The organism is Tardiphaga alba (assembly GCF_018279705.1).
Classification (GTDB): domain Bacteria; phylum Pseudomonadota; class Alphaproteobacteria; order Rhizobiales; family Xanthobacteraceae; genus Tardiphaga; species Tardiphaga alba.
The window spans coordinates 57,672-114,604 of sequence record NZ_CP036498.1 but is presented as its reverse complement, the minus strand read 5'-3'; the positions used below and the strand labels follow the sequence as shown (position 1 = coordinate 114,604).

49 protein-coding genes, 1 tRNA gene and 7 pseudogenes (2 of these 57 cut by a window edge) are annotated in these 56,933 nt (G+C 63.3%); 25 read left to right on the top strand and 32 right to left on the bottom strand.

The genetic code is table 11. The annotated features are described in order from the left end of the window. Positions 1-577: the 5' portion of a DUF4337 domain-containing protein gene (locus RPMA_RS00550; protein ID WP_211913364.1), read on the bottom strand. It extends 14 nt beyond the left edge of the window; only the first 577 of its 591 coding nucleotides appear in the window; its start codon is at positions 575-577; its stop codon lies beyond the left edge, outside the window. A gap of 120 nt (positions 578-697) precedes the next feature. Further along, a complete protein-coding gene (locus RPMA_RS00545; protein WP_211911009.1) occupies positions 698-1,687 on the bottom strand; it encodes a tyrosine recombinase XerC in 990 nt (329 codons plus the stop codon). Between the two features lie 102 nt (positions 1,688-1,789). On the opposite strand from RPMA_RS00545, the pseudogene RPMA_RS00540 reads away from it, so the two are divergent. Continuing rightward, positions 1,790-4,010, top strand: a pseudogene (locus RPMA_RS00540) (primosomal protein N'). 26 nt (positions 4,011-4,036) lie between these two features. On the opposite strand, the pseudogene RPMA_RS00535 reads toward RPMA_RS00540, so the two are convergent. From RPMA_RS00535 to RPMA_RS00525, 3 genes and pseudogenes are all read right to left on the bottom strand, one after another. Further along, positions 4,037-5,201, bottom strand: a pseudogene (locus RPMA_RS00535) (IS481 family transposase). Between the two features lie 239 nt (positions 5,202-5,440). After that, positions 5,441-6,193, bottom strand: coding sequence for a hypothetical protein (locus tag RPMA_RS00530; protein ID WP_211911008.1), 753 nt, complete (start codon positions 6,191-6,193; stop codon positions 5,441-5,443). Positions 6,194-6,585: 392 nt separating this feature from the next. Then, positions 6,586-7,128 carry a septal ring lytic transglycosylase RlpA family protein gene (locus RPMA_RS00525; protein ID WP_211911007.1) on the bottom strand — a complete coding sequence of 181 codons (543 nt, stop codon included), beginning with the start codon at positions 7,126-7,128 and terminating at the stop codon, positions 6,586-6,588. A gap of 706 nt (positions 7,129-7,834) precedes the next feature. On the opposite strand from RPMA_RS00525, the gene RPMA_RS00520 reads away from it, so the two are divergent. From RPMA_RS00520 to RPMA_RS00500, 5 genes are all read left to right on the top strand, one after another. After that, positions 7,835-8,395, top strand: a complete 561-nt coding sequence (locus tag RPMA_RS00520) for a F0F1 ATP synthase subunit delta (RefSeq protein ID WP_211911006.1) — start codon at positions 7,835-7,837, stop codon at positions 8,393-8,395. After that, a complete protein-coding gene (gene atpA / locus RPMA_RS00515; RefSeq protein ID WP_211911005.1) occupies positions 8,395-9,927 on the top strand; it encodes a F0F1 ATP synthase subunit alpha in 1,533 nt (510 codons plus the stop codon). The genes RPMA_RS00520 and atpA overlap by 1 nt, the downstream gene beginning before the upstream one ends. Before the next feature lie 141 nt (positions 9,928-10,068). After that, positions 10,069-10,944: a F0F1 ATP synthase subunit gamma gene (locus RPMA_RS00510; protein ID WP_211911004.1), complete on the top strand. Its 876-nt coding sequence runs from the start codon at positions 10,069-10,071 to the stop codon at positions 10,942-10,944. A 60-nt stretch (positions 10,945-11,004) separates the two neighbouring features. After that, complete coding sequence (atpD, locus tag RPMA_RS00505; RefSeq protein ID WP_211911003.1) at positions 11,005-12,432, top strand: F0F1 ATP synthase subunit beta; 1,428 nt, start codon at positions 11,005-11,007, stop codon at positions 12,430-12,432. A 164-nt stretch (positions 12,433-12,596) separates the two neighbouring features. Further along, positions 12,597-13,004 carry a F0F1 ATP synthase subunit epsilon gene (locus RPMA_RS00500; RefSeq protein ID WP_211911002.1) on the top strand — a complete coding sequence of 136 codons (408 nt, stop codon included), beginning with the start codon at positions 12,597-12,599 and terminating at the stop codon, positions 13,002-13,004. A 167-nt stretch (positions 13,005-13,171) separates the two neighbouring features. On the opposite strand, the gene RPMA_RS00495 is transcribed toward RPMA_RS00500, so the two are convergent. From RPMA_RS00495 to rsfS, 8 genes and pseudogenes are all read right to left on the bottom strand, one after another. After that, the gene (locus RPMA_RS00495) at positions 13,172-13,939 is read right to left on the bottom strand and encodes a tellurite resistance TerB family protein (RefSeq protein ID WP_211911001.1); all 768 of its coding nucleotides are present in this window, start codon (positions 13,937-13,939) and stop codon (positions 13,172-13,174) included. A 153-nt stretch (positions 13,940-14,092) separates the two neighbouring features. Beyond that, on the bottom strand, positions 14,093-14,593 hold the full coding sequence (locus RPMA_RS00490; RefSeq protein WP_211913363.1) for an RNA pyrophosphohydrolase: 501 nt from the start codon (positions 14,591-14,593) through the stop codon (positions 14,093-14,095). Positions 14,594-14,602: 9 nt separating this feature from the next. Beyond that, a pseudogene (locus RPMA_RS00485) lies at positions 14,603-15,097 on the bottom strand (RNA pyrophosphohydrolase); the annotation flags it as partial. Between the two features lie 103 nt (positions 15,098-15,200). Further along, the gene (locus RPMA_RS00480; protein WP_211911000.1) at positions 15,201-16,406 is read right to left on the bottom strand and encodes a divergent polysaccharide deacetylase family protein; all 1,206 of its coding nucleotides are present in this window, start codon (positions 16,404-16,406) and stop codon (positions 15,201-15,203) included. Between the two features lie 147 nt (positions 16,407-16,553). Beyond that, positions 16,554-17,981, bottom strand: a complete 1,428-nt coding sequence (locus tag RPMA_RS00475; RefSeq protein ID WP_211910999.1) for a S41 family peptidase — start codon at positions 17,979-17,981, stop codon at positions 16,554-16,556. Beyond that, positions 17,978-19,351: a murein hydrolase activator EnvC family protein gene (locus tag RPMA_RS00470; RefSeq protein WP_211910998.1), complete on the bottom strand. Its 1,374-nt coding sequence runs from the start codon at positions 19,349-19,351 to the stop codon at positions 17,978-17,980. The genes RPMA_RS00475 and RPMA_RS00470 overlap by 4 nt, the downstream gene beginning before the upstream one ends. Before the next feature lie 16 nt (positions 19,352-19,367). Beyond that, complete coding sequence (gene rlmH, locus RPMA_RS00465; protein ID WP_211910997.1) at positions 19,368-19,850, bottom strand: 23S rRNA (pseudouridine(1915)-N(3))-methyltransferase RlmH; 483 nt, start codon at positions 19,848-19,850, stop codon at positions 19,368-19,370. Positions 19,851-19,988: 138 nt separating this feature from the next. Then, the gene (rsfS, locus tag RPMA_RS27910; RefSeq protein ID WP_249225780.1) at positions 19,989-20,300 is read right to left on the bottom strand and encodes a ribosome silencing factor; all 312 of its coding nucleotides are present in this window, start codon (positions 20,298-20,300) and stop codon (positions 19,989-19,991) included. Positions 20,301-20,388: 88 nt separating this feature from the next. Here rsfS and RPMA_RS27905 point away from each other — a divergent pair, with 88 nt between their 5' ends. Then, complete coding sequence (locus RPMA_RS27905) at positions 20,389-20,709, top strand: hypothetical protein (protein ID WP_249225498.1); 321 nt, start codon at positions 20,389-20,391, stop codon at positions 20,707-20,709. A gap of 119 nt (positions 20,710-20,828) precedes the next feature. Here the strand turns inward: RPMA_RS27905 and RPMA_RS00455 are convergent. The 8 genes and pseudogenes from RPMA_RS00455 to RPMA_RS00420 all read right to left on the bottom strand — a co-directional run bounded on the left by RPMA_RS00455 (position 20,829) and on the right by RPMA_RS00420 (position 28,129). Beyond that, positions 20,829-21,448: pseudogene (locus tag RPMA_RS00455) on the bottom strand (nicotinate-nucleotide adenylyltransferase). A 35-nt stretch (positions 21,449-21,483) separates the two neighbouring features. Continuing rightward, on the bottom strand, positions 21,484-22,776 hold the full coding sequence (locus tag RPMA_RS00450; RefSeq protein WP_211910995.1) for a glutamate-5-semialdehyde dehydrogenase: 1,293 nt from the start codon (positions 22,774-22,776) through the stop codon (positions 21,484-21,486). Positions 22,777-22,862: 86 nt separating this feature from the next. Beyond that, positions 22,863-23,453, bottom strand: a complete 591-nt coding sequence (locus RPMA_RS00445; protein ID WP_211910994.1) for a PIN domain-containing protein — start codon at positions 23,451-23,453, stop codon at positions 22,863-22,865. 2 nt (positions 23,454-23,455) lie between these two features. Further along, on the bottom strand, positions 23,456-23,914 hold the full coding sequence (locus RPMA_RS00440) for a helix-turn-helix domain-containing protein (RefSeq protein ID WP_211910993.1): 459 nt from the start codon (positions 23,912-23,914) through the stop codon (positions 23,456-23,458). Between the two features lie 163 nt (positions 23,915-24,077). After that, positions 24,078-24,153 (bottom strand) — tRNA-Thr (locus tag RPMA_RS00435). Between the two features lie 128 nt (positions 24,154-24,281). Next, positions 24,282-26,006 carry a heme biosynthesis protein HemY gene (locus RPMA_RS00430; protein ID WP_211910992.1) on the bottom strand — a complete coding sequence of 575 codons (1,725 nt, stop codon included), beginning with the start codon at positions 26,004-26,006 and terminating at the stop codon, positions 24,282-24,284. Between the two features lie 7 nt (positions 26,007-26,013). Further along, complete coding sequence (locus RPMA_RS00425) at positions 26,014-27,228, bottom strand: COG4223 family protein (protein WP_211910991.1); 1,215 nt, start codon at positions 27,226-27,228, stop codon at positions 26,014-26,016. Positions 27,229-27,397: 169 nt separating this feature from the next. After that, the gene (locus RPMA_RS00420) at positions 27,398-28,129 is read right to left on the bottom strand and encodes a uroporphyrinogen-III synthase (RefSeq protein ID WP_211910990.1); all 732 of its coding nucleotides are present in this window, start codon (positions 28,127-28,129) and stop codon (positions 27,398-27,400) included. A 147-nt stretch (positions 28,130-28,276) separates the two neighbouring features. Here RPMA_RS00420 and tsaD point away from each other — a divergent pair, with 147 nt between their 5' ends. The 4 genes and pseudogenes from tsaD to RPMA_RS00400 all read left to right on the top strand — a co-directional run bounded on the left by tsaD (position 28,277) and on the right by RPMA_RS00400 (position 31,422). Further along, positions 28,277-29,350 (top strand): tRNA (adenosine(37)-N6)-threonylcarbamoyltransferase complex transferase subunit TsaD, encoded by a 1,074-nt coding sequence (gene tsaD, locus RPMA_RS00415; RefSeq protein WP_211913362.1) that lies wholly within the window; start codon positions 28,277-28,279, stop codon positions 29,348-29,350. 4 nt (positions 29,351-29,354) lie between these two features. Continuing rightward, entirely contained in the window at positions 29,355-30,335 is a 981-nt protein-coding gene (locus RPMA_RS00410) for an NAD(P)H-dependent glycerol-3-phosphate dehydrogenase (RefSeq protein ID WP_211910989.1), read from the top strand. 3 nt (positions 30,336-30,338) lie between these two features. Continuing rightward, complete coding sequence (locus tag RPMA_RS00405) at positions 30,339-30,755, top strand: EVE domain-containing protein (RefSeq protein WP_211910988.1); 417 nt, start codon at positions 30,339-30,341, stop codon at positions 30,753-30,755. Beyond that, positions 30,722-31,422, top strand: a pseudogene (locus RPMA_RS00400) (class I SAM-dependent methyltransferase). Before RPMA_RS00405 ends, RPMA_RS00400 begins: the two are co-directional and overlap by 34 nt. Here the strand turns inward: RPMA_RS00400 and thpR are convergent. Continuing rightward, the gene (thpR, locus tag RPMA_RS00395; RefSeq protein WP_211910987.1) at positions 31,391-31,993 is read right to left on the bottom strand and encodes an RNA 2',3'-cyclic phosphodiesterase; all 603 of its coding nucleotides are present in this window, start codon (positions 31,991-31,993) and stop codon (positions 31,391-31,393) included. The pseudogene RPMA_RS00400 and the gene thpR sit on opposite strands and share 32 nt — an antisense overlap. Positions 31,994-32,249: 256 nt before the next feature. Then, a complete protein-coding gene (locus RPMA_RS00390) occupies positions 32,250-32,954 on the bottom strand; it encodes an arylesterase (protein ID WP_249225496.1) in 705 nt (234 codons plus the stop codon). Between RPMA_RS00390 and RPMA_RS00385 the strand changes: the two genes are divergently transcribed. The 4 genes and pseudogenes from RPMA_RS00385 to RPMA_RS00370 all read left to right on the top strand — a co-directional run bounded on the left by RPMA_RS00385 (position 32,941) and on the right by RPMA_RS00370 (position 37,913). After that, the gene (locus RPMA_RS00385) at positions 32,941-33,651 is read left to right on the top strand and encodes an ABC transporter ATP-binding protein (RefSeq protein WP_211910986.1); all 711 of its coding nucleotides are present in this window, start codon (positions 32,941-32,943) and stop codon (positions 33,649-33,651) included. The genes RPMA_RS00390 and RPMA_RS00385 overlap by 14 nt on opposite strands. 4 nt (positions 33,652-33,655) lie before the next feature. After that, positions 33,656-36,222, top strand: a pseudogene (locus RPMA_RS00380) (ABC transporter permease). A gap of 296 nt (positions 36,223-36,518) precedes the next feature. After that, positions 36,519-37,304: a Bax inhibitor-1/YccA family protein gene (locus tag RPMA_RS00375; RefSeq protein ID WP_211910985.1), complete on the top strand. Its 786-nt coding sequence runs from the start codon at positions 36,519-36,521 to the stop codon at positions 37,302-37,304. Between the two features lie 84 nt (positions 37,305-37,388). After that, a complete protein-coding gene (locus tag RPMA_RS00370; RefSeq protein WP_211910984.1) occupies positions 37,389-37,913 on the top strand; it encodes a GNAT family N-acetyltransferase in 525 nt (174 codons plus the stop codon). Positions 37,914-38,023: 110 nt separating this feature from the next. Here the strand turns inward: RPMA_RS00370 and RPMA_RS00365 are convergent, their stop codons facing one another. From RPMA_RS00365 to acnA, 3 genes are all read right to left on the bottom strand, one after another. Next, positions 38,024-38,383 (bottom strand): DUF2794 domain-containing protein, encoded by a 360-nt coding sequence (locus RPMA_RS00365; protein WP_211910983.1) that lies wholly within the window; start codon positions 38,381-38,383, stop codon positions 38,024-38,026. 451 nt (positions 38,384-38,834) lie between these two features. Next, entirely contained in the window at positions 38,835-39,596 is a 762-nt protein-coding gene (locus RPMA_RS00360; RefSeq protein WP_211910982.1) for a DUF1223 domain-containing protein, read from the bottom strand. Between the two features lie 174 nt (positions 39,597-39,770). Further along, positions 39,771-42,488, bottom strand: a complete 2,718-nt coding sequence (gene acnA, locus RPMA_RS00355) for an aconitate hydratase AcnA (protein WP_211910981.1) — start codon at positions 42,486-42,488, stop codon at positions 39,771-39,773. Positions 42,489-42,711: 223 nt separating this feature from the next. Here acnA and ccmA point away from each other — a divergent pair, with 223 nt between their 5' ends. The 6 genes from ccmA (at position 42,712) to RPMA_RS00325 (ending at position 46,078) form a co-directional block, all read left to right on the top strand. After that, positions 42,712-43,314: a heme ABC exporter ATP-binding protein CcmA gene (ccmA, locus tag RPMA_RS00350; RefSeq protein ID WP_211913360.1), complete on the top strand. Its 603-nt coding sequence runs from the start codon at positions 42,712-42,714 to the stop codon at positions 43,312-43,314. Further along, complete coding sequence (gene ccmB, locus RPMA_RS00345) at positions 43,311-43,985, top strand: heme exporter protein CcmB (RefSeq protein WP_211910980.1); 675 nt, start codon at positions 43,311-43,313, stop codon at positions 43,983-43,985. The genes ccmA and ccmB overlap by 4 nt, the downstream gene beginning before the upstream one ends. Before the next feature lie 94 nt (positions 43,986-44,079). Next, on the top strand, positions 44,080-44,817 hold the full coding sequence (locus RPMA_RS00340) for a heme ABC transporter permease (RefSeq protein ID WP_211910979.1): 738 nt from the start codon (positions 44,080-44,082) through the stop codon (positions 44,815-44,817). After that, the gene (gene ccmD / locus RPMA_RS00335) at positions 44,817-44,996 is read left to right on the top strand and encodes a heme exporter protein CcmD (RefSeq protein ID WP_211913359.1); all 180 of its coding nucleotides are present in this window, start codon (positions 44,817-44,819) and stop codon (positions 44,994-44,996) included. The genes RPMA_RS00340 and ccmD overlap by 1 nt, the downstream gene beginning before the upstream one ends. Next, positions 44,993-45,577, top strand: coding sequence for a DsbE family thiol:disulfide interchange protein (locus tag RPMA_RS00330; RefSeq protein WP_211910978.1), 585 nt, complete (start codon positions 44,993-44,995; stop codon positions 45,575-45,577). The genes ccmD and RPMA_RS00330 overlap by 4 nt, the downstream gene beginning before the upstream one ends. A gap of 129 nt (positions 45,578-45,706) precedes the next feature. Further along, a complete protein-coding gene (locus RPMA_RS00325) occupies positions 45,707-46,078 on the top strand; it encodes a ComEA family DNA-binding protein (protein ID WP_211910977.1) in 372 nt (123 codons plus the stop codon). A 61-nt stretch (positions 46,079-46,139) separates the two neighbouring features. On the opposite strand, the gene RPMA_RS00320 is transcribed toward RPMA_RS00325, so the two are convergent. Continuing rightward, a complete protein-coding gene (locus RPMA_RS00320; RefSeq protein ID WP_211910976.1) occupies positions 46,140-47,042 on the bottom strand; it encodes a LysR substrate-binding domain-containing protein in 903 nt (300 codons plus the stop codon). 222 nt (positions 47,043-47,264) lie between these two features. On the opposite strand from RPMA_RS00320, the gene katG reads away from it, so the two are divergent. Beyond that, positions 47,265-49,469 (top strand): catalase/peroxidase HPI, encoded by a 2,205-nt coding sequence (gene katG, locus RPMA_RS00315; protein ID WP_211910975.1) that lies wholly within the window; start codon positions 47,265-47,267, stop codon positions 49,467-49,469. A gap of 255 nt (positions 49,470-49,724) precedes the next feature. Further along, on the top strand, positions 49,725-50,330 hold the full coding sequence (locus RPMA_RS00310; protein WP_211910974.1) for a glutathione S-transferase family protein: 606 nt from the start codon (positions 49,725-49,727) through the stop codon (positions 50,328-50,330). 16 nt (positions 50,331-50,346) lie between these two features. Here the strand turns inward: RPMA_RS00310 and RPMA_RS00305 are convergent. From RPMA_RS00305 to fabA, 3 genes and pseudogenes are all read right to left on the bottom strand, one after another. Further along, a pseudogene (locus RPMA_RS00305) lies at positions 50,347-51,560 on the bottom strand (IS481 family transposase). 208 nt (positions 51,561-51,768) lie between these two features. Continuing rightward, positions 51,769-52,995, bottom strand: a complete 1,227-nt coding sequence (gene fabB, locus RPMA_RS00300) for a beta-ketoacyl-ACP synthase I (protein WP_211910972.1) — start codon at positions 52,993-52,995, stop codon at positions 51,769-51,771. An 82-nt stretch (positions 52,996-53,077) separates the two neighbouring features. Next, positions 53,078-53,614: a bifunctional 3-hydroxydecanoyl-ACP dehydratase/trans-2-decenoyl-ACP isomerase gene (gene fabA, locus RPMA_RS00295; RefSeq protein ID WP_211910971.1), complete on the bottom strand. Its 537-nt coding sequence runs from the start codon at positions 53,612-53,614 to the stop codon at positions 53,078-53,080. A gap of 330 nt (positions 53,615-53,944) precedes the next feature. Between fabA and irrA the strand changes: the two genes are divergently transcribed. Beyond that, entirely contained in the window at positions 53,945-54,412 is a 468-nt protein-coding gene (gene irrA, locus RPMA_RS00290; protein WP_305849015.1) for an iron response transcriptional regulator IrrA, read from the top strand. Between the two features lie 67 nt (positions 54,413-54,479). Here irrA and RPMA_RS00285 read toward each other — a convergent pair whose 3' ends face one another. Both RPMA_RS00285 and RPMA_RS00280 read right to left on the bottom strand, forming a co-directional pair. Next, entirely contained in the window at positions 54,480-55,253 is a 774-nt protein-coding gene (locus tag RPMA_RS00285) for an SGNH/GDSL hydrolase family protein (protein WP_249225494.1), read from the bottom strand. Positions 55,254-55,257: 4 nt separating this feature from the next. After that, on the bottom strand, positions 55,258-55,782 hold the full coding sequence (locus tag RPMA_RS00280; RefSeq protein WP_211910969.1) for an SH3 domain-containing protein: 525 nt from the start codon (positions 55,780-55,782) through the stop codon (positions 55,258-55,260). A 226-nt stretch (positions 55,783-56,008) separates the two neighbouring features. On the opposite strand from RPMA_RS00280, the gene RPMA_RS00275 reads away from it, so the two are divergent. After that, a protein-coding gene (locus RPMA_RS00275; protein ID WP_211910968.1) for a 2-hydroxyacid dehydrogenase crosses the window boundary here: on the top strand, positions 56,009-56,933 show its 5' portion. The gene runs 80 nt beyond the window's last position; only the first 925 of its 1,005 coding nucleotides appear in the window; its start codon is at positions 56,009-56,011; the stop codon falls past the right edge of the window.

The following is a 56,933-nucleotide window of genomic DNA, read 5'->3' as shown; positions in this document are numbered from 1 at the left end:
CCGCATGCGGGGCAAACAGGCCGATGGCAGTGAAGGCGAGGCCGGCGAGACCGAGTACACCCGCGACCCATGACAGCACGATCATGCCAGTGATGATGGTGGCTGACGCCAGAACGATCCCGATCTGGAAGGCGGCTGACGCGACTTCGTAGTGATGATAGCGGGCCAGTGCGAGATCGCGCTTGTGCTCGGCTTCCTTGGCGCGGGCGGCAAGCTGTTCCGAGCCTTCCCCGGTTTCCGGCTCGTTGCGATAACGCTGCGCCGTCTTGTTCCAGTCGTCGATCTGCTTGGCGAGCGCGGCCTTGGCGGCCTCGTCGCCGACCGTGCCCATGCTGAGCCTGGCGTGTTCGGCGGTCGCCTGCACCACGGTGCGGCGGACGCTCTTGGCCTGGAAGAAGGCCCACAGATTCGAGGCTTCAACGTTCTTGCTGATCGATTCGGTCTGCGCGCCCTTGCCGAGCGTTTCCGAGAACGCCAGAAACAGCGCCAGCAGCGAAATCAGCAATGCGATCTTCTTGTTAGAGCCCGATGCATGCTCGGCATGCTCCGCGTGCTCCATACTTTCATGCGCGCCCATCGTATCCCCGCTCTCCGTCATGCCCGGGCTTGTCCCGGGCAACCACGTCTTACTTAACTCTTTTGACGTTCGGAAGGCGTGGATGGCCGGGACAAGCCCGGCCATGACGAGATTTGTGAGTTACGCCCGCGGATGGGCCGTCTTGTAGACCTCGAACAGGCGTTCGGTGTCGATGCCGGTGTAGATTTGCGTGGTCGAAAGCGAAGCGTGACCGAGCAACTCCTGGATCGCACGCAGGTCGCCGCCACGGCTCAGGAGATGGGTGGCGAAGGAGTGGCGCAATGCATGGGGCGTGGCGCTGTCCGGCAGGCCAAGCGCACCGCGCATCCGCTCCATGGTCAGCTGGATGATCCTGGGCGACAGCGGGCCGCCGCGGGCACCCACGAACATTGGCCCCTCCGCGGGTAGCGGATGCGGGCATATGGTGGCGTATTCCGCAATCAGCTCCAGCACATTGTGCAGCACCGGCACCATGCGGGTCTTGTTGCCTTTGCCATTGACGATCAGCACGTCGCCTTTGCCCGGCGCCGGCACGTCCCGGCGCTTCAGGCCAAGGGCTTCGGAAATACGCAGACCCGATCCGTAGAGCAGCGCCATCACGGCGGCATCGCGCGCCCAGATCCACGGATCGCGGTTTTCGCCGGCGCGCTCATCGGCGTCGGCCAGCCGCTTGGCAGAGGCCATCTGCAGCGGTTTTGGCAGGCTCTTGCCGATTTTCGGCGCTCGGATCGAGGAGAGGGCGCCGACCGAGCCGAGCCCTTCGCGTTCGAGGAAACGCGCAAAGGAGCGCAGTCCCGCCAGCGCGCGCATCAGCGAGCGGCCGGCGATGTCATCGCCGCGCCGCGCGGCCATGAAGGCGCGGACGTCATTGGCTGCCAGCTTGGCGAATCGCGGCAGCGTCACCAGCCCGCCCCAGTGATCCGCCAGGAAAACCATGAACTGGCGGACATCCCGCGCATAGGCTTCCAGTGTCTTCGGCGACAGCCGGCGCTCGGCGCGCAGATGCGACAGCCAGCGCGTCATCTGCAGCGAGACATCTGCATCGGCGCAAATCAGCTCGATAGGGGGCTGTTTGGCTTCCGTCGGGGCAGTTTTCGCAGCTTTGGCCATCGGAAAATCCTGTCGAACAAGGTTGCGATTATCACGGCTGCCGGTTTCGCATTGGTGAACCGCTGGCCCTTGTGCTCCATGACGCCTAAATTGGGCGATCCCATGCTTGATGAGTTCCGATCCCGCCATGACGTCACCTGCCCGTACCCCATCCCTTTCGGGGTCGTCGACGTGCTGGTGCCCGTGGCGCTGGATCACGCCTATTCCTACAAGGTGCCGCGTGGCGTCGAGTTGCAGATCGGCGATGTCGTCACCGTGCCGCTCGGTTCGCGCGAGGTCATCGGCGTGGTGTGGGGCGAGAATGCAAATCCCGATCCGCGCCTGCACAACCGGTTGAAAGAGGTCCGCGACAAGCTCGACGTGCCGTCGCTGCAGCCGGAGCTGCGCCAGCTCGTCGATTGGGTTGCCAATTACACGCTGTCGCCGCGCGGCATGGTGATGCGCATGACGTTGCGCATGGGGGAGCATCTTGGCCCGAGCGCGTCAGGCTCGGTGTCCGGCTGGTCGGCGAAGTGCCGAAGCGGATGACATCGGCGCGGGCGCGGCTGGTCGAACTGCTGCGCGATGGGCTTTTGCGCGGCAAATCCGATGCGGCCAGGGAAGCCGGCGTTAGCGCGGGTGTCGTGGACGGGCTCGTCGATGAAGGCACGCTGGCCATCGAGGTGATGCCGCCGCCTTTGCCGCCTCCGCCGCCCGATCCCGCTTTCGTTGTGCCGGACTTTTCACCCGATCAGGCCATCGCCGCCGAGGCGATGCGCAAGCTCGCATCTGGCGGCGCTTTTCAGGCCGCATTGCTCGATGGCGTGACCGGCTCCGGCAAGACCGAGGTCTATTTCGAGGCGGTGGCCGAGATCATCCGGCGCGGCGAGCAGGTGCTGATCCTGATGCCGGAAATCGCCCTCACCGGACAATTCCTCGAACGCTTCGCCAAGCGCTTCGGCGTCCGGCCGATGGAATGGCATTCCGAGCTGACGCCGCGCACCCGCGCGCGCAATTGGGCGGCGATCGCCAATGGCACCGCGCATGTGGTGGTCGGCGCGCGTTCGGCGCTGTTCCTGCCTTATGCAAAACTCGGCCTCATCATTGTCGATGAAGAGCACGACCAGGCCTACAAGCAGGACGAGGGCGCGCATTATCACGCGCGCGACATGGCGGTGGTGCGCGCCTCCATCGCCAAGGTCCCGTCGTGCTGGCATCGGGTACGCCGTCCGTCGAATCGGAAGTGAACGCGCGAAAAGGCCGCTATCAGCGCATCGCATTGCCGTCGCGTTTCGGCGGCCAGCACATGCCGCATATCGAAGCCATCGATCTGCGCCGCGAGGGCCCGTCACGCGGCCGCTTCATCGCGCCGCGTCTCGCCGAGAAGATCGTGCAGGCGATCCAGCGCGAGGAGCAGGCGCTGCTGTTCCTCAATCGCCGTGGCTATGCGCCGCTGACGCTGTGCCGTGGCTGCGGTCATCGCTTTGCCTGCACCATCTGCGATGCGTGGCTGGTCGATCACCGCTTTCGCCAGCGGCTGGTCTGCCACCATTGCGGTTTCTCCGAACCGCGCCCGCACAAATGCCCGCATTGCGGCGCCGAGGAATCGCTGGCGGCGATCGGCCCCGGCGTCGAGCGGCTGCAGGAAGAGGCGGCGGATCTGTTTCCGGGCGCGCGCACCATGGTGCTGTCGAGTGATCTCATCACCTCGGTGGAATCCATGCGCGCCGAACTCAACGAGATCGCCGAAGGCCGCGTCGATGTCATCATCGGCACCCAGCTCGTCGCCAAGGGGCACAATTTTCCGCGGCTGAATCTTGTCGGCGTCATCGATGCCGATCTCGGCCTCGGTAATGGCGATCCGCGCGCGGCGGAGCGAACGTTCCAGATGCTCAATCAGGTGATCGGTCGCGCCGGCCGCGAGCAGGGGCGCGGCGTCGGCTATCTGCAGACGCACCAGCCCGAGCATCCGGTGATGAAAGCGCTGGTCGCCAATGATCGCGAGGCGTTCTACGACAACGAAATCGAATCGCGCGAACGTGCCGGCTATCCGCCGTTCGGACGGCTGGTGGCGATGATCGTGTCAGGTGGCGATCGGCCGACCACGGAAGGCTTCGCACGCAAAATCGCGGCATGTGCGCCCATCGACGAGCGCATTCTGGTGCTTGGCCCGGCGGAGGCTCCGCTCGCCGTGATCAAGGGGCGCTACCGGTTTCGTTTGCTGGTGAAATCAGCGCGCAATGTGGATCTGTCGCACTATCTGCGCGACTGGCTCGCCCATGCCCCGAAGGCCACGGGCAATCTTAAGCTCGAGGTGGACGTCGATCCGCAGAGCTTCTTGTAGAGGGGGCGTTCCACCCTCCCCTGTGTTCAGCCCGGAGACATAGCTGACACCTGTTCGGAGACATGACTGACACTTTTGCGGCGGGTCAAGTCGGTGGTTGCGACCTGCCTGCTGCCAAAGAAAACGCCGTATTGGCCATCGATACCGCTCGGGCGGATGGCCAAATGTTCGCCGCGGAAAGCGCGTGGCACGCGCCATGGCTGCCCCTTGAAGCTGATCGAGGCGCCGCGCTGGGTCGATACGCTGCGGACGATGTCGCCCGGGGCGTAGACAATGTCTGCGAGCCGCTCAGGCATCGATCGCAGCGATGGCCGGCACGGCCATGCCCAAGGCCTCATGCGGGCGCTCCAGATTGTAGACGCTGCGCCATGTATCGAAGGCCCGCTGCAATTCGGTGAAGCCGTTGAAGCGACGCACGGCCAGCACTTCGGCCTTCAGCGTGCGATGGAAGCGCTCGTTCTTGCCGCGGCTCTGCGGATGCAGCGGCCGCGCATAGATCACCTCGACGCCGAGCTTGAGCAGCCAGACCCGCAAGCCGGTCCAGCGCGATTGCGAACTGTCGCCCCAGGGCGGGCCGTTATCGACGAACAATGCGTCGGGCAGTCCGTAGCGACGGAAGGTCTGCGTCAGCTGCTCCTGCACGGTCATGCGCTGCTGGTTACTGCAGGCGGCAAGACGCAGGGCATAGCGCGAGTGATCGTCGATCATGGTGAGCGGGTGGCACGGCGTGCCGTCGGCCAGCGGGATATGGCCCTTGAAATCCATCTGCCACAGCGCATTCGGGGTGTCCTTCTCGAAGCGCGTGAACGGCTGCCCCGGACCGTTCGGCGGCACGATGATGCGGCCATGGCGCTGCAGGATCGCATGTACAGTGGAAGCCGCCGGCGGCACGAGGCCGTCGCGGCTCAGGCAATGGACAATCTTGCGTGCGCCCCAGGCCGGATGGGCATCGCGAATGGCGAGCACCTGCCCCTCGATCGCTGCCGCACTGCGCCGCGGGCTGGCATGTGGCCGGCGCGAGCGATCGGCAAGCTCCGCATCGCCGCCGACATGCCGCGCCAACCATTTGTAGCCGACGTCGGGACTGATGCCGAACCGCCGACACAACTCCCGCCGGTTCGCACCGTCCTGCAGCGCCAGCCGCACGAACTCCAACCTCTGATCCATTACCGACACCTCGCACCACGGCATGGAAGCCTCCCAAAAAGGAACTTCCACCCAATATGGATGTGTCAGCTATGTCTCCGAACACCTGTCAGTGATCTGTCCGGGCTGAACACCCTGCAGGGGGAGGGTCGGCGCTTACGCGCGTAGCGCGATGAGCGGCGGGGTGGGGTGGCGGAGTTTCCACGCCGAGCGGGTTCACCCCACCCCGCCGTGCGCTGCGCGCCCATCGACCCTCCCCTGCAGGGGAGGGTAGGAAAATCTCGCTACTTGAACGCCACCGTCGCTGCGACCTTGTCGATCGCCGGGCGCAACTCGGCGCTACGATCGGCTGGATAGAACGACACCAGCCGCACGAAGCGACCGTTGGGGCCGGTCGCCAAATACTGCACGAAGCGCTTGTTCTCGCTGGCCTTGCCTTCCAGCAATACGCCGTCGGCTGCGCCTCCGAACGACACCTTCTTCTCGGTGTCGATGCTGGCATTCTCCATCTCACGCGTCTGCTTCAGCAGCGTCTTGGCGATCGCGACAGACGGGCTCCCGATCGATCCGCCGCTCATTTGGGAGGACACGATCAGCAGTGGTTGCTCGCCAGCAGGATCGACATTCTTCTCACCGACCGTCATCGCGACGCCGGTGCCGCCCATCGTGTCGATGACGCGGAACGGCGCCGACGGCGCCACCTTGAACGGCAGGCTCGCCAGCTTGTCGGCTTCCGACGGTGGTTCACCGAGCGATACCGTCTTCAGCATCGCCTTGATCGCGGCATCGTCGAGCTTGGCGCCTTCCATGGCCTGCACCGTGATCATGACGGTGCGGCTGCCCTGGGTCAGCGCCACCCATTTGGCGAGCTTGATGCCGGCCGCGGTCTGCGTGCCGCTGGCAAGGAATGCCTCGCCGCTGGCGGTCGGCACTTTGTCCAGCGTATCGACTTCAATGCCCTTCTGCTTGAAGCCTGCGCGCACGGTGTTGAGATTGCCGAACAGTGCGGAAAGTTGCGGCCAGGCTTGCGGTGGCAATTCGGCGATCAGGACCGACGACCTGGTGGTCTCATCGGTAAAGCCGGAAAAATCCTTGGAGGGGTGAAGCCGGGTGGGGGCGTCATGGTGACCGTGGTGCCGGTCACGCGTTGCGGCGTCTGTGCGGAGGCACTGAACGGAATCAATCCGCCGGCCACGAGACATGAGACAATAACAACGGTTCGGCGGATGGCATTTGCGCTCATCATCTTTCCTTCGTTTCAAACGTCAGTGCGTGGTTGTCGCTCTGAGGGCCGCTGCGGTTCTGTCACCATACAAAAAAGCCTGCCGTCATTTGATGACGACAGGCTCTTTTACTCTACGCTTACTCAACACTACTCGACGCAACGCTACTGAACCTGGAAGATCAGTTACGCGATACGCTGTTTGTCTTACATGACCTCGGCGACGACCTTGCCGACACCGCGGCTGGTCAGACCGATGGCGCTCGCTGCGCCCTTGGACAGGTCGAGCACGCGGCCTTTGATGAAGGGACCGCGGTCATTGACGGTGACGACGACGCTGCGGCCGCCATGGGTCACGCGCAGCTTGGTGCCGAACGGCAGCGAACGATGCGCGGCGGTCATGGCGTTCTGGTTGAAGCGCTGGCCCGAAGCGGTCTTGTTGCCGGCTTCATTGCCGTAGAACGACGCGACGCCGGAGAAGCTGCGGCCCCCGGTGCGGACCGGAGCAGCGGCTTCCGGCATGAACGGGCCGATCGACGCCGGACCTATGGAAGCATTGGCTTCAAAAGGATTGGTCGCTGCAGCCTTCTTGGCAGCGTGATGATGGTGATGCTTGTGGTGATGGCGGTGCTTGGACTTGGCCGAAGCTTCCGAAACCGTTCCCCCAAGAGCGACACTGGCGGCAATCAGAGCGACTGCCATGCGCGGCTGGGTAAACAGGCCCAGCGCAGACTTTCCGTAACGCAGCATAAATCGTAGTCCTCAGACAGTATTGCCACAAATGTGGCAAGTGGACCCCGTCCCAATTCAACTGGAGCTGCGTTTGACGACGTATTGAGGCGTAAACTAGGCAAACAAATCGTTCCGTTTCACGTTGAAATATCTTGTGATGGAACAGAATATAGCTAACGGTGCGCGTTAACCAATTATTAACTGTCGCGATTACGTTAAATTACTTATCTATACTGTATATCCAAGTGATAGCTTTGTCTCAAAAGCATTCGTTAAGTAATCGTCAACGCGCTGTCATAGAACTGCTGGTTCGGTCGTGCCGACTGATCTTGGAGCCAGGGAGAGGCAGGAGGCCGTAGCCGCACACCGCGATGTGAATTGCCTCGGTGGCAAAAATCGACTCACCTGCCATCGGGCGGAATTCAAGAGTCGTCATTTCCAGGTGCGTGGAAACCGGCCGGGTCGATCTCTAAAATTTCGTCCTGCGGTTCTCTGAAACGATTCTTCGCTTATGCCTGCGACAAGGCATCATCAAACGCTTTCGTCGCGTTGCATGGCCGTGCGCGCCATGCTAGCAAAGCCGCGATTTGAACGGGCGGGGGCGCTCTGCCGCTGCCTGAAGAATCAAAGTCCCGCTTGAATTCCAAGGACTTGGATCGCTAAGCGCCACCTGATCGGCGATGGTTTTCCCCTTGCGAATTTGACAGCCTGAAGAGCACAATTCGTGGCAGCAGAAGATCCGTCGGTTTCGGGAGTGTCCGGTCGTTACGCAACAGCGCTGTTTGAGCTGGCGCGCGACGAAAAATCCGTCGATGCGGTGAAGGCCGATCTCGACAAGTTTGCAGCATTGCTCGGCGAGAGCGCCGATCTGGCCCGCCTCGTGCGCAGCCCGGTGTTTACCGCCGATGATCAGCGCAAGGCGCTGGGTGCGGTGCTCGCCAAGGCCGGTATTTCCGGCATCACAGCCAATCTCATCAATGTCCTGATCGCGAACCGTCGTCTGTTCGCCGTCTCGGACGTGATCCGCGCTTTCAACGCGCTGGTCGCCAAGTTCAAGGGTGAGGCCACCGCCGACGTCACCGTCGCCGAGCCGCTCTCGGACAAGAATCTCGACGCCTTGAAGGCTGCACTGAAGTCAGTGACCGGCAAGGATGTCGCGCTCAACGTGAAGGTCGATCCGTCCATCATCGGCGGGCTTGTCGTTAAACTCGGCAGCCGCATGGTCGATAGCTCGCTTCGCACCAAACTCAACTCGATCAAGCACGCGATGAAAGAGGCAGGCTGATGGACATCCGCGCCGCAGAAATTTCCGCAATCCTCAAGGATCAGATCAAGAATTTCGGCCAGGAAGCCGAAGTCTCTGAAGTCGGCCAGGTGCTCTCCGTCGGTGACGGTATCGCCCGCGTCTACGGTCTCGATAATGTTCAGGCCGGTGAAATGGTCGAGTTCGAGAACGGCACGCGCGGCATGGCGCTGAACCTCGAAACCGACAATGTCGGCGTCGTTATTTTCGGTGCCGACCGCGAGATCAAGGAAGGCCAGACCGTCAAGCGGACCCGCGCCATCGTGGACGCGCCGGTCGGCAAGGGTCTGCTCGGCCGCGTGGTCGACGGTCTCGGCAATCCGATCGACGGCAAGGGCCCGATCCAGTCCGACAAGCGCATGCGCGTCGACGTCAAGGCCCCCGGCATCATTCCGCGCAAGTCGGTGCATGAGCCGATGGCGACCGGCCTGAAGTCGATCGACGCCCTGATCCCGGTTGGCCGTGGCCAGCGCGAGCTGATCATCGGTGACCGTCAGACCGGCAAGACCGCAATCGCGCTCGACACCATCCTGAACCAGAAGTCGCTGAACGGCGCTGGCGCTCCCGAGAGCCAGAAGCTGTATTGCGTCTACGTCGCCGTCGGTCAGAAGCGTTCGACCGTCGCCCAGTTCGTGAAGGTGCTCGAAGAGCAGGGCGCGATGGAATATTCCGTCGTCGTCGCCGCCACCGCGTCGGACCCGGCTCCGATGCAGTACATCGCGCCGTTCACCGGCTGCACCATCGGCGAGTACTTCCGCGACAACGGCATGCATGCCGTGATCGTGTATGACGACTTGTCGAAGCAGGCCGTCGCCTACCGCCAGATGTCGCTGCTGCTGCGCCGTCCGCCGGGCCGCGAAGCCTATCCGGGCGACGTGTTCTATCTCCACTCGCGTCTCCTCGAGCGCGCTGCGAAGCTGAACGACGAGCAGGGCAATGGCTCGCTGACCGCTCTGCCGGTCATCGAAACCCAGGCCAACGACGTGTCGGCCTACATCCCGACCAACGTGATTTCGATCACCGACGGTCAGATCTTCCTCGAAACCGACCTGTTCTTCCAGGGCATCCGCCCGGCCGTGAACGTCGGTCTGTCGGTGTCGCGCGTCGGTTCGTCGGCGCAGACCAAGGCGATGAAGAAGGTCGCCGGCAAGATCAAGGGTGAGCTCGCGCAGTACCGCGAAATGGCTGCCTTCGCGCAGTTCGGTTCGGACCTCGACGCTTCGACCCAGCGCCTGCTGAACCGCGGCGCGCGCCTGACCGAACTCCTGAAGCAGCCGCAGTTCTCGCCGCTGAAGATGGAAGAGCAGGTCGCCGTGATCTGGGCTGGCACCAACGGCTATCTCGACACCCTGCCGGTCTCCAAGGTTCGCGCCTTCGAAGACGGTCTGCTGTCGCTGCTGCGTGGCAAGAATGCCGACATTCTCGACTCGATCCGCGACAGCCGCGACCTCAACGACGAAACTGCCGCCAAGCTCAAGGCAGCCGTCGAAGGCTTCGCGAAGACCTTCGCGTAACATTGACTGTCATGGCCGGGTTCGCCCGGCCATCGACGTGTTGATGCGGTTTGAAATTGTAGCTGCCCGGCACACGGCCGGGCATGACGATCCAGAGGTTCGCGATCCACCCGATGGTGTGATCGCCGGGGTGGACTGAGAATGGCCTCACTGAAAGACATGCGCGTCCGCATCGCCTCGACGAAGGCGACGCAGAAGATCACCAAGGCCATGCAGATGGTCGCGGCGTCGAAGCTCCGCCGTGCGCAGAGCGCCGCCGAAGCTGCACGCCCTTACGCCGAGAAGATGGATGCGGTGATCGCATCGATCGCCGGCGCCTCAACCGGTGGCGGCGGCCCGCAGCTGCTGGTCGGTAACGGCAAGGACCAGACCCATCTGCTGCTGGTCTGCACCGGCGAGCGCGGCCTGTCCGGCGCGTTCAACTCATCGATCGTGCGTCTCGCCCGCGAGCGCGCCCAGGCGCTGCTGGCCCAGGGCAAGACGGTCAAGATTTTCTGTGTCGGCCGCAAGGGCTATGAGCAGCTGCGCCGCCAGTTCGACAAGCACATCATCGAGAACATCGAGCTCCGCTCGGTGCGTCAGCTCGGCTTCGTCAATGCGGAAGACATCGCCAAGAAGGTGATCGCCCGTTTCGAAGCAGGCGAATTCGATGTCGCCACGCTGTTCTATTCGCGCTTCAAGTCGGTGATCTCGCAGATCCCGACCGCCCAGCAGATCATCCCGCTGGAAGTCACCAAGCAGGTCGAGACCACTGGCCCGACCCCGGTTTACGACTATGAGCCGGCGGAAGACGAAATCCTCGACGGTCTGCTCCCGCGCAATCTCGCGGTTCAGATTTTCCGTGCATTGCTGGAAAACAACGCATCGTTCTACGGCGCACAGATGAGCGCGATGGACAATGCGACCCGCAATGCCGGCGACATGATCCGCAAGCAGACCCTCGTTTACAACCGGACCCGTCAGGCCCAGATCACGAAAGAACTCATCGAGATCATTTCGGGCGCCGAGGCCGTCTAACCAATTCAACCACTTTACGGCCTGCCGCAGGCCGATCCGCACTTCAAGGAGATAGTTTCCATGGCTGCTGCCAATCAAACCGGACGCATCACCCAGGTCATCGGCGCCGTCGTCGACGTGCAGTTCGAAGGCCATCTGCCCGCCATTCTGAACTCGCTCGAGACCAAGAACGGCAACAACCGTCTGGTGCTCGAAGTCGCCCAGCATCTCGGTGAATCGACCGTCCGCGCCATCGCGATGGACACCACCGAAGGTCTGGTTCGTGGCCAGGAAGTCACCGACACCAACCAGCCGATCACCGTTCCGGTGGGCGAAGGCACCCTCGGCCGCATCATCAACGTCATCGGCGAGCCGATCGACGAAGCCGGTCCGGTCAAGTCGGATGCGCGTCGCCCGATCCACGCGAATGCGCCGGAATATACCGAGCAGTCGACCGAAGCTGAAATTCTCGTCACCGGCATCAAGGTCGTCGACCTGCTGGCTCCTTACGCCAAGGGCGGCAAGATCGGCCTGTTCGGCGGCGCCGGCGTGGGCAAGACCGTTCTCATTCAGGAACTGATCAACAACGTCGCCAAGGCGCACGGTGGTTACTCGGTGTTCGCCGGCGTCGGCGAGCGTACCCGCGAAGGTAACGACCTCTATCACGAGTTCATCGAATCCAACGTCAACAAGAAGGGCGGCGGCGAAGGCTCGAAATGCGCTCTCGTGTTCGGCCAGATGAACGAACCCCCGGGCGCCCGCGCCCGCGTCGCGCTCACCGGTCTGACCATCGCGGAAGACTTCCGCGACAAGGGCCAGGACGTGCTGTTCTTCGTCGACAACATCTTCCGCTTCACCCAGGCGGGTTCGGAAGTGTCGGCGCTGCTTGGCCGTATTCCTTCGGCGGTGGGTTATCAGCCGACGCTCGCGACCGACATGGGCGCGCTGCAGGAGCGCATCACCACCACGACCAAGGGTTCGATCACCTCGGTGCAGGCCATTTACGTGCCGGCCGACGACTTGACCGACCCGGCGCCGGCCGCTTCGTTCGCGCATCTTGACGCGACCACCACGCTGTCGCGCTCGATCGCTGAAAAGGGCATCTATCCGGCGGTTGACCCGCTCGACTCGACCTCGCGCATGCTCTCTCCGCTGGTTGTCGGCGAAGAGCACTACTCGGTCGCCCGTCAGGTTCAGCAGGTTCTCCAGCGCTACAAGGCGCTGCAGGACATCATCGCCATTCTCGGCATGGACGAACTGTCCGAAGAGGACAAGCTGGCCGTGGCCCGCGCCCGTAAGATCGAGCGCTTCATGTCGCAGCCGTTCCACGTCGCTGAAATCTTCACCGGCTCGCCGGGCAAGTTCGTCGACCTCGCCGACACCATCAAGGGCTTCAAGGGCCTGGTGGAAGGCAAGTACGATCACCTGCCGGAAGCTGCCTTCTACATGGTCGGCACGATCGAAGAAGCAGTCGAGAAGGGCAAGAAGCTGGCTGCCGAAGCCGCTTAACTTTCTTACCCTCCCCCCTAGCGCAGCAAAGCTGCGCGGGGTGGGGAGGGTCGGCGCTGTTGCGCCGGGGTGGGGCAGCCACAAGCTCCTTCGCCCGCGGCACCCCCACCCCGGCCCTCCCCACAAGGGGGAGGGAGAAGTAAGCCGAGAACCCGGATATTCCCATGGCCACCTTCCACTTCGATCTCGTCTCGCCGGAAAAGCTCGCCTTCTCGGGTGAAGTCGAGCAGGTCGATATTCCCGGCATCGAAGGCGATGTCGGCGTGATGGCCGGCCACGCGCCTGCCGTGATCGCGCTGCGTCCGGGCATCATGAATGTCACCACCGCCGGCAAGACCGAGAAGATCATCGTGCTCGGGGGTCTCGCCGAAGTGTCGGAGAAGGGCCTGACGGTTCTCGCCGATGTCGCGACCTCGCTCGCCGAACTCGATCGCGAAGCCTTTGCGAAGGACATCAGCGAGATGGAAGAGAAGTTGTCGGGTCAGGAAGGCAACGCCCTCGACCGCGCCATCGAGCGTCTCGATCAGTTCAAGGTGATCCAGCAGAACATCACCTCGACGGCGATGCATTAAGCGCTGGACGAAGAGAGATACAAAAGCCCCGGTAGCGAAGCCGGGGCTTTTTTGTTGGAGTGCTGCGGGCGTAGCCCGGATGGAGCGCAGCGCAATCCGGGAACCGGCGTTTCAACTAACCTTGCTGTCCCCGGATTACGCTTCGCTCCATCCGGGCTACGATCACCTCACGCCGTCGGCTGATTCACCGGCACGGTCGCGCCTTCCACCGTCGCATGGAGATGCGCGACGAGGCCGTTTTCGAGCCGCAGCTTCGATGCGAGCTGCGCCAGATAAGCGCGCTCGGCCGGATGATCGAGATCGATCGCCAGCAGCGACACAGTATAGATCTCGGCCGCTTCCTCCGGCGTCCGTGCGGCGCTGGCAACGGCATCGACGTTCAGCGGCGCGCGCAACTCGTCCATGACGAACGCTTTGTCCTCGGCGGAGAGGGCCATCCGGTCCATCTGCGTGAAGATGTTCGTTTGTTCGGTCGCATCGATATGGCCATCGGCCTTGGCCGCAGCGATCATCGCGCGCAGGAGATTGCGGCTGAGCGATTGCTGATCGGCCGGCTGCGTCGGATTGAAGGGCGTGTCGCTTGGCGGCGGCAGCAGCGGTGTCTCGGCCGCAACGGTCGGGGTCGCCTGCTTGCCGGCCTGGTAATTCTGATAGGCGCGATAGGCGAGCGCACCGGCCACAGCCATGCCGCCATAGGTCAGCGCACTGCCAGCGATCTTCCGGCCCTTCTTCGAGCCCAGCAGCAAGCCGGCAATGCCGCCGGTCATGGCGCCGCCGCCGAAGCCGCCGAGAAAACTGCCGGCCTGCTGCAGCAGATCACCACCGCCGGCTTGCCCGAAAGGTCCGCGGCTCTGCTGACCGGTACCCTGTTGATTGGGATTGCCCTGGTTCAGCCCGCCGATGAATTGGTCCAGCAGGCTCTTGGGGTCGAACATCGTGTCATTCCTCGTTTGCTTCGAGGTCTCGACCTATGGATCGAACACGACGATGTAAGGACAGACAGCTGCGGCCAGATGTCCTGCGACCGGATGGAGCAGGGGAGAGCGACCGTGAGCGATGTCAGGGACTTACCGCAATATTGCTGCGGTCTATGCCGCAGCAAACGGCGCAAACTCCGTCGCCACCGCCCGGTAAACCTCGCGTCGGAACGGCACGACCAGGTCGGCCACGCGGTCCAGTCGCTCCCAGCGCCACGCATCGAATTCTGCAGGCTGCCCGTTCCGCGGCGTCAGCGGATCGACCTCGGCATCATCGCCGGTGAACTTCAGCGCAAACCATTTCTGTCGCTGGCCGCGAAAGGCCGCAAAGCGATGGGTGGGGTCGTCATGGCGGATGAAGTCGTAGGTCATCCAGCCGGTCTCACCGAGATAATCGGCATGGGTCACGCCGGTCTCTTCCCAGAGCTCGCGCATCATGGCGACGCGCGGGTCCTCCTCGGGATCGACGCCGCCTTGCGGCATCTGCCACTCCAGGCCGGGCAGGACGATCTCCGGCCCATCATCCTTGAACCGGCGGCCGATCAGTACCTTGCCCTCATGATTGAACAAAGCGATGCCCACATTGGGGCGGTAGGGGCGGGTGTCGCTCACAGCCTCACCCGCGAGGCCGGCGAATTCCTTCACCACGCGCTCATAGACCGGTCGCTTGAAGGGCACGATCAGCTCCGGGAGGTTCTTCATCGGCTCCCAGCGCCAGTTGACGAATTCCGCCTTGTGGCCCTCCGGCGGATGCTGGACGTTGATTTCCTTGTCGTCGCCGGTGAAGCGGATCGCGAACCAGCGCTGCCGCTGGCCGCGATAGCGACCCTTCCAGGCGCGGCCGGCGACGGTGCGGGGAATGTCGTAGATCAGCCATTCCGGCACTTCGCCGAGCTTTTCGACGGATTTGACGCTGGTCTCTTCGTAAAGCTCGCGCTTGGCGGCTTCCCAGGTGTCTTCACCGGGATCGACGCCGCCTTGCGGCATCTGCCAGACATGGGTTTCGTCAACATGCTCGATGCCGCCGGCGCGTCGGCCGATGAAGACGTGTCCCTGCTGATTCAGCAACATGATGCCAACGCAGGTTCGGTAGGGCAGGTCTTCGTAACGCGTCATTCCGTGCTTTCTTGCCGTGCTTTTCTGGCCTAGCTGGCTTTACTGCGTCCTCCTGAGGCCCTGCCCTGTGTCCCGATGACTCCGAACCGCAGGCCTCCTGACGCTAGCTCGATTTTGATTTCAGGATCGCGGTTGTCAATGGCACCAGCATGATACCGCGGGATTCCAGTGTTTTCGCCCAAGCTGCGAGTTTCTCGATGGAAATTGGCAGGGATGATGCTGCGCCGACGGCGTAGCCGCGTTCTTTTGCGAGACCTTCCAGTCTCGATAGCGCTTTGTCGATTTCCGCCGAGCTCGGTGTGGCATCGATGGTGAGGTCGGCGCGCATAAAGGGCAGTCCAAGTCCTTCGGCCGCCGCTGGCGCCGCACTGCGCGAAGACGATCCGTCATCGAACAATGCCAGCCCGCGCTTGCTTGCCTCTTTCGCGACGGCTTGCATCGCCGTGTCCGTGGCAATGAAGCGGGCGCCCATGAAATTGCCGACGCCGACATAGCCCTGGAAGCGGCTCATGTGCCACATCATGCGGTCGATGTTCTGTTCCGGCGTCGCTGAGGCCAGCAATGTCTGCGGGCCTGGGTCGTTGTCGGGATAGTCGAAGGGCTCCATCGGCAATTGCAGCAGCACTTCATGGCGCTGAGCGCGGGCACGCTCCACCAGCTTGGCGGGATCGGAGCCGTAAGGCGTGAAAGCCAGTGTCACTGCCGGCGGCAGCTTCATGATGGCTTCATTGGTCTTTGCGGCGCCAACGCCGAGGCCGCCGATGACGATGGCGATGCTTGGCGTCTTCATCGCCTTGGCACGGTCCGCATCCGAGCCGGCAGCATAGACATTGACCGGCTTCAGCGCCCCCGTCGCGATCGGCACCATGCCGTAGCGCGACTGTTCAAGCAGCTTCTGGTCGATCCCGGCCATCATGGATGGTGCAGCTTCGCTCGCGCCGCGCTCCGAGCCATCGGCGGCCACGATCACGTTCTGCCGCTCACCGCTGGATCCGTCGATGATGGTGATGGTCTTCTGGCCGGGCGCGTCTGTCGCGACCTTCGCTGCGTCCGCGGAACCGTGCCTGACATCGACGGTCGGCGTCGTCGGCTTTTGGGCGGCCGTCTCGGGCGGCTTGATCGCAACCCGGGTGATGGGCTCGCCGCCCATGGGGTCTTTGTAGAAGATTGCGGTGCCGGCGAAGCCGAGCAGGACCAAAGCAAGCACGCCAGCCGTTGCCTGGGTGCCGGACAGCGGCAGCCGGAACCGGCGCTTGCGCGCAGGCTTCTGTCCCAGCGGGGCGCTTAGTTCGTCCGCGGACACGGCCATGGATCTCCCGAATCAGTCGGCAGACCATAGCATGAGGACAGTCGCACAGCCGTACGTAGGGCGCCTTGCCCATCTCTCATGCTCCTTGTGCCGAAACGAAAAAGGGCGACCCGCAGGCCGCCCTTTCCTCAGTCACTTTTCGCTGGATCAGTTCGGCTTGGCGGCCGGCTTATCCGCAGCCGGCTTGTCGCCGGCGGCCTTGTTGTCGTTGGACGGCTTGTCAGCCGGCTTGCTGTCACCCTGCGCGGCCTTCACTTCCGGTTGGGTCACGGCGGCATTCGAGGTCACCTTGATGCCGTGAAGCAGATCGGCGGCAGCCTTCAGGGCCTTGTCGTTCTTGGCGTCCGGCGGCACGTAGGACTGCGAGCCGGTCTTCTCGTCGCCATCGTTCTTCAGATGGCCGCGGAGCGAGGCTTCGCCCTTGGTGTCGGTGCGCGACTTCAGCTCGTCCGGCACGTCCTGCACGATCTCGATGTCCGGCACGATGCCCTTGGCCTGGATCGACTTGCCCGACGGCGTGTAGTAGCGCGCCGTGGTCAGGCGCAGCGCGCCATTGCCCGAACCGAGCGGGATGATGGTCTGCACCGAGCCCTTGCCGAACGAACGCGTGCCGATGATGGTCGCGCGCTTGTGGTCCTGCAATGCGCCGGCGACGATTTCCGACGCCGAAGCCGAGCCGCCATTGATCAGCACGACCACCGGCTTGCCCTTGGTGAGGTCGCCCGTATGCGCCGTGCGGCGCTGGGTTTCCTCGGCATTGCGGCCGCGGGTCGAAACGATCTCGCCGCGATCCAGGAACGCATCCGACACCGTCACGGCCTCTTCGAGCAGGCCGCCCGGATTGTTGCGCATGTCGATGATGTAGCCCTTCACCTTGTCGGCGCCGATCGCTGCGGTCTGCGCCGCGATCTCACGCTTCAGGCCTTCGGTGGTCTGTTCGTTGAAGGTGGTGACGCGGATATAGGCGATGTCATCCGACTCGACCCGTGCGCGCACCGAGCGGACGCGAATGTTGTCGCGCACCAGCGTGACGTCGAGCGGCGCATCGGCACCCTTGCGGATGATCTTGAGCTTGATCTTGGTGTTCACCGGACCACGCATCTTTTCGACTGCCTGGTTGAGGGTCAGGCCCTGCACGGCTTCGTCGTCGAGATTGGTGATGATGTCATTGGCCATGATGCCGGCCTTCGAGGCCGGGGTGTCGTCGATCGGCGACACCACCTTGATCAGGCCGTCTTCCATGGTGACTTCGATGCCGAGACCGCCGAATTCACCGCGGGTTTGCACCTGCATGTCACGGAAGCTCTTGGCGTCCATGTAGCTGGAATGCGGATCGAGGCCGGTGAGCATGCCGGAGATGGCGGATTCGATCATCTTGCTGTCGTCGGGCTTCTCGACATAGTCGCTGCGGACGCGCTCGAACACGTCGCCGAACAGGTTGAGCTGGCGATAGGTGTCGGAGGTCGCAGCGCGGGCGCTCGTGCCCATGAACACGGCGCGAGGCTGCGTGACGAACAGCGTCAGGGCGGCACCGGTCGCAGCACTCAGCAGAATAATTGAAGTCTTGCGCATCATCCGCGAACCTTCTCGCCTTCGTTAGCGGCCCACCAGGGGCCAGGGTCAATTGGAGTGCCGTCCTTACGGAACTCGATATAAAGCACAGGCTGGCTCGCATTGGCCGCGAATACCGACGCCATTCGGGAGGTCGATCCCATCACTGCGATGGGCTCCCCGGCGAGGACAAACTGGCCAATGTTCACCGATATACGCTCCATCCCGGCGATCAGGACATGATATCCGCCCCCGGCATTGAGGATCAAGAGTTGTCCGTAGCTGCGGAAGGGTCCGGAATAGACCACCCAGCCATCACACGGGGTTGTGACCTGCGCGCCTGCACGCGTCGCCACAGACATGCCTTTTTCCGCGCCACCGACCCCGTCAGCCACGCCATAGTTCCGTAGACGGATGCCGTTGACCGGCAAAGCCAGCATGCCCTTGGCGGAGGCAAAAGCGATCGCCGGTGCCATGCGACCGGCATTCTTCAGGGCCTCGACATTCGGTTTGCCATTGGCGAGATCGGCCGGCGCGCCCTGCAGATTGGCCGTCTGGGTCGCCTTGGCCGCCGCCTTGGATTCCTGCTCCATCTTGGCGACCAGCCCCTGCAGGCTGTCGACCTGGCGCGCCAGCGCGATCGCGCGCGCGTTTTCCGCATCGATGTCCTTCTCGACCGCCGTGAGCTGGCGCTGCCGCTCACCGGTGAAGGAGGTCAGGCGAGTTTGCTCTTCCTTGAGCTTGTCGCGGTCGAGCGCGAGTTGATCGCGTTCGGTCGAAATCGCCTTGCGCAGATTCACGAGCTCGCTGAGATCTCCAACGAGCTTCTCGGCACGGGCGCGCATGTCCGGCACCACGGAGCCGAGCAGCATCGCCGTACGCAGCGACTGCAAGGCATCTTCGGGGCGCACCAACAGCGCCGGCGGGGCGCGGCGGCCGGCGCGCTGAAGTGCAGCCAGGACTTCCGCAATTTCACCGCGCCGCGAATCCAGCGAGGCGCGAATCTCGCGCTCTCGCGCATCGAGCGGACGCAGCCGACCTTCGGCATCGTCGATCTTGGTTTCGACGCCACGCACGCGCGCGGCGATATCGATCAGTTGCTGATTGAGCTTGCCGCGATCCTGGCCGATCGCCGCGATGTCCGCCTTCAATTTGGCCTGTAATTCCGCGGCCTTCTGTTGCTGCTCACGCGCAGCCTGCAATTCCTGCTCGCGCTGACGGATGAGATCCGTCGGCGGTGCCGCGGCTTCCTGCTGTTGCGAAGCTGCCGGTGCTGTCTGCGCCTTCGCGGATTCGACTCCGATGCCAGCCAGACCTGCCGACAGCAGCAGCGTCGGCAGCGACGGAGCACGTCGTCCGATGTCACGGTGAGGAGGCCGCAGCGACAGGATCAAAGTTTCGAAAGCGCCTTTACACGCGATGATAGGGGTGGCCAGCGAGAATGGTGGCAGCCCGATAAATTTGTTCCAAGAGCATGACGCGAACCATCTGGTGCGGCCAGGTTGCCGAGCCGAAGGCCATGCTGAGTTTCGCTTTGCGCCGCAATTCGGGCGAAAGTCCGTCCGCGCCGCCGATGACAAAAACATAATGTGACACCGATTCGTCCCGTGCCTTGCCAAGATGGCGCGCGAAGCTGGCGCTATCAATGCTCGCGCCGCGCTCATCCATGGTGACGAGGGTGGACTTGTCCGGAATCAGGGCGGCGATGGCCGTGCCTTCCTCGGCCATCCGGGTCGCCGTATCGCGTGCCCGGCTTTCCGGAATTTCATGAACGCTCAGGCTGCGAAAACCGAGTTTGCGGCCGATATCGTCGAACCGTTCACGATAACGCTCGGCAAGTTCGCGCTCGGGACCTTGCTTGAGCTTGCCGATGGAAATGACGAGGAGATGCATGGCCGCACCGTAGCCCGGATGGAGCGAAGCGCAATCCGGGGACCGGCGTTTCAACTAACTCTGCTGGTCCCGGATTTCGCTGAGTTCACCATCGGGCGCGCTTCGCGCGACCCGTTGGCTTCCATCCAGGCTACAGACTCACACCGCCTTCAAATTCGCCCGCGCGTCATCCTGCGTGTTCTGCGTCCAAAGCCGCTCGATATTGTAGAATTCACGGACTTCCGGCCGGAACACATGCAGGATCACTTCGCCGGTATCGACCAGCACCCAGTCGGCATTGGCCATGCCTTCCACATGAAGCTTCTTCTGCCCGGCTTCCTTCAGGCCTTTCGTGACATTCTCCGCGATCGAGGAGACATGGCGGTTCGACCGGCCCGTCGTCACGACCAGATAGTCCGAAAATGCCGACTTGCCGCGCAGGTCGATGGTGACGGTCTCTTCCGCCTTCATGTCATCGAGACGGCCCAGCACCAGCTTCAGGGTCTTGGCAGCACTGTCCTGCACTGCTTCGGCGGCGGCCTTCTTCGGCGCGGCCTTCTTGGCGATCACGGCTTTGGTCGCCGTGGTCTTGCCGGCTTTCGGAGCAGCGGCCTTTTTTGGCGCAGCAGCTTTGGCAGCGGTTTTCTTCGCCGGAGTCTTTTTGACTGGCGCTTTCTTCACGGCCTTGTCGGCCGGGGCCTTCTTGTCGGCTGAAGCGGCTTTGGACGACGCCTTTTTGGAAGCGCCCGTCTTGGATACTGAAGCCTTGGATGCTGAAGCCTTGGACATCGACGCCTTGGAGGTTGAAGCCTTGGACGTCGAAGCCTTGGACGTCGAAGCCTTGGACTTTGCAGTCTTGGACGATGAGGTGGCCAGGTGACCATTCCTTTCAGTGGGGAGCGCCGATCCGGCGCCCTGTTCATCTATACGCATGTGGGTTTGCCGGATTCGATATTCCAGCACGCGACCATACTAGCACGTCTCGTGGTTGCAGGGGACTCAGCTTTTCCAGCTGCCGTCCGGGTTCCGCAGCCGGGTGGACGACAGGGTCAGCTTGAGGCCGGTCAGGAAGGTCCATGCGGGCGGGGCGCGGTCGGCCAATGACCCAGCAGCGCGCTCCGGCACACGAAACCGTGCCAAGGCCTGCGGCATCTGAGCGGCCAGCGCGCGGCAGCCCTGCGATGCCGGATTGGATGAGGCGCGGTCGATGGCGGCGATGGGGATGAGGCCGGCAATCTGCTGCCAACGCCCCAGCGGTGAAACTGGGCGAGGTTGTCGGCTCCCATGATCCAGACGAATCGAGCTTGCGAGCATCGCCGGTGCAGATAGGTGACGGTATCGACGGTATAGCGCGTGCCAATGACGCTTTCGAGACAGCTGACCGCGATCCGCGGATGATCGGCTACCCGTGCCGCCGCTTCGGCGCGCTCGGCGAGGTCATGCAGGTTGCTGCGATCCTTCAGCGGGTTACCGGGCGAGACCAGCCACCAGACATAATCCAGCTCCAGCCGCTTCATGGCGAACAGGGTCGCGGCGCGATGGGCGGCGTGGGGCGGATTGAACGAGCCGCCAAGCAGCCCGATCCGCAAGCCGGGCGCCACTGACGGCAGGCCGTGCATGAAGACCGGAGATCGCGGCGCCCGCAGGCGATCGCTCACGGTCGCGTCTGCCCGGTGCCGTGGACGCGATATTTAAAGCTGGTGAGCTGCTCTGCGCCGACCGGACCACGGGCGTGGAATTTGCCCGTGGCAATTCCGATCTCGGCGCCAAAGCCAAACTCACCGCCATCGGCAAACTGCGTCGAGGCGTTATGCAGCACGATGGCGGAATCGACTTCGTTGAGGAAGCGCGTCGCCACCGCGTCGTCTTCGGTCACCACCGCATCGGTGTGATGCGAGGAATGCGCGTGGATATGCGTGAGCGCATCGTCGAGACCGTCCACCAGGCGCGCGGAAATGATCGCGTCCTCGTATTCGGTGTCCCAATCCTCGGCCGTGGCAGCCTTCACGCGCGCATCGGTTTTCTGCACGGCCTCGTCGCCGCGCACTTCGCAGCCGGCATCCAGCAACATATCGACCAGCGGCTTCAAATGCGTGCCCGCGACCGCTTTGTCGACCAGCAGCGTTTCCGTTGCGCCACACACGCCCGGCCGGCGCATCTTGGCATTCAGCACAATCGATTTCGCCATATCGAGCTTGGCCGCACGATCCACATAGACGTGATTGACGCCTTCGAGATGTGCGAACACCGGCACCCGTGCCTCGGCCTCGACGCGTGCGACCAGGCTCTTGCCGCCGCGCGGCACGATCACATCGACGCCGCCATTGAGCCCGGTCAGCAGCAACCCCACCGCCGCCCGATCGCGCGTCGGCACCAGCGAGATCGCCGCCTCCGGCAGCCCGGCTTCGCGCAGGCCCTGCACGAGACAATCATGGATGGCGCGGCAGGAACGAAAACTGTCCGACCCGCCGCGCAAGATCACCGCATTGCCCGACTTCAGGCACAGCACGCCGGCGTCCGCCGCCACATTCGGCCGGCTCTCGAAAATTACGCCCACGACGCCGAGCGGCACCCGCACGCGCTCGATGGTCATGCCATTGGGTCGCTGCCAGCGTTCGGAGACATGGCCGACGGGGTCGGTGATGTCATGGATGATGCGAATACCATCGGCCATGCCGTGGACGCGCGCCTCGGTCAGCGTCAGCCGGTCGATGAAGGCCGATGTCGCGCCATTGGCGCGGACCTCGGCCACATCCTCGGCATTGGCCGCCAGAATCGCCGCCACATTGGCGCGGATCGCCGCTTCCATGGCCGCCAGAGCGCGATTTTTCTGCTCCGTTGGCGCCACCGCGAGCGCCCGGGCCGCCGCGCGGGCGCGGGCAGCGAGGTCGTTCATCAGAACCGGCAGATCGGCCGATCCGTCGATGGCTTTCAGCGAGGCGGTCATGGGAGGCTCAGGGGCTTAAGATACGGAACTATCGGATTAAAATAGGAGGTCGAGGCCGGAAGGTCAAAGGTAGCCAGACGGCTCCATCATAGAGACTGGACGTGCGGTCGTAAGATATCGACGGTCTCGACCAAACCCTCGGCTTCCATGTCCAAAAGCAGAACATCTGGCGTCTTTTCGGGCTTTTTCAGGCGCAGACGCATGGTCCGGATTGCTGCAACTGCTCGCCCAGGATCCAGCGCTATCGTATCGGCGATAAATGCATCGGCGGACCGCGCCTCGATATTCAAGGCACCCAGGATGTCGTCCGGAAAGTCCTTGAGATTCTCCGTTACGATCATCGCCGCTCGGGTCTTCAAGGCAGCCGCAACCACATGGGCATCATTCGGGTCGGGTAGAGTTGCGCAGACGGAGAGCAACTGGTCGTAGTCGCCGACACATGCTTCCTCGAAAGCCGCCTCCATAAATCCACGCGCCCGGTTGGCGCGATCACCAGCATCGGTGACACCCTTGCGGATCAGAATTTTCTCGATCGCAGCTTCTGTTTCATCGAGTACCTTGGCCGACCAGCGGAGACGGAAGAACTCTGCCTCCGCAAGCGTCAGCAACAGATTGCGCTTCAACGCTCCTGCGAGGGAGCATGCATCGATAAATGCGGTGAAGCGGTTCGCAAACAAATTTAGAGATGCTCCGCATCCATCTCAGCAAGGTTCGCGAGAGCCCCGCTACGCTTGTTGTCGCGCGCCAGTTTATAGGCGAACAGATCTTCCGCGCGAACGCGGCGGTGGCGACCGACCAGCGAGTGCTTGATCTCGTCCTTCTCCAACAATGCGATAAAGAACGGACGCGACACGTTCAGGATGTCGGCAGCCTGCTGAGTGGTCAGCATCTGATGCACAGGCACCAGCGTCACAGCATCACCGCGGCCAATATGGCGAAGCAATTCCATGAGAATGTTGGACAATGCCGGCCCTAGCGTCACCTCGGACGGTTGCTGGGTTGCTTCATCGAGGACACGAAGAGTTGTGTCGCCGTCTGTATGAGCAGCGAGAATTTGGCGAAGTTGATTGGCGGCTGCCTTTTCGCTGGCGGAAGGCAATCGACCGCCAAAGGCCTCGGCCAGGGCTGGAATGGTCATGATTTCTGCTCCCGTTGAATATTTTCTCTATGCGATATTCGAAATAAACGCAACAAAAAAACAATGCAGGTGGATGAAGGTTCCGAGGCGGAAGCGCGTGCCATCTTACCTGCCAACGCATATCGCGAAGGTCATTGGCCAAATCCAAAGGTCAATCGAAAAATGGTGCCGCAAACAGGACTCGAACCTGTGACCCCGTCATTACGAATGACGTGCTCTACCAACTGAGCTATTGCGGCGAACCACGGTCGCGATTCGGCTGGGCAGCCGGGCGCGATGAGGCCTCTGATATCGCCCGCACCCCGGTTTTGCAAGGCGCGGAAGGGCCAATCGGCGCGAAAAGCGCTGGCCTTGAAGTTAGTCTCGATCAGCCGCCCCAGCGGCGCATGAAGCCGCGCCAGCCGCCTTGCTGCTGGCCGCTGTTCAATTCGGCGAATTCATCGCGATAGGGATCATCCTCATCGACGCCCGGATCATCCGGGGCGCGGGTGATGGGAATGACGGCCGGGATCGGCACCGCGGGCTTGGCGGCCTTGGCGATATCGGCGCGCTCGCGGAACAGCGGGACGGGGGCAGGCTCCGGCTTGGGGGGCGGCGGGATATCGGCCGGCGGGGGCGTCTCGGCGACCGGTTCCAGATCCGGCTCGGCCGGGGCCGCGGGCGTCAGGATGGGCTCGGGCGGTTTTTCGGCGATGGGCGTGGCCGGTTCGGGCTCTGCCATCGGTTTTGGGACCGTCAGCGGAGGCGCCAGCACCGTCTCACGCAAGATTTCGGCTTCCATGGCGGCAATCGGATCGGCCTCACCGGACGGCAATGCGGCCAGCGGCTCCTGCCACTGGAACGCGTCGATCCGGCCGGTGACCGGCGACACCGGGCGCCAGCGTTCCGAAACATAGCCGTCGGCGGTCCAGACCGGGTCATGGCGGGCGCGGACGGCGCGGAGGGTCCAGGCGCGGGCACGGCCGCTGTCGCCGTGTTCGGTGCGTTCCAGTTCGGCCATCAGCATGGCGGTGCGCTGGGTCGGTTCGGCGATGAAGGGTGCCAGTGCCTCGCGGGCGCGGGCATATTCGGCAGCGTCGATGGCGGCGCGGGCGATGGCGAGAGCGCCTTCCACATGGCCGGGGACTTTGGCGGCGAGCGTCTCGACGCGGACTTGGCGCTGGCGCGCGGAATCGCCGAGTTTCACATGGGCATAGGCATCGGCGAGATCGGGATGCGGCTGCGCCAGCCAGGCCGTCTCGATGATCTTCATGGCGCGGCGGATCTGATGCGCTTCGCTCTGGAAGCGCGCGGCCAGCACGGCGGCGGGGATCAGCGTCGGCGCGAGGCGAATGGCTTCCGCGGCGCTGTCGCGGGAAAGGTCGCGGTCCTTGGTTTCGGCGTCGAGCGCGCGGGCGGTGAGCAGCACGCCGCGCTGACGACGATAGGCGACGCGGTCGATCAGCCCGGACGACAGATTGGCATCGAGGATCTTCAGCGCGCCGGTCCAGTCGGACTGGGCGCAACGGAAGCCGAGCACGGCCTGCGCGGCCCATGTGGAATTCGGCGTGAGTTTGAGGGCTTCCTCGGCCAGTGCCACGGCACTTTGCGGATCGTCGCTGCGTTGGGCCTCGATGAAAAGGCCGCGCAAGCCGAGCAGCCGCGTATCCTGACGCTCGGCCATCGCCTGGAACGCGCGATGAGCGCCGGCGCGATCGCCGTCGAGCTGGGCCGATTGTGCCTGCAGCAGCAACGCCAGGGGATCGTTTGACGTGAGCCGCCTGGCGACACCGGAATGGCGTTTGGCTGCAGCGCCATCGCCCTGGCCGATGGCGAGCAGGCCCTGCGTGACGGCGTGACGCCCGCGCGCCTGACGCTTGTTGCGGCAATGACGGCGATAGCGTTCCGGGCCGCGCCAGATGCTGAACAGCAGCCACACCGCGAGCATGCCGGTCAGGATGACGAGGCCAAGCACCAGCACGAAGACCGGCAGTGACGTCGAGATCGTCCAGCCACCCCAGGACATGGCGACATCGCCGGTCTGGTCGGCCACCCATGCGGCGCCGAAAGCCAGAAGCGCGATGAGAACGAGAAAGGCAACGATACGGATCATTGGAGGCTCACGGCGCTGGTTTGGAGAGCGCCGCCATCGCGTCGGCTGCGAATTGACGGGAGGCTGCCAGCGCTGCATCGCGCGCGGCGAGCTTGTCGAGCCATGGCTGCACAGTGGCCCGCTCGGCGGGGGCGAGCGTCAGCAGCTCGCGCTTCGCGGTGGTGACATCGTTGCTGCGTGCGGCAGCGCCCGCGCGCGCCACGGCGCTGATGTTGCTGCTCACGGCATCGCTGCGCTCGATGCGCACGAGCTTGGCGGCGCCGGCTTGCAGACGGTCGAGGAAACCGGTGCCGGCGGCCACAGTCTCGGTCTTTGCCGGTGCGAGCTTCGGCAGCAGTGTGAGCAGCTCGCGGCTAAGGGTGGCGTCATTCGGAACGCCGGTGGTGGCGAAGGCATCGAGCGGCGTCAGTTGCGTGGCATTGCTGGCCAGTGGCTTCACTGCGGCAAGCGCGCTGGCGTAAGGCTCGCTTTGTCGCACCGATGTATCGAGCAGCGAGGCGGCGACGGTTCGGCGCAATGCCACATCATCGGCAGGTTTTGCATTCTGCTGATCGGTCGATGACTTCAGGTCGCCGGCGGCGCGCTCGATGGCATTCAGGCGTTCGGTGATCGGCGCGAGATCGACCACGGCGGTCGTGCTGCGCGGGGCGGATTTGAGCTGATTGATCTCGGCCACGGCACGGTCCGACTGCGTCTTTGCGTTGGTGAGGTCGCCACGCAAGGCGGCGATGGATTTCTCCAGACCGTCGATGCGGGTGGCGGCGCTAGTGTCCGGCTTCGGTGCGGGACGCGCTTCGAGCTGGGCAATCCGCGCGGTCAGCGCATCGATCTCCGACCGGTCGGGCACGGACAGGCTGTTGAGTACGAACCATGTGGTGCCCGCGACCACCGCACCTGCCAAAGCACCTGCGGCGATCGGCAGCAGGATGGCAGCGCGTTCGCGCTGAGGCGGCGGAGGTGCCGGCTCTTCCGTTACGGGTTCCACAGGCTCGGGAGGCATGTCGGACGGGGCCGTGTCGATATGTGGAGTGCTCTGGGCAGCCGTTTCGTCAGGTGCAGTGCCTTGTGCAGCATCTTGCGGCGAAGCCGGCTCTTCGCTTGGCGGAGTCTCGCTGGCAACAGTGCGTTCGGTCACGTGGGTCGCGGCCAGTTCGAGGGTCGGCGGCTGGCGTTTTGGCCGGCCGGCATTCGGAACCGATCCGGTTTCGCTATCATCGGCCATGGCACAGGTTCCTTCAAAGCATGCCGACCCTTAGCAGGGATTCGGTGGCCTCTCTGTTAACGTCGGTTTCTAGAGCATGATCCAGAAAAGTGGATACCGGTTTTCGGATAAGATCATGCTCAGGCAAACGAAAACGCTAGGGTCGGCTTCATCGGAGATGAATCCGACCCTAGCGTGCATTTGGCGGGATGGCACGGGTGAGCGTTGCGAATAAGGCGTCTTCGTTTGGCTCGGCTGCGGCCATGACTTTTGTCGCACCGGCGTCATGAGCAATCTGCGCGACCTGTGCGGAAAGACAGAGATGCGGGATCGCCAAAGCAGAAATCTCGACGCCGCCAAGGCCTGTCGCCTTGAAGAAGGCGCGAGCGCTGCGCCGGGAGTAATGCAGCACGGCGTCGATCTGGCCGGCGGCGAAAGCGCCGGCCACATCATCCGGCAGATCGGTGACCGGTGCCATGCGATAGGTGGTGTGGGTGACGACCTCGAAACCGCGCGCGCCGAGTTCGGCAGCGAGATCGCGGGAGAGATCGGCGCCGGCGAGATAGAGCAGCGGTTTCACGGACTGCGCCCGCGCTGCCAGCAACGCGCGCAGGTCATTGGCGTCGCCGCCGGCTGAGATGACATCCCTGAAACCGGTGTCCTGGGCCGCCTGCGCGGTGCGGTCGCCTACCGCGAAGACAGGAAGCCGGAACAGGCGGTTGGCTGCGGGCTGGTCGGCGAGGCCGCGCAGGGCATTGGCCGAGGTGACGATGACGGCGCCGATATCGGCATCGGTATCGAGCGAGAACAGCACCTTTTCGAAGCGCAGCATGGGTGCCGCCAGCGCAACATGTCCCTGCGCGCGCAAAGCGGCGATGGTGCGGGCATTGTCGGGCTGCGGGCGGGTGACGAGAATGGCCATGGGGGACCCTCATGGTTTCGGGGCAGAGGCCGCGGTGATTGCACTTTGCGACCCCGCAATGCTACTGCCGGGGCAGCAAGAACCCATATTCCGCTGACAAAGCAAGGACCAAGCGTGACCGACGCAAGTTTGACCGATGACAGGCCGATGCTGGTGCTGGGGATCGAGACGACCTGCGACGAGACCGCAGCCGCCGTGATCGAACGGGCGCCGGACGGCAGCGGCCGCATCCTGTCCAATATCGTGCATTCGCAGATTGGGGATCACGCACCCTATGGCGGCGTGGTGCCGGAGATCGCGGCCCGCGCCCATATCGACCTGCTGGACGGGTTGATCGACCGCGCCATGCGTGAGGCCGGCGTCGGTTATGCCGATCTCGCAGGCGTCGCGGCAGCAGCCGGGCCGGGGCTGATCGGCGGGGTGATCGTGGGCCTCACCACGGCGAAGGCGATCGCGATGGTGCACGATACGCCGCTCATCGCGGTGAACCATCTCGAGGCTCATGCGCTGACGCCGCGGCTCACCGAGCCGCTGGTATTTCCCTATTGCCTGTTCCTGGTCTCCGGCGGGCATACGCAAATCGTCGCCGTGCTCGGCGTCGGTGAGTATGTGCGGCTGGGCACCACCGTCGATGACGCCATGGGCGAGGCATTCGACAAGGTCGCAAAGATGCTGGGCCTGCCCTATCCCGGCGGTCCGCAGGTGGAGCGGGCCGCTGCGCAGGGCAATGCGACACGGTTCGAATTTCCGCGGCCGATGGTCGGACGGCCCGAGCCGAATTTTTCGCTGTCCGGGCTGAAGACGGCGGTCCGCAACGAAGCATCGCGCCTGCTGCCGCTGGAGGAGCAGGACGTCGCCGATCTCTGCGCGAGTTTCCAGGCGGCCGTGCTGGCCTCGACGGCGGATAGGCTGAAAGTGGGCTTGCGGATTTTCGAGGAACGGTTCGGACCGCCGCAGGCGCTGGTCGCGGCGGGCGGCGTGGCCTCCAATCAGGCCATTCGCGGCGCGCTGGAGACGATCGCAAGAAAGGCCGGCACGGTGCTGCTGCTGCCGCCACCGGCGCTTTGCACGGATAATGGCGCGATGATCGCCTGGGCTGGCGCCGAACGTCTCGCGCTCGGCATTTCCGACGGCATGGACGCTGCGCCCCGCGCACGCTGGCTGCTCGATGCCGATGCAAAGGCGCCGGCCGGACACAAGAACAGCCGTGCGGGATATTGATGCGATGAGCGCGTTTCAGTCGGTCGCCGTGATCGGAGCCGGAGCCTATGGCACCGCGCTCGCCGATGTCGCAGCACGTGCCGGGCGCGAGGTCGTGCTCTATGCGCGCTCACCGGCGGCGGCCGAGATGATGCAGACCTCACGCAGCAATCCGCGGCTGCCGAGTGCAGGCATCGATGATGCCGTGTTCGTCACGTCGGATCTCGCGCTCGCCGCGCGGGCCGATATCATCCTGCTCGCCGTGCCGTCGCAGCAATTGCGCGAGGCGCTGACGGCCGTCGCGCCGCTGCTGACGGCAGGCAAGCCAGTGGTCGCCTGTGCCAAGGGTATCGAACAGGGCTCGCATAAATTCATGACCGAGGTGATCGCCGAGGTCGCGCCGGATGTGCTGCCGGCGATTCTGTCGGGTCCGAATTTTGCCGATGATGTCGCGGCCGGTTTGCCGACCGCGGTGACGCTCGCCTGCGCCGACGAGGACGTCGCGATCAAGCTCGTGCAGGCATTGGGATCGGCGACGTTCCGGCCCTATCACTCCACGGATGTGCGCGGCGTCGAGATCGGCGGCGCCGCGAAGAATGTGCTGGCGATTGCCGCCGGCATCGTTGTGGGCCGCGAACTCGGCGCGTCGGCGCTGGCAGCACTGACCACGCGGGGCTTCAGCGAACTATTGCGCCTTGGCGTGGCCTGCGGCGCGCGGGCCGAGACGATCTCGGGTCTCTCCGGCCTTGGCGATCTCATTCTCAGCTGCTCCAGCGCGCAATCGCGAAACTTTTCGCTCGGCGTCGCGCTCGGCCGCGGCGACCCGCCGCCGGCGGGCAAGCTGGCAGAAGGCGCCTTCACCGCGCCGGTGCTGATCGAGCTGGCCGAAGCCAGCAATATCGATATGCCTGTCGCGAAAGCGGTGGCGATGATTCTCGGCGGCAGTTTGAGCGTCGATCAGGTGATCGAAGGCTTGCTGACGCGGCCGTTCAAGGCGGAAGGTTAGACGATGCAATACTGGCTGATCAAATCGGAGCCCGACGCCTGGTCGTGGGACGAGCAGAAAGCGGCGGGTGCCAAGGGCACCGAATGGACCGGCATCCGCAACCACACCGCCAAGCTGAACATGATGAAGATGAAGAAAGGCGACCGCGCCTTCTTCTATCATTCCAATATCGGCAAGGAGATCGTGGGGATCGCCGAGATCGTGAAGGAGCATCATCCCGATCCCACGGCCGAGCCGGGAACGCCGTGGGTCTGCGTCGACGTCAAGGCCGTGCAGGATCTGCCGCGCCCGGTGTCGCTGGCGGCGATCAAGGCCGAGCCGAAACTGGCTGATGTCGCGATCATCAAACAGTCCCGCCTGTCGGTGCCGCCGATCACCGCCGAGGAATGGAAGCTGCTCTGCAAGATGGGCGGACTGTGAGCGCGGGCATCAAGCCTGCGATCATCGATCCCGTTGGATTCATCCGCGCGAATACGCGCCTGCTGCCGGTGCCGCTGGTGCCGGAGATCTCGCTGCATGTGGCTGACGAAGCCGTGCCGCTATGGAGCAAGACCGAGGAAGAGCTCGGCGAAGCCGGCCTGCCGCCGCCGTTCTGGGCGTTCGCCTGGGCCGGTGGGCAGGCGCTGGCGCGGTTCGTGCTCGATCACCGGGAACATGTCGCCGGGCGCGCCGTACTCGATCTCGCATCGGGATCGGGACTGGTCGCGATTGCCGCGATGAAGGCCGGCGCGAACAGCGTCATCGGTTATGACATCGATGGCTTCGCGCGCGCCGCGATTGCCATCAATGCGGATGATAACGGCGTGGTCGTCGAGGCGCGGGGGATGATCTGCTCTGCGAGGCCGCTGCACCCGATGCGCAGACGATCCTCGCCGGTGATATTTTCTACGAACGCGATACGGCGGAACGTGCCTACGCGTTTCTGTCCCGGCACGCCGCACGCGGCGTCACCGTGCTGATCGGCGATCCCGGCCGCAGCTATCTGCCGAAAGACCGGTTGCGAAAGCTGGCCGAATACCAGGTGCCGGTGACGCGCGATCTCGAAGATGCCGAGATCAAGAATACCGCGGTGTGGACGCTGGCATGAGCGTATGCCGCGGGGGCTGCGTGCGATCGATATCGGCCGCGCACAGCGCGTAGGAATCCTCCACCAGATAAGGGCCGCCGCCGGTCGAAGCGCGTGACGAGAACAGCACGAATTCCGACGCTCTGAAGGTCTTGCTGGGGAAATATCCGCGCACCGAGAGATAGTCGGCGACATCGCGGCAGGACGCATCGCGCAGGCGCGCCAGCGTCACATGCGGCGTGAATTTGCGGCTCTCTGGCCCCACGCCGCAGCGGCGCACGAGCCGTTCCAGTTCGGCTTGCAATTCGAGCAGCGGCCTGCTCGGCTCCACCGATGCCACGATGGCGCGGGGCTTGTTGCCACCGAAGCTGGAGAGACCGCGGATAGTCACGTCGAACGGCTTGCGTTCGACGCGTGACATCAGCTGAGCGATCTCATTGGCGGAGATGCCGTCGATGTCGCCGATGAAGCGAAGCGTGACGTGATAATTTTCGGGATCGATCCAGCGCGCGCCTGGCAGGCCACCACGCAAATTGGCCAATGTCTGGCCGATATCGGCTGGTATCTCCAGTCCGGCGAATAGACGCGGCATAGGCAGCTCCTTTTTGTCGGGGCGCGATTTTCGCCGAAGGGTGCTGCGTATCCATGTGCTGACGCACGGACGCACCGCTCGGCGAAAATCATGCCCGAACAAACGAGCCGGTGAGTCGAGGAAGACCGACGAATCACCGATGTCTATTTTGTACCCGAGTTATGTGACTCTGCGAAGCAACGCGTGTCATCGCAGCGTCAGGTTCCGGATAACTCGACAGCGTCCTGCGAGGCATGATCGCTAGCGCGGCAATTGCTTAGTTCTTCGGCGCAAGCGTTGCCACGAAAGTTTCCACCGTCGGCAAGATCTTGTTCACCACGATGTCAACGCCATCAGCCGTCGGGTGCATGCCGTCGGGCAGGTTCAGTGCGGTGTTGCCGGCAACGCCATCGAGGAAGAACGGATACAGGGGAATGTCGAACTGCTTGGCGAGATCCGGATAGATCGCGTTGAACTTGTCCGCATAGTCCTTGCCGTAATTCGGCGGTGCCAGCATGCCGCAAAGGAGGACCTTGATGCCGCGCGCCTGCAGCCGCTTGACGATCTCGGTGAGCGCCTCACGCGGTATCTTCGGATCGACGCCGCGCAGCGCGTCATTGGCGCCAAGCTCGACGATCACGCCCTGGGTGCCGTCGGGAACGGACCAGTCGAGCCGGCCAAGACCGCCCGAGGTGGTATCGCCGGAGACCCCGGCATTAGTGATGTCGACCGCCACGCCCTTATCCGTCAGGGCCTTTTGCAGCCGGACCGGGAAGGCCGCCGTGGCCGGCAAGCCATAGCCGGCGCTGAGGGAATCGCCGAGCACGACGAGTTTCACCGGCTTGGCGGGAGCCTGTGCGTGAGCAGCCCCCTGCGGCAATGTGACGAGCCATCCGGCCATCAGCAGGCACGCAAACGTGCGCAGCCACCCCTCGACCGCCGCAAATGAAGTGCCATATGACACCGACATGGACACGCGCATCGACACCTCATCCTCGGCCGGCACTGCGCCGGACACCATTTCCATCTCGAACATCAACCTGTCGCTCGGCACGGGTGCCGCGCGCGTGCATATCCTCAAGGATATCAGCTTGCGCGTCGGCTCGGGCGAAGCGATCGGTCTGATCGGCCCGTCGGGCTCCGGTAAATCCACGCTATTGATGGTGATGGCGGGGCTGGAACGGCCTGACTCGGGTCAGGTGGTGGTCAATGGCACCGCTTTCAATGATCTCGACGAGGACGGATTGGCGCGCTTCCGCGGTCGCCATGTCGGCATCGTGTTCCAGTCCTTCCATTTGATTCCGACCATGACGGCGCTGGAGAACGTGGCCGTCCCGCTGGAGCTCGCCGGCCATCCCGATCCCAATGGCCGGGCGGCAAAAGAGCTCGAAGCGGTCGGGCTCGGGGCGCGCTTGCATCACTATCCGCGGCAATTGTCGGGAGGCGAGCAGCAGCGCGTGGCGCTGGCGCGTGCTCTGGCGCCCGATCCCGCCATCCTCGTGGCCGACGAGCCGACCGGCAATCTCGACGAGACCACCGGCAGCCAGATCGTCGATCTCCTATTCGCGCAGCATGCGGAGCGCGGCATGACGCTGGTGCTGGTGACGCATGACAACGCATTGGCAGAGCGTTGCGATCGCGTGGTGCGCCTGCGCTCCGGCCATATCGAAGCGGCCTGATCGCATGAGCGCTATTGTCGATCACGCCCCGACACGCGGCTTGTCGCTGGCCTTTCGCTATGCCCTGCGCGAGATGCGCAGCGGGTTGCGCGGGTTTTACGTGTTCATCGCCTGCATCGCTCTGGGCGTGTTGGCGATCGCCGGCGTCGGCTCGGTCGCTGCCAGTCTCAGTGACGGTCTTGCGCGCGAGGGGCGGACACTACTCGGCGGCGACGTCGCGTTCTCACTGATGCAACGCGAGGCCAAGCCGGAGGAACTGGCGTTCCTGCGCACGCGCGGGCAGGTCTCGGTGGCGGCCACCTTGCGCGGCATGGTGCGCGCGGCCGATGGCAATCTCGCTCTGGTGGAGCTGAAGGCCGTCGATGCCGCATACCCGCTGCTCGGCAAGCCGAAATTGATTCCCGACATGCCGATCAGCGACCTGCTGGCGGAGCGCGATGGCGCCTATGGGGCTGCCACCGACACGACATTGCTGGCGCGCCTCGGGCTCAAGCTCGGTGACCGTGTTACGGTTGGGAGCGCGACGTTCCAGATTCGCAGCGTGATCGATGCCGAGCCCGACAAGCTCGCCGGCGGCGTCGGCTTTGCGCCGCGTTTCCTGGTCAGCGAGGATTCGCTGCGCGCCACAGCATTGCTGCAGCCCGGCAGCCTGGTGCGCTGGATCTATCGCGTCAAACTGCCGGAAGCCGACAACAGCGATCGTGCCGCCAAGGCCTTCACCGACGCCACGCGCAAGGAATTGCCGCAGGCCGGTTGGGAAATCCGCTCGCGCGACAATGCCTCGCCGCAACTTGAGCGCAACATCACCCGCTTCTCCCAGTTCCTGACGCTGGTCGGCCTTGCCGCGCTGCTGGTCGGCGGTGTCGGTGTCGCCAATGCTGTGAGGAGCCATATCGATCGTCGCCGTGAGGTGATCGCTGCGCTGAAGGCACTGGGGGCGACCGGGCGCGACGTGTTCGCGATGTATCTCACCCAGGTGATGGTGCTGGCCGGCATCGGTTCGGTGATCGGCCTTGTGCTCGGCGCAGCACTGCCTTTCGCCATTGTCGGCGTATTCGGCAAGATCCTGCCGCTGCCGGTGGTGGCGGCGCTGCATCCGGGGAACTCGCGCTGTCGCTGCTCTATGGCCTGCTCACGGCCCTTGCGTTCGGCCTGTGGCCGCTGGCGCGGGTGCATGACGTGCCGGTCGCCGCACTGTTCCGCGATGCCGCGCATACCGAAGCGCGCCGGCCGCAGACACGCTACCTCGCCACGATGGCCGTGGTCATTGCGGTGCTGATCGCTGTGGTGATCGGGCTCGCTTATGACAAGCGCGTCGCTGCGGTGTTCGTGGTGTCGTGGGTGGTGGTGTTCGCATTGCTGCGCGGGATCGCCGGCGCGATGATGACCTTTGCGCGAAAACTGCCGAGGCCGGGCCTGACCATGTTGCGGCTGGCGATCGCCAATATCCACCGGCCCGTCGCGCTGACGCCGTCGGTGGTGATGTCGCTGGGGCTCGGCCTCACGGTGCTGGTGACCATCACCCAGATAGACGGCAATCTGCGGCGACAATTCATGGCGTCGCTGCCGGAAAGGGCGCCGTCGTTCTATTTCATCGATATCCCCTCCACCGATGCCGATCGTTTCAGTGCGTTTCTGAAAGAGAAAAAACCGCAGGCAACGATCGAGGATGTGCCGATGCTGCGCGGGCGAATCGTTGCGGCGCGGGGCGTCAAGGCGGAGGATCTCAAGCCCGCGACCGATGCCGAATGGGTGCTGCAGAGCGACCGCGGCCTCAGTTATACCGACGAAATCCCGCACGGGTCGAAAGTGGTCGAGGGCGAATGGTGGAAACCGGGCTATAGCGGCCCGCCGCTGGTGTCGTTCGAGAAGAAGCTTGCCGACGGGCTCGGTCTCAAACTCGGCGACGACGTCGTGGTGAATGTGCTCGGCCGCGACATCACGGCGAAGATCGGCAGCATGCGCACGGTCGACTGGCAGAGCCTCGGCATCAATTTCGTGCTGGTGTTCTCGCCCAACACCTTCCGCGGCGCGCCGCATACGCATATCGCCACGCTGACGGAACATGACGTCGATCCGTCCCGGGACGGCGCCCTGGTCAAGGCTGTGGCGGACGCGTTCCCGATGATCACCACGGTCCGCGTGCGCGAGGCGCTGGATACGGTGGGCACGGTGGTGACCAATCTCGTGCTCGCGATTCGCGGTGCCAGCGCGGTGACGCTGCTGTCGGCGATCCTGGTTCTGGGCGGCGCATTGGCCGCCGGCCATCGCCACCGCGTTTATGACGCCGTCATACTGAAGACCCTCGGCGCCACGCGGGCGAGGCTGCTGGGCGCCTATGCGCTGGAATATCTGATGATCGGGCTTGCCACGGCGGTGTTTGGTGTCATCGCTGGGTCTGTTGCGGCGTGGCTGATCGTCACTCGGCTGATGACGCTGAGTTTCGTCTGGCAGATCGGCAGCGCCGCCGGTGTCGTGCTGGCCGCGCTTATTGTCACAGTGGGACTGGGGCTTCTTGGTACGCTGGTAGCCCTGAATCAGAAGCCTGCCACCGTATTGCGGAATTTGTGACCCGTTTTGACACGGAGCTGTCGTTGCGCGGGCTGATTCGTGCAAAATGACGAAGAAATCGGCAAGCCTTTCCCGCGGGAATGTTTACCGGTTTCCTTTGTGACGGCATCGGAGCGACATTCCGCCACGCGTGGAAGCTTGCAGTGAATGTGTTAGTTTACCACATACCCTTTGGGTCAGGCCTTCAGTGTTTGTGTCGAGATATTCATCCCGTACAGCGCTGAATCTGGGATATAATTCGGACCAGCGACGCACACCCTTTGCGGGCGCCTGGACAACTTATCGAGGTTTCGACCATGTCGGATCTAGACCGTAACTACGCCTCTCCGTTCGGCCGTGCCGGCGCGCGTGACACCGCTGCCGTGGACGCCGGCCTGCGCTCCTACATGCTGCGCATCTACAACTACATGACCATCGGTCTGGCCATCACCGGCTTCGCTGCTCTGGGCGTGTATATGGGCGCCGTCACCGACGCCTCGAATGCCGTGGCGCGGGTCGGTTCGACCCATCTGTCGGCGTTCGGCTATTACATGTTCGCCAGCCCGTTGAAGTGGGTCTTCATCGCCGCCCCGCTGGTGATGGTGTTCGCCATTTCGTTCGGCATCAACCGCCTGAAGCCGGCGACGGCCCAGATGCTGTTCTGGGTGTTCGCGGCGCTGATGGGCGTCTCGCTGTCGTCGATCTTCCTGGTCTACACGCACACCTCGATCGTGCGCGTGTTCTTCATCACCGCGGCCTCGTTCGGTGCACTGAGCCTTTACGGCTACACCACCAAGCGTGACATGACGGGCATGGGCTCGTTCCTGATGATGGGCCTGTTCGGCATCATCATCGCGAGCATCGTGAACATCTTCGTCGCCTCGTCGATGCTTCAGTTCATCGTCTCGGTGGTCGGCGTGCTGATCTTCGCAGGCCTCACCGCCTACGATACCCAGCGCCTGAAGAACGACTACATCTACGGCTACGCCTCTCAGGGCGGTGACATCGCAGAACGTGCGGCCATCACCGGCGCACTGTCGCTCTACCTGAACTTCATCAACCTGTTCACGCTGCTGCTGCAGCTGCTCGGACAGAAAGAGTAAGTTCGGCGCATCGCCAGACAAGATCGAAGCCCCGGCCAAAAGCCGGGGCTTTTCTTTTGCGCGAGCCGCTTTTACGGTTCCCGTATGCCCGAGATCGACATTCGTGCGGCGACGCCCGCAGACCTGCCCGCCATCACTGCCATCTATGAAGAAGCGGTCCTGCATGGCACCGCGACGTTCGAACTCGACCCGCCGGATCTCGCCGAAATGACCCGGCGCTATGAGGCGCTGTCCGGTGGCGGCTTCCCCTATTTCGTGGCCGTCGATGGCGATCAGGTGCTGGGCTATGCCTATGCCGGCCCGCATCGGCCGCGGGTGGCCTATCGATTTACCGTCGAGGATTCGATCTATCTAGCACCAGCGGCGCAGCGCCGTGGCGTCGGCGGCAGGTTGCTCGCGGCGCTGATCCTGGCCTGTGAGGCGAAGGGTTTTCGGCAGATGGTGGCGGTGATCGGCGACAGCGCCAATGCCGGATCCGTCGCCGTTCATCGCAATGCCGGCTTCCAGATGATCGGCACGCATCCGGATGTGGGCTTCAAATTCGGCCGCTGGCTCGACACCATCTCGATGCAGCGGGCGCTGGGAGATGGCGCGACGACGGTGCCTTAGCGCCTGTTCGTAGCCTGGATGGAGCGCAGCGTAATCCGGGATTCAGAGCCTCAATTGAAACGCCGGTCCCCGGATTGCGCTGCGCTCCATCCGGGCTACAGGCGCAGACCTCACACCACTGCCAGCTTCCGGTCGATCACCAGCAGCACGCGATCGAGTTCGTGGCCGCGGCGGAGGATCATGCCAGTGGCCGAGATCACGCTATACATGCCTTGCTTGCGGGCCAGCCGCGGATCCTTCTCGATCCGGTAAAGCGGCACTTCCGACGCCCGGCGAAACACCGAGAACACCGCGCGATCGCGCAGGAAGTCGATGGCGTAATCGCGCCATTCGCCGTCCGAGACCATACGTCCGTAGAGATTGAGGATACGGCTGAGTTCAAGCCGATTGAAGCTGACGACAGGCGCCGGGGCCGCGCCCGTCGCCGCGCGATTCTCGCTGGGGTCATTGTCTCCCGGAATCACATGCATGCGGCGCCTCCTGTCACATCACTTACATGATTGCGCCGTCCGCCATTCGCCGCAAGACCCGATTGAAACGTCTCAGTGGTAGAAAATTCCCGTCACAGGAACGTCAGTCGAATCTTATTGCTGCCCGAATTTGGCCCATCGGACGCCGTTGTAAGTTGCGACAAGAGGATACTGCGTCGGGTCCGGTTCTTCCGGTCTCGGATTCCTCAGCCCCCAGCCCCCGCGGTCGTTGGGATCGGACCCTGCGCAGAGACTAGATTAATCCCCACTGGGCCAACGCAAGTTGGTCCTTTTCTTTTTGGGGGATGCCTCCAGCTGCGGAACGCGTAGGCGATTGTCTTCTCCGTCATGCCCGGCGCACGCCGGGTATCCACGCTTTGACCAGAGCAAAGACGTGGATGGCCGGGATCAACCCGGCCATGACGAATGATAGGGCTAACTCTTGTTGTAACTACTGCAGCGACGCGATCGCTGCGCCGCGCATCGCGCCCGGCTTGTCGCGGGTGCCGTCCTGCACATAGACGACAGCCGTATCGACGCCGTCGCGCGAGACGTTCTCGAGCGGCAAAGTCCATTGCGCCGCGCTGCCGTTCCAGTCGCCGACCTTCAGCCAGTTACGCACGACATTGTAGTAAGTGAGCTGCTTGCCGCGATTCTCGCCGCGACCAACGGTGATAGGCACTGCTTTCGATACCGAGCAGATCCACACTTCGCCATGTGCCGTACCCGGCGCGTGGCTGGATGCCGCGACGGAAACATGCACATGCTTACCGGAAACCGACACCGAGACCGGGACCGACATCACGGGGCCGCGCTTGGTATCGCTGATCGCATCTTCAATGCGGCCGACATCGCTGCCGATCACCTGTGTCGCGCCATTGATCACGGCCTGCGGCGTGTAAACGTCACGATCGCCGCGCACCTGGGAGTAGGCTTTCTGGCGCGCACTAAAGCGCGAGTCGGCCAGCGTGTCCTTCCAGCCGAGATAGTCCCAATAATCGACGGGCATGCTGAGTGCGATAACCGACGGATCCTTGGCGAGATCACCGATGATCTTGTCCGCAGGTGGGCAAGATGAACAACCTTGCGATGTGAACAGTTCGACCACTGCGCGTGGCTGCGCCAGTGCGGATTGACAAAAGGCAATATGACCGAAGGCGACGGCGATGCCGAGAGCCCCAGTCCATCGCGATGTGTCACGGAGAGATTTCATTAAGACTTGCCGCGCTCGAAGTTGGACACATGACAGGTGGACACCTGTATGTGCCGCTCGATGGGGGGCGTAAAACGCACATGCCTGGAACTAAGAAGGCGGCTCTTCTTAAGCCGCCTTCCAATCACCTGCCACTCACTTCGAGGTGAGGCACGACGTCACAGTTGTCGCGGGTTATGCCGCCAGCTGGCGCAGCACGTAATGGAGAATGCCACCGTTACGATAGTATTCCAGCTCATCCAGCGTATCGATGCGGCAAAGCAGTGTTTCCTTATGGATTTTGCCGTCGGCCATCGTGATTTCCGCCACCATCTGCTGGCGGGGCTTGATCTCGCCGGTCAGGCCACGAATCGTCACCTGCTCGCTACCCGTGAGGCCGAGCTTCTTCCACGATGAACCATTCTCGAAGGTCAGCGGCAGCACGCCCATGCCGACCAGATTGGAGCGGTGGATACGCTCGAAGCTCTCGGTGATGACTGCGCGAACGCCGAGCAGACGCGTGCCCTTCGCGGCCCAGTCGCGCGATGAGCCATTGCCGTATTCGGCACCGCCAAAGATCACCAACGGCACCTGCTCGGCCTGATACTTCATCGCGGCATCGAAGATCGACATCGCTTCACCGTCTGGATAGTGCTTGGTCATGCCGCCTTCCGGCACGTTGCCATCGGCGCCCTGCATCATGAAGTTCTTGATGCGGATATTGGCGAAGGTGCCGCGCATCATCACTTCATGATTACCGCGGCGCGTGCCGTATTGATTGAAGTCGGCCGGGCGCACCTGATGCTCGGACAGATACTTGCCGGCGGGCGAGGTGAGTTTGATCGAGCCGGCCGGCGAGATGTGGTCAGTGGTGATCTTGTCGCCGAACAGCGCCAGGATACGCGCGCTGACGATGTCGGTGGTCGGCTCCGGCTCCTTCTTCATGCCTTCGAAGTAGGGCGGGTTCTGCACATAAGTGGAGCCCATGTTCCACTTATAGGTCTCGCTCTCGACCGTCTTGATCTTCTTCCAGTTGGCGTCGCCTTCGAAGACATTGGCATACTTCTTCTTGAAGATCGTCGAGGTGACGTACTTCTTGATGATCGCGTTGACTTCCTGCGAAGTCGGCCAGATGTCCTTGAGGAAAACGGGTTTGCCATCCTTCCCTTCGCCGATCGGCTCCACCGCGAGATTCTTGGTCACCGTGCCGGCGAGGGCATGGGCGACGACCAGCGGCGGCGAGGCGAGGTAGTTCGCCTGCACGTCCGGCGAAACGCGGCCTTCGAAATTGCGGTTGCCCGAGAGTACTGCGGCAGCGACGATGCCGTTATCGTTGATCGTCTTCGAAATCTCTTCCGGCAGCGGGCCGGAATTGCCGATGCAGGTGGTGCAGCCGAAGCCGACGAGATTGAAGCCGACCTTGTCGAGATCGAGCTGCAGGCCGGAATCGGCGAGATAGCCCGCGACGACCTGCGAGCCCGGCGCCAGTGAAGTTTTCACCCACGGCTTGGCTTTCAAGCCCTTGGCGACAGCGTTGCGGGCGAGCAGGCCGGCAGCGACGAGCACGCTCGGATTCGAGGTGTTGGTGCAGGAAGTGATGGCGGCGATGACGACGTCACCATGGCCGAGATCGAAATTCTTGCCTGCGACCGGGAAACGCTCGGCGGCGTTGGGCTTCTTGTATTCATTGGCAAGCGCGTTGGCGAAGCCATCCGCAATGGCCGGCAAAGCGACGCGTCCTTCCGGGCGCTTCGGACCAGCCATCGATGGCACGACATCACCGAGATCGAGCTTCAGCGTTTCGGTGAACACCGGATCCGGCGACTTGGCGGTGCGATAAAGTCCCTGCGCCTTGGAATAGGCCTCGACCAGTGCAACGCGCGCAGCCTTGCGGCCCGATGTCTTGAGATAATCGAGGGTGGCGGCATCGACGGGGAAGAAGCCGCAGGTGGCGCCGTATTCGGGCGCCATATTGCCGATCGTCGCCTTGTCGGCAACCGACATGGCATCGAGACCGGGGCCGTAGAATTCCACGAATTTGCCGACCACGCCCTGCTTGCGCAGCATCTGGGTGACGGTGAGCACGAGGTCGGTGGCGGTGACGCCTTCCTTGAGCGCGCCGGACAGCTTGAAGCCGACCACATCGGGCAGCAGCATCGATTGTGGTTGGCCGAGCATCGCGGCTTCCGCCTCGATGCCGCCGACGCCCCAGCCGAGCACGGCGAGACCATTGACCATGGTGGTGTGCGAGTCGGTGCCGACCAGCGTGTCGGGATAGGCGACCTCGAACGTGCCGGTCTTTCGACCGACCTTCATCTTCTGCTTCTTGGTCCAGACGGTTTGGGACAGATATTCGAGATTGACCTGATGGCAGATGCCGGTGCCGGGCGGCACGACGGAGAAGTTGGAGAAGGCGCTCTGGCCCCACTTCAGAAACTCGTAGCGTTCCTTGTTCTGCTTGTACTCTTCAGCGACGTTCTTGCCGAAGGCCTTGTTGTCACCGAAGAAGTTGACGATCACGCTGTGGTCGATGACGAGATCGACCGGGACCAGCGGGTTGATCTTCTTCGGGTCGCCCTTCAGCGCCTGCATCGCGTTGCGCATGGCGGCGAGATCGACCACCGCGGGGACGCCTGTGAAGTCTTGCATCAGAACGCGGGCGGGGCGGAATGCGATTTCATGCTCGAGCTTGCGCTTCCTGGCCCATTTCGAGAAGGCGAGGATGTCAGCCTTCTTGACCGTGCGGTCGTCTTCGTTGCGCAGCAAGTTCTCGAGCAGGATCTTCATCGAATAGGGCAGCTTCGAGATGCCGGTCAGGCCGTTCTTCTCGGCCTGGGGCAGGCTGTAATAGACATAGGTCTTGGTGCCCACCTTGAGGGTCTTGCGGCACTTGAAACTGTCGAGTGAGGTCATGAGAGAGGGTCCCAATCCAGTTGAAACACCCCGAGCAGGGTGTTGAACACCATCGGTGGAGAAGACCGTTCGGTTGCCGCGCCGATTGTGTGCTGCATCAATTCCCGGCTTATAGAATCTTTCTAGACTTGCTGCCACACCGACAATCGTTTTGCAGCCCTGCGAAATGATGCAACAACGCGTGACTTCTGAACCAAATCAGTAGGCTATGGACATAGTGACGATGCGGCTTGCCGGCCAGGGATTGCGATGCATACGTGCGGGCCGTGAGGTGTTTGCGGGACTCGATTTCGAGGCGAGCGCGGGCGAGGCGGTGGCTGTGGTTGGCGCCAATGGCGCCGGCAAGACATCGCTGCTGCGGCTGATCGCCGGGCTGATCGCGCCGGCGGGCGGCACGATCGCGCTGGAGGGCGGTGACGCCGAGCTGAGTGTGGCCGAGCAGGCCCATTATCTCGGCCATCGCGATGCCCTGAAGCCCGCACTGACCGTGACGGAAAACCTTGGTTTCTGGGCGGAGTTCCTCGGCGGCGTGGCCACCGCGCCGGCCGCGGCGCTGGAAGCCGTCGGTCTCGGCCATGCCATCCATCTGCCGGCCGGTTTCCTCTCCGCCGGCCAGCGCCGACGGCTGTCGATCGCCCGGCTGCTGACCGTCAAGCGTCCGATCTGGCTGCTGGACGAGCCGACCTCGGCATTGGACATGGGCAGCCAGAAGGTGTTTGCCGGGTTGATGACCGCGCATCTGGCTGATGGCGGCCTGATCATGGCGGCGACGCATACGCCTCTCGGGATCGCGGCGCGGGAGTTGCGGATCGGGGGCGTGGCGTGAGCGCTCTCGGTTCTTTGATCCGCCGTGATATTCGCATCGCGCTCCGCGTGGGCGGTGGCGCGCTGATCGGCGTGCTGTTCTTCCTCACCGTCGTGGTGCTGATGCCGTTTGCCATCGGCCCCGATCTCAACCTGCTGGCCCGGCTCGGCCCCGCCATCCTCTGGCTCGGAGCCCTGCTGGCCAGTCTCCTGACGCTCGATCGCCTGTTCATGGCCGATCACGATGACGGTTCGCTGGACCTCATCCTGATGAGCCGCACGCCGCTGGAGCTCACCTGCGCCGCCAAGGCGCTCGCCCATTGGCTGGCGGCCGGCGTGCCACTGGTGGTGGCGACGCCGGTGCTGGGCCTGTTGCTGAATCTCGATGGCTCGGCCACCGCGGCCGTGGCGCTGACGCTGCTGGTCGGCACCCCCGCGCTCACTTTCACGGGCATGATCGGTGCGGCACTCGCCGTGACGCTGCAGCGCGGCGGGCTGTTGCTGGCGGTGCTGGTGCTGCCGCTGTCGATCCCGGTGCTGATTTTCGGCGTCGCGGCGTCGAATGCGGCCATCGTCGAGCAGGGGACGATGTCATTTTCGACACCGTTCTCGATTCTCTGTGCGATTTCGCTGGCAAGCCTGGTGATCGGACCATTTGCCGCTGCCGCAAGCCTGCGTCATGGCATGGATTGACCTCGATCAATCCATGGCAACGAAAAATGAATGAGAATAAGTTGCATTGACCGCGGACTTGTTTGCTATTTTGGCCGCGCCAAGTGGAAGTGCCATGACGCTGACTGAACTCGCCAATCCGACCCGGTTCCTGTCCCTCGCAACGCGCGTTTTGCCGTGGTTGGCGATGCTCACCGCCGTGCTGCTGGTATTCGGCCTGTATCAGGCTGCGCTGGCGCCTGATGACTATCAGCAAGGCGCCACGGTCAAGATCATGTTCATCCATGTGCCCAATGCCTGGCTCGCGATGTTCGTCTGGGGTGTCATGAGCGTGGCCTCGCTGGGCACGCTGGTCTGGCGCCATCCGCTCGCCGATGTCGCGGCCAAGGCCGCCGCGCCGATCGGAGCAGCTTTCACCTTTCTCGCCCTCGTCACCGGCTCGCTATGGGGCCGTCCGATGTGGGGCACCTATTGGGAATGGGACGCCCGGCTCACGTCGGTGCTGATCCTGTTCCTGATGTATCTCGGCCTGATCGCGCTGTGGCGCGCCGTCGAAGATCCGTCGCGCGCCGCGCGGGCTGCAGCCGTGCTGACGCTGGTTGGCGCCATCAATATCCCGATCATCAAGTTCTCGGTGGACTGGTGGAACACGCTGCATCAGCCGGCCTCGGTGATCCGCATGGCGGGCTCGGCGCTCGACAAGTCCTTTCTCACGCCGCTGCTGATCATGGCGGTGGCGTTCTCGCTGCTGTTCATCACGCTGCATCTTGCGGCCATGCGTAACGAAATCCTGCGTCGCCGCCTGCGGTCGCTGCAGATGCTGCAAGCCTCGAAGCCGGTGGCGCTGCCATGATGTCGCTCGGTCCCTACGCCTCCTTCATCATCACGTCCTATGTGCTGGTTGCGGCCGTCGTTCTGCTTCTCATCGTCTGGATCGCCATCGATCACCGCCGCGTCCGCGCTCGCCTGCATGCGCTGGAGCAAGCAGGCGTGGGGCGCCGCTCCGGCCGCGGTGCCACGGATCTGAAATGAGCGACGTGACGACCACAGCTCCGAAGCGCCGTTGGGTGCTGGCTCTGCCGCTGGTGATCTTCGCCGCGCTGGCCGCCTTGTTCTGGTTTCGCCTCGGCGCCGATCCGCAGCGCTTGCCGTCGGCATTGATCGGACGCCAGGCGCCGCAGACCGTCTTGCCCGCGCTGCAGGGACTGAATGAAAAGGGCGTGGCGATTCCCGGTCTCGATCCCGTAGCTTTCATGGGCAAGGTCAGCGTCGTCAATGTGTGGGCGTCGTGGTGCGTGCCCTGTCACGACGAGGCACCGATCCTCACCGAGCTCGGCAAGGATACACGGCTGCAACTGGTCGGAATCAACTACAAGGACAATGCCGATAACGCCCGCCGCTTCCTCGGTCGTTACGGCAATCCGTTCGGCATTGTCGGCGTCGATAGCAATGGCCGCGGCTCGATCGAATGGGGCGTCTATGGCGTGCCCGAGACCTTTGTCGTCGGCCGCGACGGCAAGATCGCCTACAAGCTTGTGGGTGGTATCAATCAGGACAATCTCGGCAAAGTCCTGATGCCCGAGATCGAGAAAGCGCTGAAGGCCGGCAGCTAGCCGAAAGTCGCAGCCTTACTATCAAAATAATTTTCAGCTTTTATCTGCGGTTCATTTTGGCGCCACGGCGCCGCCATGAATGAGCATCTCAATCGGTTTGTTACTTAACTGTCCTGGAGGGACAAACCGATGCGCACTTTCAAACTTGCTACTCTGACTGCTGCCGCTCTCTCGCTTGCCGTGCTCGCCACTGCGCCGTCGATGGCGCAGACGGTTCAGCCTGCCACACCTGCCAGCAAGATGGCGCCGGTTGCCGCGCCGAAGGCTGCAGCGCCGGCTGCAACGACAGGTGCCGCATCGGCGAAGACCGATCTCGTCGATATCAACTCCGCGACGCCCGAGGTGCTGGAAGCGCTGCCGGGCATCGGCAAGGCCTATTCGGCGGCCATCGTCAAAGGCCGGCCGTATAAGGGCAAGGACGAACTGGTGCAGAAGAAGATCGTGCCGGAAAAGACCTATGACGGCATCAAGGATAAGGTGATCGCGAAGCAGAAGAGCTAAGCGATTCATCCCAACGGAAACGCACTGGTGCTTCCCCACCAGTGCGTTTTCTTTTGCGACATCAGCCGTCGAGCACGCAGTCCTTCACGGCATCGCCGAGTGCCGCGAAATCTGCCTTGCGCGGCGATGTCTTGCGAAACGCCAGGCCGATGGTGCGGCCGGGCTGCGGATTTTCGAGCCTCAGGAATTTGACGCGGGTGTCGCGCTGCTCCACATCGGCGGCGATCTGCGGGATCAGCGTCACGCCATAGCCGCTCGCCACCATCTGGATCACGGTGGAGAGCGATGACGCAGCGAAGGCCGTGCCAGCCGCGGTGATGCCGCCACGCGCGGTGGCACAGAAGGCGAGGGCCTGGTCGCGCAGGCAGTGGCCGTCTTCCAGCAAGATCAGACGGCTCTGGTCGATCTCCGATGCCTTGATGCGTTGCTCGATGGGCCGCGCATCATTCGCCGGCACGGCGAGCAGGAACGTGTCGTCGAACAGTTTGAGCGTTTCGATCTCGGTCTCGGCGAGTGGCAGCGCCAGCATCGCCGCATCCAGCGTGCCGCTCTTCACATCATCGATCAGTTGCCGCGTCTGCGTCTCGCGCAGCTCCAGCCGCAATTCCGGAAACTGTTTTTGCAACGCCGGCAAGATTCGCGGCAGCAGATAGGGGGCGAGCGATGGAATGACGCCGAGCGTCAGCCGTCCCGTCAGCACGCCGCCGCGATGCCGCGCGAAATCCACGAGATCGCGCGAGGCCGCCAGGACATCCTCGCCGCGTCGCGCCACTTCGCGGCCGACATCCGTGAGGATGACTTCGCCCGGCCGTCGCTCCACCACCTGCACGCCCAGCGTCCGTTCGAGATCGCGAATCTGCATCGACAGCGCCGGCTGGGTCACGGCGCAGGCTTCGGCGGCGCGGCCGAAATGGCCGTGCTTGGCGAGGGCGGAGAGATAGCGGAGCTGGCGCAGGGTGATCATTCTCAATCAGATAAACTGATCGAGCTCCTAAGACAATTCGACTGGACCTGATCTAAGAAGTCTTCCAATCTGTCGTCACGAAGATCCGCCATGGTAGGCGCTCGCCTGCCGCGAAATTCGTCAGGCAATTGAAAAGATACAGCTTTTGGAAAATTGAGCGGTTTTGACGCGGCGATCGATGTCGCCGCGGCTGCTCCCAGCCAACGGCCGAAGGAGAACGAGATGAACGACAAGAGCGATGGCGCCGGCAAGTGCCCGGTGGTGCATGGTGCCAAGGGCGCCAAGGGTCCGAACAATGCCGGCTGGTGGCCGGAGCATCTCGATATCGGCGTCCTCCACACCAATCATCCCTCGGCGGATCCGATGGGCGATGCCTTCAATTATGCGAAGGAATTCGAGAGCCTCGATCTCGATGCCGTCATCAAGGACCTCACGGCGCTGATGACCGATTCGCAGGACTGGTGGCCGGCGGACTTCGGTCACTATGGCGGGTTGTTCATCCGTATGGCCTGGCACTCGGCCGGCACCTATCGCATCACCGACGGCCGCGGCGGCGCCGGACAGGGCCAGCAGCGCTTCGCGCCGCTGAATTCGTGGCCCGATAACGTCAATCTCGACAAGGCCCGCCGCCTGCTGTGGCCGATCAAGCAGAAATACGGCCGCAAGATCTCCTGGGCCGACCTGATGATCCTGACCGGCAACGTCGCGCTGGAATCCATGGGCTTCAAGACCTTCGGCTTCGCCGGTGGCCGTGCGGACGTGTGGGAGCCGGAAGAGCTTTATTGGGGCCCGGAAGGCACCTGGCTCGGTGACGAGCGCTATAGCGGCGAGCGCCAGCTCTCGGAGCCGCTCGGCGCCGTGCAGATGGGCCTCATCTACGTCAATCCGGAAGGCCCGAACGGCAATCCCGACCCGCTCGCCTCGGCCCGCGACATCCGTGAGACCTTCTTCCGCATGGCGATGAATGACGAAGAGACCGTGGCGCTGATCGCCGGCGGCCACACCTTCGGCAAGACCCATGGCGCCGGCGATCCGTCGCTGGTCGGCGTGGAGCCGGAAGCGGCTGCACTCGAAAACCAGGGCCTCGGCTGGGTCAGCAAGCACGGCACGGGCATCGGCACCGACGCGATCGGTAGCGGTCTCGAAGTGACCTGGACCTCGACGCCCACCAAATGGAGCAACAACTTCTTCTGGAACCTGTTCGGCTATGACTGGGAGCTGATGAAGAGCCCGGGCGGCGCACATCAATGGCGTCCGAAGCATGGCGCCGGTGCCAACAGCGTGCCGGATGCGTTCGACAAGAACAAGCGTCACCAGCCGACGATGCTGACCTCGGATCTCGCGCTGCGTTTCGATCCCGAATACGAAAAGATCTCGCGCCGCTTCTACGAGAACCCGGACGAGTTCGCGGACGCCTTCGCCCGCGCCTGGTTCAAGCTGACCCATCGCGACATGGGTCCATTCGTCCGCTATCGCGGCAAGCAGGTGCCGAAGGAAGAACTGATCTGGCAGGACCGCATCCCGGCCAATGACAATCCGGATCTCGGTGACAAGGACATTGCCGATCTCAAGGCGAAGATCCTCGCTTCCGGCCTGTCGGTGTCGGAGCTGGTATCGGCGGCCTGGGCCTCGGCCTCGTCGTTCCGCGGTTCGGACAAGCGCGGCGGCGCCAATGGCGCGCGTATCCGTCTCGCGCCGCAGAAGGACTGGGAAGTGAACCAGCCGCAGCAACTCGGCAAGGTTCTGGCCAAGCTCGAAGCGATCCAAAAGGAGTACGGCAAGATTTCGCTGGCCGACCTCATCGTGCTGGCCGGCAATGCAGGTATCGAGAAGGCCGCGAAGGACGCCGGCGTCTCGGTCACCGTGCCGTTCGCCGGCGGCCGTGGCGACGCGACCGAAGCGCAGACCGATGTGCAGTCCTTCGCCCCGCTCGAGCCGCGCGCCGATGGTTTCCGCAACTACGTCAACGGCAAGAAGACGCAGTTCATGAAGCTGGAGGAAGCGCTGGTCGATCGTGCGCAGCTGCTGACGCTCACCGCGCCGGAAATGACGGTGCTGGTCGGTGGTCTCCGCGTCCTCGGCGCCAATGCCGGCGACAGCAAGCACGGCGTCTTCACCGAGAAGCCGGGCACGCTGACCAATGACTTCTTCGTCAACCTGCTCGACATGGGCACGGTGTGGGCGCCGAATGGCGAGAGCACCTATGAAGGCCGTGACCGCAACAGCAATGCGGTGAAGTGGACCGCGACCCGCGTCGACCTGATCTTCGGCTCGCACGCGCAGTTGCGTGCCATCGCCGAAGTCTATGGCTCGGGCGATGCCAAGGAGAAGTTCGTGAAGGACTTCGTCAAGGCCTGGACCAAGGTGATGAACGCGGATCGCTTCGATCTCGCGGAGAGGCCAAAGCTGCTGCAGGCTGCTGAATAAGCGGCGATTGCCGGACTAACAATGAGCCCTCGCGACTATGTCGCGGGGGCTTTTTTCTTCCCTCTCCCGCTTGCGGGGGAGGGTGGCGCGAAGCGCCGGGTGGGGGCAGCCACAAGCGATGTCACGTGGGCGCCCCCACCCCGGCCCTCCCCCGCAAGAGCGGGAGAGGGGGCAGCTCTGTCAGTGCTGGCCGCCCGTCTTGCACCCGTCATCGAATCCCCGCAGAACTATCTCCTCCAAAACGGGAGGTCGCCGATGATGAAGCTCTACTGGTCGCCGCGTTCGCGATCGTTCACTGCTCTGTGGCTGATGGAAGAGACCGGCGTTCCCTATGAGCGCGTGCTGATCGACATCCAAAAGGGCACGCAGCGCACGCTGGAATTCCTTGAAGTCAATCCGATGGGCAAGGTGCCGGCGCTGCAGGACGGCGAAGCCACCATGGCGGAAGCGGCCGCGATCTGCACTTATGTGGCCGAGCGCTATCCCGACGCGAAGCTTGCGCCCGATCTCGGCGATTCCCATCGCGCCAAATATCTCTACTGGCTGTTCTTCGCGCCGAGTTGCATCGAGCCGGCGATCGTGCAGATCGCCACCAAGGTGGAGATGAACACGGTTGCCGCCGGTTGGGGCGATGCGCAGCGCGTGTTCGATGTGCTCGAAGCCGCGCTGGAAGAGGGGCCGTGGATTCTCGGTGAACAATTCTCGGCCGCCGACATTGCCATCGGCTCCGGCCTGAATTTTGCGATCCGGCTGTTCAAGATGGTGCCGACGCGCCCGGCCTTCGATCGCTATCTCGATCGCTGCGCCGCGCGACCTGCGTTTCAGCGCGCAGAGGAATTCGCGTCGGGCGAGAAAGAGTAGCTCGCGGTCTCGATCGTCACGACATACTCGTTGTCATCGCCCGGCTTGATGTATGGCCCGGAGACATGGGTAACGGGTGTTCGGAGACATAGGTAACGGTTTTCATGTTGCCTCGTTGCGCAGATCGATGGAAGCGATCTGATGGGCTCCGAAGAAGACACCGAACGCGCCATCGGTGGCGAGCGGCCGGATGGCCAGTAGCTCGCCGCCAAAAGCTTCCGGCATCCGCCAGCGCTTTTTACCAAATCTGAACTGAGCCTTGTGCCGGCTCGCCCGGCGCACGATCGTGCCCTCGTCATAGTCTGGCTCCCGCAATTGGCCTGGCATGGCACGAGTGCTCGGTCGGTAGCGGTTCGCCGGCACGTCGTAGCCGAGCGCTTGGTGCGGCCGCTCGGCATTGTAGACATGCCGCCAGCGGTCGAAAGCCTGCTGCATTTGTTGGGTGGTGCGATAGGTCGCCATCGACAGGACTTCGCTCTTGAGGGTGCGATGGAAGCGTTCGTTCTTGCCCTTGGTCTGCGGGTGATACGGGCGGGCATAGATGACATCGACGCCGAGCTTGAGCAGCCAGACGCGCAGCCGCGTCCACCTGACTTCAGAGCAGGTGCCCCACGGTACGCCGTTATCGACCAGAAACGCCTGCGGCAGGCCGTAGCGCCGGAAGCAGCCGATGAGATGCTGCTGCACCGTATCCTGCCGCTCATTGCTGCAGGCCTGAAGGCACAGCGCATAGCGGGAATGGTCGTCGATCATGGTGAGTGGATGGCACATCCCCTCACCGAGCGGGAAGCGCCCCTTGAAGTCCATCTGCCACAGATCGTTGGGAGCCGGATGCTCGAAGCGCGTGTAGTGCGACGGCTGGTTAGGAGCCGGCACACGGTCGTGCCGTGCCAGCATGGCATGCACCGTCGAGGCGGCCGGCAGGCTTGCTTGCCGATCGTCGAGCCGGCGCCGGATCTTGCGCGCGCCCCAGGCCGGATGCGCATCGCGTATCGCCAGCACAGCGGCTTCGACCTCCAGATCGCTCCGCTTGGGCGAGACATGGGGCCGGCGCGATTGATCCTGTGCCCACCGGGCTTCAGTGGTTTGGGCACGGGCCAGCCATTTATAGCCGGTCTTCGGGCTGATCTGGAAACGGCGGCACAGTTCCCGCCGATTGACGTCCGGCTGCTGAAACAGCCGAACGAACTCCATTCTCTGATCCATGTGTGACACCTCGCGCCAAGGCATGCCGGCCTCCTCAAGCCATCCATGCCGACGATGTGTTACCCATGTCTCCGAACGGGTGTTACCTATCTCTTCGGGCCGTACACTTGACCGGGCGATCCAGTATGCTCTGTCAGAGTGTGGCTACAAATGTGGGTGTCTACTGGATCCCCCGCTTTCGCGGGGATGACAACCGGAACGTGGTGATAGCCAGACCGTTAAGGCCGAAGCCTCACGCATCCAGGCGCTTGAACACCAGCGTCGCATTGGTGCCGCCGAAGCCGAACGAGTTCGACAGCACGGCGCCGAGCTTGGCATTGTCGATGCGCTTGCGTACGATCGGCATGTCGGCAAACACCGGATCGAGTTCGGTGATGTTGGCGCTCTCGCAAATGAAGCCGTTCTGCATCATCAGCAGCGAATAGATCGCTTCCTGCACGCCGGTGGCGCCGAGCGAATGGCCGGTGAGCGCCTTGGTTGCGGAAATCGGCGGAGACTTGTCGCCGACGCCGAACACGTTGCGGATCGCCTGCATTTCCGGCGGATCGCCGGCCGGGGTCGAGGTCGCGTGCGGATTGATGTAGTCGATCTTGATGCCGCCGGTGGTCGCCAACGCCATCTTCATGCAGCGCTCGGCGCCTTCGCCGGATGGCGCGACCATGTCGTAGCCGTCCGAGGTCGCGCCATAGCCGATGATCTCGCCATAGATTTTCGCACCGCGCGCTTTCGCGTGCTCAAGTTCTTCCAGCACCAGCACGCCAGCGCCGCCGGCGATGACGAAACCGTCGCGATTGACGTCATAGGGGCGCGAGGCGGTGGCCGGCGTGTCGTTGTATTTCGACGACATGGCGCCCATGGCGTCGAACAGCACCGACAGCGACCAGTCGAGTTCTTCACAGCCGCCGGCAAACACCACGTCCTGCTTGCCCCACTGGATCATTTCATAGGCGTTGCCGATGCAATGATTCGAGGTCGCACAGGCGGACGAGATCGAATAGTTCACGCCCTTGATCTTGAACCAGGTCGCGAGCGTGGCGGATGCCGTAGACGACATCGCCTTCGGCACGGCAAATGGGCCGACGCGCTTGGGGCCCTTGCTGCGGGTGATATCGGCGGAATCGACGATGGTGCGTGCCGACGGGCCGCCCGAGCCCATGATGATGCCGGTGCGTTCGTCAGAGACTTCAGCGGGCGACAGGCCTGAATCCTGGATCGCCTGCTCCATGGCGATGTGATTCCAGGCGGCGCCTTCGCCGAGGAAACGCATGGCGCGGCGATCGACGACATCAGCTGGATTGATCGTGGGCGCGCCCTGCACCTGCGAGCGGAAGCCAAGCTCCGCATGTTTCTCGGCACGCGTGATGCCAGACTTTGCCTCGTGGAGGCTCGCAAGCACTTCCTGCGTGTTGTTTCCGATGGATGAAACAATGCCCATCCCGGTGACGACAACCCGTCTCATGATCGTCTCGCCCTTTGAACTAACGTTGTTGTGGACTTGGCGGTCTCCCCCTCGGACACCGCCGTGAATCGCAGTGGTTAGATTACGTTCCCGACTGCATTGCGGCGGCGTCCTGCTTGAACAGGCCGACCTTCAAATCCTTTGCCCGATAGATAATCTCGCCATCAGCCGAAAGCGAGCCGTCGGCAATGCCCAGCCACAATTTCGAGCGCATCACGCGCTTGACGTCGATCGTGTAGACGACCTTTTTGACACTGGTCAGAACCTGTCCGGTGAACTTCAGATCGCCGAGGCCGAGCGCGCGGCCGGGGCCGATGCCGCCGGACCAGCCCAGGAAGAAGCCGACCATCTGCCACATGGCGTCGAGGCCAAGGCAGCCGGGCATCACCGGATCGTTCTTGAAGTGGCAGGCGAAGAACCAGAGGTCCGGATTGACGTCCAGCTCGGCCTGAATGAATCCCTTGCCATATTCACCACCGTCTTCAGTGATGGTGGTGATGCGATCGAACATCAGCATCGGGGGCAATGGCAGCTGGGCATTGCCCGGTCCGAACAGCTCGCCGCGGCCGCAAGCCAGCAGGTCTTCGTAGGTGTAGCTGTTCTTTTTGTCCTTGAGCATACCGCGCTTTCTGGGTCCACTGCTGTCTAGCGGCTGACTTTAACCAAGAAAGCCGGTATAGAATTGTTCCAAATTACACGGGAACCTGTCCCGGTGTGGGGCTCTCTATCATACGCCCATGAGGCGGCAAAGCGGCGTATCGCCCGCTTTTAACGGCATATTTGCGCTTCGGCGCTGTGCTGCAATGCACGGTTCCATGCCCAGACCGCGCTAGTTGCGAAAATCTTGCATCTGGAGCCCTCTGTTTTTATATTATTGGGGAATTTCCGAGTAGAATTGCGTGGAAGTGATGGGATTACCGACGTGGATATGAGCGACAGCATTTCGACGATGGACGACGCAACCGCGGTTGCCGAAATCAATCATGGCCGCCAGCCGGCCCTGACTGGTTGCCCGTGGCATGACGTCAACGAGATGCTGCAGTCGGTCGGCCTGCGTCCCACCCGTCAGCGCATGGCGCTGGGTTGGCTGCTGTTCGGCAAGGGCGCGCGCCATCTCACCGCTGAAATGCTGTATGAGGAAGCCACCCTGGCCAAGGTGCCGGTGTCGCTGGCGACCGTCTACAACACCCTGAACCAGCTCACGGATTCGGGCCTGCTCCGCCAGGTCAGCGTCGATGGTACGAAGACCTATTTCGATACAAATGTGACGACCCATCACCACTACTATTTCGAGAACAACCACGAACTGGTCGATATCCCGAACCAGAACCTCGTTCTGACCAAGATGCCGGAAGTCCCCGAGGGCTTCGAAATCAGCCGCATCGATATGGTCGTCCGTTTGCGCAAGAAGCGCTAGGCGCGACTGAGCCCATCATCATCGCATCGTGGCCGGGCATGTCCCGGCCATCTTTGTTTCCGGACCGTTATTTGCTGCGCACGCGCTTTGCAGGCGTCGGTTGCGTCTGAACCGCGGCGGGCATCGTCGCCACGATGGCATGCGCGAGCGCGCGTCCAACGCATTCATAGCCATCGGCAGAACTGTGTAGCCCGTCCCAGCTTGTCAGGGCCGTCACCGATACACCGCCTTCGACCGTGCGCCGCATGAGATTGAAGCGCGAGAACAGCGGCACATTTTCGTGCCGGGCGGCTTCAATGATGCTCTCCTGCATCTTCGTGTAGTTCGATGCCAGAATGACCGGGGCGTATTGCTGGTCCATCAGGATCACATCGGCTCCCGTGGCCTTGAGCTGCCGGATGCCGTCGGTGATCCTGCCGGTGAGGCTGTCGGCGCTGTGCAGCCAGGTGATGTCGTTGGTGCCGATCTGCCAGATCACCAGATCCGGCTTGTGCGCGGCAACGTCCCGCGCAAAGCGGGCGATATTGCCGGGGATCGTATCGGCGTTGCGGCCGCTATTGATGAGTTCGACCGACAGGCCGGGCCTGAGTTGCTGCAACTCTGCCTTCAGCCGTCCGGGATAGGTACGCGTGGCGTCCGATTGCCATAGGCCCAGCGTCGATGACGACCCGATCGCGACGACGCGCAATGGGCCGGCACCGGTCAGTATGGTCGAGGTGCGAGGAAGGGGCGCGGGGTCGGTCAGGCGCTGATCGACCGCCAGACAGGCCTCGACCGGCGACCGTGCGAATGCGGTATGGGGTGCGACAGCGAGAGCGATGGCCAGGAGGCCGGCGCGCATCCGTTCAGTTGACCTTCTCGTCCGCATAGACGCCCCACAAGCGCTGCTGCTCGATCCAGCCGTCGAAGCCGGCGCCGACCACACGGCACCAGCCGTCGCGGCAACGCTTCACTTGCGCCACGACACCCGCCTGCAGCCGCGCAGCGACGGCGCTTTTCGGATTCGGGTCGTCATAGATCGAGGCCAGTTCGTCCTTGTGCTTCATGGTCACCACCGCAGTGCGGCGGCCGGACAGCAGCGAATGATAAACCCAGCCTTCGGCACCTTCGGAATCGCGGACGCGGCGCCAGTTTTCGAATTCGGCGGTGATTTCCACCGGCAGTCCGGAACGGGTATAGACCCAGGACACGTCATTATCCTTGGTCGGGCCGCCGCGAACATTTACATGGTCCGATTTCAAGCTGACATAACGGGGCACGGGAAGCCCGCTGGCACCGAGCGGGACGTCCTTGGCGGCGACGGCCGGATCACTGGCCATGACTATCCCTGCGATCGCCAATGCCGCATACGCACAACGCCCGAACGCCATTACCCCCACCTCAACCCATTCCATCATCACTGCGCCGCACGCGACCGCTGGGTTCTTGTTTCGGCCCGGTCTTCTGATAGAGAGGACCGAGGCCTCAAGACACCCGGCAAGCACCGGTAAGTGTCGGGGAACCCGAGGAAACGTTGAATTCGCGCGGCTGCGGGAGTTTCGAACAACCGGGTTAATGCGGACTGAACGGACCAGCTAAAGCGCGGGTGAGCAGGATATGTCGGTGAAGAAGAAGCCTCTCGTCGTCGTCACCCGCCGCCTGCCGGATTCCATCGAGACGCGGATGCGCGAATTGTTCGACGCGCGCCTCAATGTCGATGATGTGCCGATGACGCAGGAGCAGCTTGCCGAGGCGATCCGCACGGCGGATGTGCTGGTCCCCACCGTCACCGACGAGATCACCAAGGACCTGCTCGACCAGCCCGATTGCAAGGTCAAGCTGATCGCCAATTTCGGCAACGGCGTCGACAATATCGACGTGTCCGCCGCACAGGCGAAGGGCATCACCGTCACCAACACGCCCAAAGTGCTCACCGAAGATACGGCCGACATGACCATGTCGCTGATCCTCGCTGTGCCGCGCCGGCTGATCGAGGGCGCCGCGATCCTCACCGAAAGTCGGGAGGACTGGCAGGGTTGGTCGCCGACCTGGATGCTCGGCAAGCGGCTTGGCGGCAAGCGCCTCGGCATCATCGGCATGGGCCGTATCGGCCAAGCCGTCGCGCGCCGCGCCAAGGCGTTCGGTCTGCAGATCCACTATCACAACCGCAAACCGGTCGCGCCCGTGATCGCCGATGAACTCGGCGCCACTTATTGGGACTCGCTCGACCAGATGCTGGCGCGCATGGACATTATCTCGGTGAACTGCCCGCACACGCCGGCCACGTTCCACCTGCTATCCGCGCGTCGCCTCAAGCTGATCCGCAAGGACGCCTATATCGTCAACACTGCGCGCGGCGAGGTGATCGACGAAGAGACGCTCACCAAGCTGATCGAAAGCGGCGACATCGCCGGCGCCGCACTCGACGTGTTCGAGCACGAGCCTGCGGTCAATCCGAAGCTTGTGCGTCTCGCCAAGGCTGGCAAGGTCGTGCTGCTGCCGCATATGGGCTCGGCGACAGTGGAAGGTCGTGTCGAGATGG

Excerpts from the sequence above, each read along its gene's own strand:
- RPMA_RS00285 (WP_249225494.1), bottom strand. The coding sequence starts at position 55,253 with ATGCGCGCCGGCCTCCTGGCCATCGCTCTCGCTGTCGCACCCCATACC.
- RPMA_RS00510 (WP_211911004.1), top strand. The coding sequence starts at position 10,069 with ATGGCCTCACTGAAAGACATGCGCGTCCGCATCGCCTCGACGAAGGCG.
- RPMA_RS00450 (WP_211910995.1), bottom strand. The coding sequence starts at position 22,776 with ATGACCGCCTCGCTGAAAGCCATCGACGGATCGGCCGATCTGCCGGTT.
- fabB (WP_211910972.1), bottom strand. The coding sequence starts at position 52,995 with ATGAGACGGGTTGTCGTCACCGGGATGGGCATTGTTTCATCCATCGGA.
- RPMA_RS00545 (WP_211911009.1), bottom strand. The coding sequence starts at position 1,687 with ATGGCCAAAGCTGCGAAAACTGCCCCGACGGAAGCCAAACAGCCCCCT.
- irrA (WP_305849015.1), top strand. The coding sequence starts at position 53,945 with ATGGACGACGCAACCGCGGTTGCCGAAATCAATCATGGCCGCCAGCCG.
- rsfS (WP_249225780.1), bottom strand. The coding sequence starts at position 20,300 with ATGAAGGCGGAAGAGACCGTCACCATCGACCTGCGCGGCAAGTCGGCA.
- thpR (WP_211910987.1), bottom strand. The coding sequence starts at position 31,993 with ATGCCGCGTCTATTCGCCGGACTGGAGATACCAGCCGATATCGGCCAG.
- RPMA_RS00495 (WP_211911001.1), bottom strand. The coding sequence starts at position 13,939 with ATGTTCGACCCCAAGAGCCTGCTGGACCAATTCATCGGCGGGCTGAAC.
- RPMA_RS00385 (WP_211910986.1), top strand. The coding sequence starts at position 32,941 with ATGGACACGCGCATCGACACCTCATCCTCGGCCGGCACTGCGCCGGAC.
- RPMA_RS00330 (WP_211910978.1), top strand. The coding sequence starts at position 44,993 with ATGAGCGACGTGACGACCACAGCTCCGAAGCGCCGTTGGGTGCTGGCT.
- atpD (WP_211911003.1), top strand. The coding sequence starts at position 11,005 with ATGGCTGCTGCCAATCAAACCGGACGCATCACCCAGGTCATCGGCGCC.
- RPMA_RS00340 (WP_211910979.1), top strand. The coding sequence starts at position 44,080 with ATGACGCTGACTGAACTCGCCAATCCGACCCGGTTCCTGTCCCTCGCA.
- rlmH (WP_211910997.1), bottom strand. The coding sequence starts at position 19,850 with ATGCATCTCCTCGTCATTTCCATCGGCAAGCTCAAGCAAGGTCCCGAG.
- RPMA_RS00325 (WP_211910977.1), top strand. The coding sequence starts at position 45,707 with ATGCGCACTTTCAAACTTGCTACTCTGACTGCTGCCGCTCTCTCGCTT.
- fabA (WP_211910971.1), bottom strand. The coding sequence starts at position 53,614 with ATGCTCAAGGACAAAAAGAACAGCTACACCTACGAAGACCTGCTGGCT.
- RPMA_RS00310 (WP_211910974.1), top strand. The coding sequence starts at position 49,725 with ATGATGAAGCTCTACTGGTCGCCGCGTTCGCGATCGTTCACTGCTCTG.
- RPMA_RS00500 (WP_211911002.1), top strand. The coding sequence starts at position 12,597 with ATGGCCACCTTCCACTTCGATCTCGTCTCGCCGGAAAAGCTCGCCTTC.
- RPMA_RS00365 (WP_211910983.1), bottom strand. The coding sequence starts at position 38,383 with ATGCATGTGATTCCGGGAGACAATGACCCCAGCGAGAATCGCGCGGCG.
- RPMA_RS00475 (WP_211910999.1), bottom strand. The coding sequence starts at position 17,981 with ATGATGCGCAAGACTTCAATTATTCTGCTGAGTGCTGCGACCGGTGCC.
- ccmD (WP_211913359.1), top strand. The coding sequence starts at position 44,817 with ATGTCGCTCGGTCCCTACGCCTCCTTCATCATCACGTCCTATGTGCTG.
- RPMA_RS00390 (WP_249225496.1), bottom strand. The coding sequence starts at position 32,954 with ATGCGCGTGTCCATGTCGGTGTCATATGGCACTTCATTTGCGGCGGTC.
- RPMA_RS00375 (WP_211910985.1), top strand. The coding sequence starts at position 36,519 with ATGTCGGATCTAGACCGTAACTACGCCTCTCCGTTCGGCCGTGCCGGC.
- RPMA_RS00370 (WP_211910984.1), top strand. The coding sequence starts at position 37,389 with ATGCCCGAGATCGACATTCGTGCGGCGACGCCCGCAGACCTGCCCGCC.
- RPMA_RS00320 (WP_211910976.1), bottom strand. The coding sequence starts at position 47,042 with ATGATCACCCTGCGCCAGCTCCGCTATCTCTCCGCCCTCGCCAAGCAC.
- RPMA_RS00480 (WP_211911000.1), bottom strand. The coding sequence starts at position 16,406 with ATGGCCGTGTCCGCGGACGAACTAAGCGCCCCGCTGGGACAGAAGCCT.
- acnA (WP_211910981.1), bottom strand. The coding sequence starts at position 42,488 with ATGACCTCACTCGACAGTTTCAAGTGCCGCAAGACCCTCAAGGTGGGC.
- katG (WP_211910975.1), top strand. The coding sequence starts at position 47,265 with ATGAACGACAAGAGCGATGGCGCCGGCAAGTGCCCGGTGGTGCATGGT.
- ccmA (WP_211913360.1), top strand. The coding sequence starts at position 42,712 with ATGCGGCTTGCCGGCCAGGGATTGCGATGCATACGTGCGGGCCGTGAG.
- RPMA_RS00440 (WP_211910993.1), bottom strand. The coding sequence starts at position 23,914 with ATGACCATTCCAGCCCTGGCCGAGGCCTTTGGCGGTCGATTGCCTTCC.
- RPMA_RS00525 (WP_211911007.1), bottom strand. The coding sequence starts at position 7,128 with ATGCTGCGTTACGGAAAGTCTGCGCTGGGCCTGTTTACCCAGCCGCGC.
- RPMA_RS00425 (WP_211910991.1), bottom strand. The coding sequence starts at position 27,228 with ATGGCCGATGATAGCGAAACCGGATCGGTTCCGAATGCCGGCCGGCCA.
- RPMA_RS00405 (WP_211910988.1), top strand. The coding sequence starts at position 30,339 with ATGCAATACTGGCTGATCAAATCGGAGCCCGACGCCTGGTCGTGGGAC.
- tsaD (WP_211913362.1), top strand. The coding sequence starts at position 28,277 with ATGCTGGTGCTGGGGATCGAGACGACCTGCGACGAGACCGCAGCCGCC.
- RPMA_RS00420 (WP_211910990.1), bottom strand. The coding sequence starts at position 28,129 with ATGGCCATTCTCGTCACCCGCCCGCAGCCCGACAATGCCCGCACCATC.
- RPMA_RS00280 (WP_211910969.1), bottom strand. The coding sequence starts at position 55,782 with ATGGCGTTCGGGCGTTGTGCGTATGCGGCATTGGCGATCGCAGGGATA.
- atpA (WP_211911005.1), top strand. The coding sequence starts at position 8,395 with ATGGACATCCGCGCCGCAGAAATTTCCGCAATCCTCAAGGATCAGATC.
- RPMA_RS00410 (WP_211910989.1), top strand. The coding sequence starts at position 29,355 with ATGAGCGCGTTTCAGTCGGTCGCCGTGATCGGAGCCGGAGCCTATGGC.
- RPMA_RS00360 (WP_211910982.1), bottom strand. The coding sequence starts at position 39,596 with ATGAAATCTCTCCGTGACACATCGCGATGGACTGGGGCTCTCGGCATC.
- RPMA_RS00430 (WP_211910992.1), bottom strand. The coding sequence starts at position 26,006 with ATGATCCGTATCGTTGCCTTTCTCGTTCTCATCGCGCTTCTGGCTTTC.